Origin of the sequence: Streptomyces sp. WAC07094, from assembly GCF_036320405.1 — a bacterium.
GTDB lineage: Bacteria > Actinomycetota > Actinomycetes > Streptomycetales > Streptomycetaceae > Streptomyces > Streptomyces lannensis.
The window spans coordinates 5266423-5324093 of record NZ_JAVMJZ010000001.1 but is presented as its reverse complement, the minus strand read 5'-3'; the positions used below and the strand labels follow the sequence as shown (position 1 = coordinate 5324093).

The 57671-nt window shown below is 71.1% G+C and carries 44 protein-coding genes, 1 tRNA gene and 1 pseudogene (1 of these 46 running past the window's edge); 27 read left to right on the top strand and 19 right to left on the bottom strand.

Annotated features, from left to right (window positions below):
- From RCR19_RS23545 to rbsD, 3 genes are all read left to right on the top strand, one after another.
- Positions 1–1667, top strand: partial view of a substrate-binding domain-containing protein gene (locus RCR19_RS23545; protein WP_115975382.1) — the 3' portion only. 280 nt of this gene lie to the left of the window's left edge; only the last 1667 of its 1947 coding nucleotides appear in the window; its start codon lies beyond the left edge, outside the window; its stop codon occupies positions 1665–1667.
- Between the two features lie 112 nt (positions 1668–1779).
- Positions 1780–2679 carry a ribokinase gene (locus tag RCR19_RS23540; protein WP_331266922.1) on the top strand — a complete coding sequence of 300 codons (900 nt, stop codon included), beginning with the start codon at positions 1780–1782 and terminating at the stop codon, positions 2677–2679.
- Positions 2676–3065 (top strand): D-ribose pyranase, encoded by a 390-nt coding sequence (gene rbsD / locus RCR19_RS23535; RefSeq protein WP_331266921.1) that lies wholly within the window; start codon positions 2676–2678, stop codon positions 3063–3065. The genes RCR19_RS23540 and rbsD overlap by 4 nt, the downstream gene beginning before the upstream one ends.
- Positions 3066–3255: 190 nt before the next feature.
- Here rbsD and RCR19_RS23530 read toward each other — a convergent pair whose 3' ends face one another.
- From RCR19_RS23530 to RCR19_RS23520, 3 genes are read right to left on the bottom strand one after another with little or no spacing between them, the layout of a single operon-like run.
- Positions 3256–4092, bottom strand: a complete 837-nt coding sequence (locus RCR19_RS23530; RefSeq protein WP_331266920.1) for a sugar phosphate isomerase/epimerase family protein — start codon at positions 4090–4092, stop codon at positions 3256–3258.
- Positions 4089–5240, bottom strand: coding sequence for a dihydrodipicolinate synthase family protein (locus RCR19_RS23525; RefSeq protein ID WP_331266919.1), 1152 nt, complete (start codon positions 5238–5240; stop codon positions 4089–4091). Before RCR19_RS23525 ends, RCR19_RS23530 begins: the two co-directional genes overlap by 4 nt.
- Positions 5237–6388 carry a Gfo/Idh/MocA family oxidoreductase gene (locus RCR19_RS23520; protein WP_331266918.1) on the bottom strand — a complete coding sequence of 384 codons (1152 nt, stop codon included), beginning with the start codon at positions 6386–6388 and terminating at the stop codon, positions 5237–5239. Before RCR19_RS23520 ends, RCR19_RS23525 begins: the two co-directional genes overlap by 4 nt.
- Positions 6389–6738: 350 nt before the next feature.
- Between RCR19_RS23520 and RCR19_RS23515 the strand changes: the two genes are divergently transcribed.
- From RCR19_RS23515 to RCR19_RS23500, 4 genes and pseudogenes are all read left to right on the top strand, one after another.
- Positions 6739–7794 (top strand): LacI family DNA-binding transcriptional regulator, encoded by a 1056-nt coding sequence (locus RCR19_RS23515; RefSeq protein ID WP_331269536.1) that lies wholly within the window; start codon positions 6739–6741, stop codon positions 7792–7794.
- A gap of 111 nt (positions 7795–7905) precedes the next feature.
- Positions 7906–8841 carry a bifunctional helix-turn-helix transcriptional regulator/GNAT family N-acetyltransferase gene (locus RCR19_RS23510; RefSeq protein WP_331266917.1) on the top strand — a complete coding sequence of 312 codons (936 nt, stop codon included), beginning with the start codon at positions 7906–7908 and terminating at the stop codon, positions 8839–8841.
- Between the two features lie 37 nt (positions 8842–8878).
- Positions 8879–9679, top strand: coding sequence for a sugar phosphate isomerase/epimerase family protein (locus RCR19_RS23505; protein WP_331266916.1), 801 nt, complete (start codon positions 8879–8881; stop codon positions 9677–9679).
- 68 nt (positions 9680–9747) lie between these two features.
- A pseudogene (locus RCR19_RS23500) lies at positions 9748–10445 on the top strand (hypothetical protein).
- Between the two features lie 68 nt (positions 10446–10513).
- Here RCR19_RS23500 and RCR19_RS23495 read toward each other — a convergent pair.
- Positions 10514–11158, bottom strand: coding sequence for a GNAT family protein (locus RCR19_RS23495; RefSeq protein ID WP_331266915.1), 645 nt, complete (start codon positions 11156–11158; stop codon positions 10514–10516).
- Positions 11159–11593: 435 nt separating this feature from the next.
- On the opposite strand from RCR19_RS23495, the gene RCR19_RS23490 reads away from it, so the two are divergent.
- Both RCR19_RS23490 and RCR19_RS23485 read left to right on the top strand, forming a co-directional pair.
- The gene (locus RCR19_RS23490; RefSeq protein ID WP_331266914.1) at positions 11594–13420 is read left to right on the top strand and encodes a glycoside hydrolase family 3 protein; all 1827 of its coding nucleotides are present in this window, start codon (positions 11594–11596) and stop codon (positions 13418–13420) included.
- Between the two features lie 102 nt (positions 13421–13522).
- Complete coding sequence (locus tag RCR19_RS23485) at positions 13523–14146, top strand: hypothetical protein (protein WP_331266913.1); 624 nt, start codon at positions 13523–13525, stop codon at positions 14144–14146.
- Positions 14147–14259: 113 nt separating this feature from the next.
- Here the strand turns inward: RCR19_RS23485 and RCR19_RS23480 are convergent, their stop codons facing one another.
- From RCR19_RS23480 to RCR19_RS23445, 8 genes are all read right to left on the bottom strand, one after another.
- Complete coding sequence (locus tag RCR19_RS23480) at positions 14260–15681, bottom strand: aminopeptidase (RefSeq protein ID WP_331266912.1); 1422 nt, start codon at positions 15679–15681, stop codon at positions 14260–14262.
- Between the two features lie 122 nt (positions 15682–15803).
- Positions 15804–16190: a hypothetical protein gene (locus RCR19_RS23475; RefSeq protein WP_331269535.1), complete on the bottom strand. Its 387-nt coding sequence runs from the start codon at positions 16188–16190 to the stop codon at positions 15804–15806.
- A gap of 123 nt (positions 16191–16313) precedes the next feature.
- Positions 16314–20081: an ABC transporter ATP-binding protein gene (locus RCR19_RS23470; RefSeq protein WP_331266911.1), complete on the bottom strand. Its 3768-nt coding sequence runs from the start codon at positions 20079–20081 to the stop codon at positions 16314–16316.
- Between the two features lie 248 nt (positions 20082–20329).
- Complete coding sequence (locus RCR19_RS23465) at positions 20330–21373, bottom strand: esterase-like activity of phytase family protein (RefSeq protein WP_331266910.1); 1044 nt, start codon at positions 21371–21373, stop codon at positions 20330–20332.
- 70 nt (positions 21374–21443) lie between these two features.
- Positions 21444–22307, bottom strand: coding sequence for a serine hydrolase (locus tag RCR19_RS23460; RefSeq protein WP_331269534.1), 864 nt, complete (start codon positions 22305–22307; stop codon positions 21444–21446).
- Between the two features lie 249 nt (positions 22308–22556).
- On the bottom strand, positions 22557–24242 hold the full coding sequence (locus tag RCR19_RS23455; RefSeq protein WP_331266909.1) for a thiamine pyrophosphate-binding protein: 1686 nt from the start codon (positions 24240–24242) through the stop codon (positions 22557–22559).
- On the bottom strand, positions 24239–25246 hold the full coding sequence (gene speB, locus RCR19_RS23450) for an agmatinase (RefSeq protein ID WP_331266908.1): 1008 nt from the start codon (positions 25244–25246) through the stop codon (positions 24239–24241). The genes RCR19_RS23455 and speB overlap by 4 nt, the downstream gene beginning before the upstream one ends.
- A gap of 101 nt (positions 25247–25347) precedes the next feature.
- The gene (locus RCR19_RS23445) at positions 25348–26808 is read right to left on the bottom strand and encodes a sodium:solute symporter (protein WP_331266907.1); all 1461 of its coding nucleotides are present in this window, start codon (positions 26806–26808) and stop codon (positions 25348–25350) included.
- Between the two features lie 200 nt (positions 26809–27008).
- On the opposite strand from RCR19_RS23445, the gene RCR19_RS23440 reads away from it, so the two are divergent.
- Both RCR19_RS23440 and RCR19_RS23435 read left to right on the top strand, forming a co-directional pair.
- Entirely contained in the window at positions 27009–28625 is a 1617-nt protein-coding gene (locus tag RCR19_RS23440) for a PucR family transcriptional regulator (RefSeq protein ID WP_331266906.1), read from the top strand.
- Between the two features lie 88 nt (positions 28626–28713).
- The gene (locus RCR19_RS23435; RefSeq protein ID WP_331266905.1) at positions 28714–29502 is read left to right on the top strand and encodes a phosphatase; all 789 of its coding nucleotides are present in this window, start codon (positions 28714–28716) and stop codon (positions 29500–29502) included.
- A gap of 237 nt (positions 29503–29739) precedes the next feature.
- Here RCR19_RS23435 and RCR19_RS23430 read toward each other — a convergent pair whose 3' ends face one another.
- The 3 genes from RCR19_RS23430 to RCR19_RS23420 all read right to left on the bottom strand — a co-directional run bounded on the left by RCR19_RS23430 (position 29740) and on the right by RCR19_RS23420 (position 32596).
- Positions 29740–30606 carry an acyl-CoA thioesterase II gene (locus RCR19_RS23430; RefSeq protein WP_331266904.1) on the bottom strand — a complete coding sequence of 289 codons (867 nt, stop codon included), beginning with the start codon at positions 30604–30606 and terminating at the stop codon, positions 29740–29742.
- A 35-nt stretch (positions 30607–30641) separates the two neighbouring features.
- Positions 30642–31799, bottom strand: coding sequence for an acyl-CoA dehydrogenase family protein (locus tag RCR19_RS23425; protein WP_331266903.1), 1158 nt, complete (start codon positions 31797–31799; stop codon positions 30642–30644).
- 188 nt (positions 31800–31987) lie between these two features.
- Positions 31988–32596: a TetR/AcrR family transcriptional regulator gene (locus tag RCR19_RS23420; protein ID WP_331266902.1), complete on the bottom strand. Its 609-nt coding sequence runs from the start codon at positions 32594–32596 to the stop codon at positions 31988–31990.
- A gap of 86 nt (positions 32597–32682) precedes the next feature.
- Between RCR19_RS23420 and RCR19_RS23415 the strand changes: the two genes are divergently transcribed.
- The 9 genes from RCR19_RS23415 (at position 32683) to RCR19_RS23375 (ending at position 45934) form a co-directional block, all read left to right on the top strand.
- A complete protein-coding gene (locus RCR19_RS23415; protein ID WP_331266901.1) occupies positions 32683–34299 on the top strand; it encodes a carboxyl transferase domain-containing protein in 1617 nt (538 codons plus the stop codon).
- An 8-nt stretch (positions 34300–34307) separates the two neighbouring features.
- Positions 34308–36257: an acetyl-CoA carboxylase biotin carboxylase subunit gene (locus RCR19_RS23410; RefSeq protein WP_331266900.1), complete on the top strand. Its 1950-nt coding sequence runs from the start codon at positions 34308–34310 to the stop codon at positions 36255–36257.
- Positions 36258–36274: 17 nt separating this feature from the next.
- Positions 36275–37192, top strand: coding sequence for a hydroxymethylglutaryl-CoA lyase (locus RCR19_RS23405; RefSeq protein WP_331269533.1), 918 nt, complete (start codon positions 36275–36277; stop codon positions 37190–37192).
- Positions 37193–37197: 5 nt separating this feature from the next.
- Positions 37198–38358, top strand: coding sequence for an acyl-CoA dehydrogenase family protein (locus RCR19_RS23400; protein WP_331266899.1), 1161 nt, complete (start codon positions 37198–37200; stop codon positions 38356–38358).
- Between the two features lie 538 nt (positions 38359–38896).
- Positions 38897–39946 carry an ABC transporter substrate-binding protein gene (locus RCR19_RS23395; protein WP_331266898.1) on the top strand — a complete coding sequence of 350 codons (1050 nt, stop codon included), beginning with the start codon at positions 38897–38899 and terminating at the stop codon, positions 39944–39946.
- A gap of 976 nt (positions 39947–40922) precedes the next feature.
- The gene (gene desA / locus RCR19_RS23390) at positions 40923–42365 is read left to right on the top strand and encodes a lysine decarboxylase DesA (RefSeq protein ID WP_331266897.1); all 1443 of its coding nucleotides are present in this window, start codon (positions 40923–40925) and stop codon (positions 42363–42365) included.
- A complete protein-coding gene (locus RCR19_RS23385; protein WP_331266896.1) occupies positions 42349–43626 on the top strand; it encodes a SidA/IucD/PvdA family monooxygenase in 1278 nt (425 codons plus the stop codon). The genes desA and RCR19_RS23385 overlap by 17 nt, the downstream gene beginning before the upstream one ends.
- On the top strand, positions 43623–44165 hold the full coding sequence (locus tag RCR19_RS23380) for a GNAT family N-acetyltransferase (RefSeq protein WP_331266895.1): 543 nt from the start codon (positions 43623–43625) through the stop codon (positions 44163–44165). The genes RCR19_RS23385 and RCR19_RS23380 overlap by 4 nt, the downstream gene beginning before the upstream one ends.
- The gene (locus tag RCR19_RS23375; RefSeq protein ID WP_331266894.1) at positions 44162–45934 is read left to right on the top strand and encodes an IucA/IucC family siderophore biosynthesis protein; all 1773 of its coding nucleotides are present in this window, start codon (positions 44162–44164) and stop codon (positions 45932–45934) included. The genes RCR19_RS23380 and RCR19_RS23375 overlap by 4 nt, the downstream gene beginning before the upstream one ends.
- A gap of 68 nt (positions 45935–46002) precedes the next feature.
- Here the strand turns inward: RCR19_RS23375 and RCR19_RS23370 are convergent, their stop codons facing one another.
- Complete coding sequence (locus tag RCR19_RS23370) at positions 46003–47595, bottom strand: beta-N-acetylhexosaminidase (RefSeq protein WP_331266893.1); 1593 nt, start codon at positions 47593–47595, stop codon at positions 46003–46005.
- Positions 47596–47690: 95 nt separating this feature from the next.
- On the opposite strand from RCR19_RS23370, the gene RCR19_RS23365 reads away from it, so the two are divergent.
- Complete coding sequence (locus RCR19_RS23365; protein WP_331266892.1) at positions 47691–48581, top strand: DUF4429 domain-containing protein; 891 nt, start codon at positions 47691–47693, stop codon at positions 48579–48581.
- Between the two features lie 46 nt (positions 48582–48627).
- Here RCR19_RS23365 and RCR19_RS23360 read toward each other — a convergent pair whose 3' ends face one another.
- Complete coding sequence (locus RCR19_RS23360) at positions 48628–50193, bottom strand: metallophosphoesterase family protein (protein ID WP_331269532.1); 1566 nt, start codon at positions 50191–50193, stop codon at positions 48628–48630.
- Between the two features lie 165 nt (positions 50194–50358).
- On the opposite strand from RCR19_RS23360, the gene RCR19_RS23355 reads away from it, so the two are divergent.
- Positions 50359–50616, top strand: coding sequence for a hypothetical protein (locus tag RCR19_RS23355; protein ID WP_059127658.1), 258 nt, complete (start codon positions 50359–50361; stop codon positions 50614–50616).
- A gap of 53 nt (positions 50617–50669) precedes the next feature.
- Complete coding sequence (glmS, locus tag RCR19_RS23350) at positions 50670–52487, top strand: glutamine--fructose-6-phosphate transaminase (isomerizing) (RefSeq protein WP_331266891.1); 1818 nt, start codon at positions 50670–50672, stop codon at positions 52485–52487.
- 146 nt (positions 52488–52633) lie between these two features.
- On the opposite strand, the gene RCR19_RS23345 is transcribed toward glmS, so the two are convergent.
- Both RCR19_RS23345 and RCR19_RS23340 read right to left on the bottom strand, forming a co-directional pair.
- Positions 52634–53197, bottom strand: coding sequence for a GPR1/FUN34/YaaH family transporter (locus RCR19_RS23345; protein WP_331266890.1), 564 nt, complete (start codon positions 53195–53197; stop codon positions 52634–52636).
- Between the two features lie 239 nt (positions 53198–53436).
- Positions 53437–53964 (bottom strand): universal stress protein, encoded by a 528-nt coding sequence (locus RCR19_RS23340; RefSeq protein WP_331266889.1) that lies wholly within the window; start codon positions 53962–53964, stop codon positions 53437–53439.
- A gap of 398 nt (positions 53965–54362) precedes the next feature.
- On the opposite strand from RCR19_RS23340, the gene RCR19_RS23335 reads away from it, so the two are divergent.
- From RCR19_RS23335 to RCR19_RS23320, 4 genes are all read left to right on the top strand, one after another.
- Positions 54363–54680, top strand: coding sequence for a hypothetical protein (locus RCR19_RS23335; RefSeq protein WP_331266888.1), 318 nt, complete (start codon positions 54363–54365; stop codon positions 54678–54680).
- Between the two features lie 377 nt (positions 54681–55057).
- Positions 55058–56290, top strand: coding sequence for a helix-turn-helix domain-containing protein (locus RCR19_RS23330; RefSeq protein WP_331266887.1), 1233 nt, complete (start codon positions 55058–55060; stop codon positions 56288–56290).
- Between the two features lie 348 nt (positions 56291–56638).
- Positions 56639–57241, top strand: a complete 603-nt coding sequence (gene orn, locus RCR19_RS23325) for an oligoribonuclease (protein WP_059127663.1) — start codon at positions 56639–56641, stop codon at positions 57239–57241.
- A gap of 124 nt (positions 57242–57365) precedes the next feature.
- Positions 57366–57438 (top strand) — tRNA-His (locus RCR19_RS23320).
- Positions 57439–57671 lie beyond the last annotated feature (233 nt).

Sequence of the window (57671 nt, the reverse complement as noted above, 5' to 3'; positions counted from 1 at the left end):
GGAGTGCCACCTCCGCGGGGATCCCGGTCGTCATAGCCGTGCTCCTCGCCATCGCGACGGGCCTCGCGTGCGGTCTCGTCAACGGCATCCTGATCTCGTACGGCAAGCTGCCGCCGTTCATCGCGACGCTCGCCATGCTGTCGGTGGGCCGCGGTCTGTCGCTGGTGATCTCACAGGGTTCCCCGATCGCGTTCCCCAGCTCGATCTCGCACCTGGGTGACACGCTCGGCGGCTGGCTGCCCGTGCCGGTGCTGGTCATGGTCGTCGTGGGCCTGATCACCGCGTTCGTGCTGGGCCGCACCTACATCGGCCGCTCGATGTACGCCATCGGCGGCAACGAGGAGGCCGCGCGCCTGTCCGGTCTGCGGGTGAAGAAGCAGAAGCTCGCGATCTACGCGCTGTCCGGTCTGTTCGCCGCGGCGGCGGGCATCGTGCTCGCCTCGCGGCTGTCGTCGGCGCAGCCCCAGGCCGCCAACGGCTACGAGCTCGACGCGATCGCCGCGGTCGTCATCGGCGGCGCCTCCCTCGCGGGCGGCACCGGCAAGGCCTCCGGCACGCTGATCGGCGCGCTGATCCTCGCGGTGCTGCGCAACGGCCTCAACCTCCTCTCGGTGTCGGCCTTCTGGCAGCAGGTCGTGATCGGTGTCGTGATCGCCCTGGCGGTCCTGCTGGACACGGTGCGGCGCAAGGCGGGGGCCACGCCGGTCGCCGCGGGCACCTCTCCGGGCGGCAAGGGCAAGCAGGCGGCGACATACGTGCTGGCCGCCGTGGTCGCGGCGGCCGTGGTGGGCGGAGTCTCCTTCCTGCACGGTGGTTCCTCCTCCACGACGCAGAAGATCGGTCTGTCGCTCTCCACCCTCAACAACCCCTTCTTCGTGCAGATCAAGTCGGGCGCGCAGGCGGAGGCGAAGAAGCTGGGCGTCGACCTGACCGTCACGGACGCCCAGAACGATGCCTCGCAGCAGGCCAACCAGCTGCAGAACTTCACCAGCTCGGGCCTGAGTTCGATCATCGTCAACCCGGTGGACTCGGACGCCGCGGGCCCCGCGGTGCGGGGCGCGAACAAGGCCGACATCCCCGTCGTGGGCGTCGACCGGGCCGTCAACAAGGCGAAGACGGCGGCGCTGGTCGCCTCCGACAACATCGAGGGCGGCAAGCTCGCCGCTCAGGCGCTCGCCGAGAAGCTGGGCGGCAAGGGCAGGATCATCATCCTGCAGGGCCAGGCGGGCACGTCCGCGAGCCGTGAGCGCGGGGCCGGCTTCGCCGAGGGCCTCAAGGCCTACCCGGGCATCCAGGTCCTGGCCAAGCAGCCGGCCGACTTCGACCGGACCAAGGGCCTCGACGTGATGTCGAACCTGCTCCAGGCGCACCCGGACGTCCAGGGCGTCTTCGCCGAGAACGACGAGATGGCGCTCGGCGCGATCAAGGCACTCGGCTCCAAGGCCGGAACGTCGGTCCAGGTCGTCGGCTTCGACGGCGAGCCCGACGGCCTGAACGCGGTCAAGGCAGGCACGCTGTACGCCTCGGTGGCACAGCAGCCGACGCAGCTCGGCCGGATCGCGGTCGACAACGCGCTGCGGGCCGCCGAGGGCAAGAAGGTCGCCGAGACGGTGAAGGTTCCGGTGAAGGTGGTCACGAAGCAGAACGTGGCCGGGTTCAGCGGCTGACCCCCGCGCCCGTCCGGCGCCTCGGCCGCGGGCCGCGCCTCGGGTGCGGTCCGTGGCCGGGCGCCGGCCTCACCGATGCAGGGATCCACGGGGATCCGTTGGGAGACAGTTCATGTACGACTACGACCTCCTGGTCGTCGGATCGGCCAACGCCGACCTGGTGATCCGGGTCGAGCGGCGGCCCGCGGCCGGGGAGACCGTGCTCGGCTCCGACCTGGTCGTCCACCCGGGCGGCAAGGGCGCGAACCAGGCGGTCGCGGCCGCCCGGCTCGGCGCCCGTACGGCGCTGCTGGCCCGGGTCGGCGACGACGGGCACGGCCGGCTGCTGCTCCAGTCCCAGCGCGCGGCCGGTGTCGACCCTGCGGGGGTTCTGGTGGGCGGGGCGCCCACCGGTGTCGCGCTGATCACGGTGGATCCGTCGGGGGACAACAGCATCGTGGTCTCACCGGGCGCCAACGCCCGGCTCGCCCCGGAGGACGTGCGGGCCGCGAGCGGTCTGCTGCAGGCCTCCCGGGTGGTCTCCGCGCAGTTGGAGATCCCGCTGGAGACGGTCGTGGAGGTGGTACGGAGCCTGCTGTCCGGCACCCGTTTCGTACTGAACCCGTCGCCGCCCCGGCCGCTGCCCGCCGAGGTGCTCGCGGCGTGCGACCCGCTGATCGTCAACGAGCACGAGGCCCGGGTCATCGCGGGCGGCGAGCTGGACGGCTCGCCCGAGGACTGGGCGGCCGCGCTGCTGGCTCTCGGCCCGCGCTCGGTCGTGGTGACGCTGGGCGCGGAAGGCGCACTGGTCGCGACCGGCGAGGCCATGACCAGGATCAAGTCCGTGAAGGTGGACGCGGTGGACACGACGGGCGCGGGCGACGCCTTCACGGCGGCGCTGGCGTGGCGTCTGGGCGCGGGCTCGTCGCTGCCGGACGCGGCGGCGTACGCGGCGCGGGTCGGCGCGGCCGCGGTGACCCGGCCCGGCGCGCAGGAGTCCTTCCCGACCGCCGAGGAGGTCGAGTCCCTGTGAAGAAGGCCGGAATTCTGAACCGTCATCTCGCGGGCGCCCTGGCCGAGCTGGGGCACGGGGACACGCTCCTCGTGTGCGATGCGGGCATGCCCATCCCGGCGGGGCCGCGGGTGGTCGACCTGGCGTTCCGCGCAGGGGTGCCGTCCTTCGCCGAGGTCCTCGACGGTCTGCTGGACGAGCTGGTGGTGGAGGGCGCGACGGCGGCGCACGAGGTGCGGGGCGCGAACCCCGGGGCCTCGTCCCTGCTGGACGCCCGCTTCCCGGAGCTCACGCTGATATCCCACGAGAAGCTGAAGGAACTGACGGCGGACGCACGCCTGGTCGTCCGCACGGGCGAGGCCCGGCCGTACGCGAACGTGCTGCTGCGCTGCGGAGTGTTCTTCTAGCCGGCCCGGGGCCTCGGCCCGGGAACGATTCGAGGGGGTCCGGTTCTCGAACCGGACCCCCTCGCGTTCTCCCCTCCTGCCGGAACCCCCCGTGATCCCCCCAGATCCCCCTCCAGAAGTTCCGACGCACAGTACGACAGCCGGGGTCGGGGAAGGGTTGCACGGTCCCCGCCGGATTTTCCTCCGGGTCCTAGACCACGTGCTCCACGAAGCGCGCCACCGTTTCGGCCAGCACCTCCCGCCCGTCCCTGGCCCACAGCGCGTCGTTGAAGAGTTCGACCTCGATCGGGCCGGTGTAGCCCGCCGCCTCCACGTATCCCTTCCACTCCCGCATGTCGATGGCCCCGTCGCCGAGCCGGCCCCGGCCGTTGAGGACTCCGGCCGGCAGCGGGGTGGTCCAGTCGGCCAGCTGGAAGGCGTGGATGCGGCCGCCGGCGCCCGCACGCGCGATCTGCCCGGGAGCCGTGTCGTCCCACCAGATGTGGTACGTGTCGATCGTGACCCCCACCTGCCCTGCCGGGAAACGCTCGGCGAGGTCCAGTGCCTGCGCCAGGGTGGAGACCACACAGCGGTCTGCGGCGTACATCGGGTGGAGGGGCTCGAGGGCCAGCCGCACACTCCGCTCGGCGGCGTACGGCGCCAGCTCGGCCAGTGCGTCCGCGACTCGTTCCCGTGCCCCGCGCAGGTCCCGGGAGCCGGCCGGGAGTCCGCCCGACACCAGGACCAGAGTGTCCGTGCCCAGGGTCGCCGCCTCGTCGACCGCCCGGCGGTTGTCGGACAGGGCACGGACCCGTTCGGCCGGGTCGATCGCAGTGAGGAAGCCGCCGCGGCACAGCGTCGTCACCGTCAGCCCGAAGTCGCGGCACAGTCTCGCCGCGGCCTCCACCCCGTACGACCGCACCGGGTCCCGCCACAGACCCGCATTGCGCACCCCCGACTCCGCGCAGGCCGAGACCAGTTCGGGGATGCTCAGCTGCTTCACCGTCATCTGGTTGACGGAGAAGCGCTCCGGTGCCGTGCCGCTCATCCGTCCACTCCGTACAGGGCCAGCAGTGTCCTCATCCTTGTCTCCGCACGCTCGGGATCCGGGAACAGGCCGAGACCGTCGGCGAGTTCGTACGCCTTCACCAAGTGCGGCAGCGAGCGTGCCGACTGAAGGCCGCCCACCATGGTGAAGTGGTCCTGGTGGCCGGCGAGCCAGGCGAGGAGGACCACGCCCGTCTTGTAGAAACGGGTGGGCGGCTGGAACAGGTGGCGGGACAACTCCAGCGTCGGGTCGAGGAGTTCGTGGAAGCCGGCCGTATCACCCGTGTCCAGTGTCCGCACCGCCTCGGCCGCCACCGGACCCAGCGGGTCGAAGACGCCGAGCAGCGCGTGGCTGAAGCCCTTCCCGTCACCCGCGATCAGCTCGGGATAGTGGAAGTCGTCTCCCGTGTAGCAGCGCACACCCCGTGGGAGGCGGCGCCGCAGATCGATCTCACGCCGGGCGTCGAGCAGCGAGATCTTCACGCCGTCCACCTTGTCCGGGTGTGCGGCGACGACCTCCAGGAACACCTCTGTGGCCGTGTCGAGGTCGGCCGAACCCCAGTAGCCCTCGAGGGCCGGATCGAACATCGGGCCGAGCCAGTGCAGGATCACCGGGTCGGCGACCTGGTGCAGCAGGTGGCCGTAGAGGTCGAGATAGTCCTCTGGGCCCCCCGCGGTTGCGGCCAGCGCACGGGACGCCATGAGGATCGCCTGTGCGCCCGCACCCTCGACGACGGCGAGTTGTTCCTCGTAGGCCGTACGGATCTCCGCCAGGGTGCCGGCCGCCAACTGGTCGGTGCCGGCGCCACAGGCGATGCGGCCGCCGACGGCCTTCGCCTCGGCCGCGGACCGGCGGATCAGTTCCGCCGCGCCCGCCCAGTCCAGTCCCGTCCCGCGCTGGGCCGTGTCCATGGCCTCGGCGACACCGAGTCCGTGCGACCACAGATGACGGCGGAAGGCCAGGGTGGTGTCCCAGTCGACGGCGGCGGGCGCGTCCGGGGACACGTCCGCGTACGGGTCGGCCACGACGTGCGCGGCGGCGTAGACCGTACGGGAGGTGAAAGGGGTGCCGGTGGGGACGACGAGGGGCGAGCGGCGCGGCTCGTACGTCCTGAACCTGCCGTCCGTGCCCGGGAGCCGGATGGTCACAGCACGATCTCCGGTACCTCGATCCGGCGGCCCTCGGCCGAGGACCTCAGGCCCAGTTCGGCGAGCTGGACGCCGCGGGCGCCGGCCAGCAGGTCCCAGCGGTAGGGCGCGTCGGCGTACACATGCCGGAGGAACAGCTCCCACTGGGCCTTGAAGCCGTTGCCGAACTCGGCGTTGTCCGGCACCTCCTGCCACTGGTCGCGGAAGGCGTCCGCGGCGGGGACGTCCGGGTTCCAGACCGGCTTGGGGGTGGCGGACCTGTGCTGCACCCGGCACCCGCGCAGCCCGGCGACGGCCGAACCCTCGGTGCCGTCGACCTGGAACTCGACGAGTTCGTCGCGGTGGACGCGCACGGCCCAGGAGGAGTTGATCTGGGCGATCACTCCGCCTTCCAGTTCGAAGACAGCGTAGGCCGCGTCGTCGGCCGTGGCGTCGTACGGCTTGCCGTTCTCGTCCCAGCGCCGGGGGACATGGGTGGTGACCAGGGCCTGGACGGAGCGGACCCGGCCGAACAGCTCGTGCAGGACATAGTCCCAGTGCGGGAACATGTCGACGGCGATCCCGCCGCCGTCCTCGGCCCGGTAGTTCCAGGAGGGCCGCTGGGCGGACTGCCAGTCACCCTCGAAGACCCAGTAGCCGAACTCGCCTCGGACGGACAGGATCCGGCCGAAGAAGCCGCCGTCGACCAGGCGCTTCAGCTTCAGCAGTCCGGGCAAAAAGATCTTGTCCTGGACGACCCCGTGCCGCACGCCCCTGGCGCGGGCCAGGCGGGCCAGCTCCAGCGCGCCCTCCAGGCCCGTCGCGGTGGGCTTCTCCGTGTAGATGTGCTTGCCCGCCGCGATCGCCCTTCTGATCGACTCCTCTCGCGCCGAGGTGACCTGGGCGTCGAAGTAGATCTCGACGTCGGGTTCGGCGAGGACCGCGTCCACGTCGGTCGACCAGTGGTCGAGTCCGTAGCGCCCGGCGAGCGCCTTCAGCGCGTGCTCTCGGCGGCCGACCAGCACGGGCTCGGGCCACAGCAGCGTGCCGTCGTCCAGCTCGAGACCGCCCTGTTCGCGGATGGCGAGGATGGAGCGGACGAGGTGCTGCCGATGTCCCATGCGCCCCGTCACACCGTTCATGGCGATGCGCACCGTCCTGCGTGTCACGTATGACCTCCGTACACGTCCGGCGCCCCCGACGCGCGGGGCAGCAAGCGCTTTCTGGGCGCATGACGCTAGCGGTCGTGCGGCGGGTCGGACAAGACCGCGGACCGCGGCACGGTATGGGCCCGCACGGCGCCACACAGTGCGACATGTCGCATACGTCACGGTGCCGTTGGTCGATCCGTCGAACAAAGAGGAACCGCGGACCTGTACACGGATGTCCGGAGAGCTGTAGATGGATCTCTGTGGATGCGCGCGGCCCGCCCGGAGGCTCCCGCTCCCCGAACCACGACGACAACGGCGAGAAGCACGACAGCCACGAGCATCACAAGACACGCGACCGGAGGACGACGATGACGGTGACCCTGGCGGACGTGGCGGCGCGCGCACAGGTGTCGCCCGCCACCGTGTCGCGTGTACTGAACGGCAACTACCCGGTGGCGGCGTCGACCAAGGAGCGGGTACTGCGCGCGGTGGACGAACTGGACTACGTCCTCAACGGTCCGGCCAGCGCCCTCGCGGCGGCCACGTCCGACCTGGTCGGCATCCTGGTGAACGACATCGCCGATCCGTTCTTCGGGATCATGGCGAGCGCCATCCAGTCGGAGATCGGTGGTCCCGGGGGACGCGCGGGCGGCGAACGGCTCGCCGTGGTCTGCAACACCGGCGGCTCGCCCGAGCGGGAGCTGACCTATCTGACCCTGCTGCAGCGGCAGCGGGCGGCGGCCGTGGTGCTCACCGGCGGCGCGGTGGAGGACAGTGCGCACGTCGAGGCCGTGGGCTCGAAACTGCGCAAGCTCTCGGCGGCGGGGACCCGTATCGTCCTGTGCGGGCGCCCGCCGGCCCCCGAGGCGATCGCCCTGACCTTCGACAACCGCGGCGGCGCCCTGCGGCTCACCGAGCATCTGATCGCGCTCGGGCACCGGCGGCTCGGGTACATCGCGGGCCCGCAGGAGCGCACGACGACCCGGCACCGGCTGGAGGGACACCGCGCGGCCCTGGCCGCCGCCGGCGTCGAGGACGACCCCCGGCTGACGGTGCACGGTCTCTACGACCGCCGGGCCGGGTACGAGGCCACCCTCGAACTGCTGTGCCGCGAACCGTCGTTGACGGCGGTCGTGGCGGCGAACGACACGGTGGCGCTCGGTGCCTGCGCGGCACTGCGGGACTCGGGTCTGCGCATCCCCGAGGACGTGTCGGTGGCCGGCTTCGACGACCTCCCGTTCGCGATCGACGCGGTACCGGCCCTGACGACGGTGCGCCTGCCGCTCGCGGAGGCCGGTGCCCGCGCGGGCCGGGTCGCCATGGGCCGGGAGGAGCCGCCGCCGGGCGGGATCACCACGGTGGGCGGGGAGTTGATGGTCCGGGGGTCGACGGCGGCCCCGCGGTCCTCCGGGCGGCCAGGCTGAGCGAGGGACCGGCCCCGCAGCGGCCGCGGCCCCATGGACGGCGGCCGGAAGCCGACGTACGCTTCCCTCATATCTCTGACTGAGTCAACCATCGGACTGCCGGGGCCGACCATGACCGTCCAGGACATCCGCTCGTTCAACCGCTTCTACACGAACGTCATCGGCGCGCTCGACTACGGCCGCCACCTGTACGCCCCGTACACGCTCACGGAGACCCGGGTGCTGTACGAACTGGCCCACGCCCGCCGTACCGACGCGGCCGACCTGCGCGCCGAACTCTCCCTGGACGCGGGATATCTGAGCCGCATCCTGAACAAGTTCGAGCAGGACGGGCTGATCGAGCGGGCGCCCTCCGAGACCGACCCCCGACGCCGCCGCGTCGGCCTCACCCCGCGCGGCCGGGACACCGCGGCCCTGCTCGAGGAGCGGGCCCGTGAGTCCGTCTCCGTGCTGCTCGACGGCGTCTCCCCCGACGACCGGCCGCGCCTCGCGGAGGCGATGCGCACGATCCGTACGGTCCTCGGGGGCGACCGCGCACCGCGCGCCGAGGACGTGGTGCTGCGCGACCCCGCCCCGGGCGACCTGGGCTGGATCGTGCAGCGCAACGCCGCCGTGTACGCCGCCGAGTACGGCTGGAACGCCGACTACGAAGGGCTGGTGGCACGGATCGTCGCCGACTTCGCCGAGGACCACGACCCGCACCTGGAACGGGTGTGGATCGCCGAGAACGCGGCGGGACGGCCGGTGGGATGCGTCATGTGCGTACGGGACGAGGCCCCGGCCACCGCCCGGCTGCGGCTGCTGCTCGTCGAGCCCGACGCACGCGGCCTCGGTGTCGGCGACCGCCTGGTCGAGGCGTGCGTCGGCTTCGCGCGCGGTGTCGGCTACCGCGAGCTGGTCCTGTGGACCAACGACGTCCTCGCCGCCGCCCGCCGCATCTACCGGCGTCACGGCTTCGTCCTCGTCGGCGAGAAGCCCCACCGCTCCTTCGGCAAGGATCTCGTCGGCCAGGACTGGCGGCTCGACCTGCTCGGCCCGCCCCACTGAGGACGAAGGGCACCGCCGGCGAGTAGGGTCGCCGGGCATGAAGGCTGCGTTCTCCACCCTCGGTGTCCCCGGCCTGCCCGTGGCGGACGTGGTCCGGCTGGCAGCCGGACACGGCTATCACGGCGTGGAGTTGCGGGCGCATCCCGAGGAGCCCGTGCACCCCGGCATCGGCCCGGCCGAGCGGGCCGCGGTGGCCGCGGAGTTCACGGCGTCCGGAATCGAGATCATGGGACTCGCGGGATATGCGCGGGTCGCCGCGCCCGGTGACGACGGACCCGTACTCGGCGAGATCCGCGCGCTCCTGGACCTGGCCCGCGACCTGGGCGCCCCAAGTGTCCGCGTCTTCCCCGGCGGTGGTGGCGAGCAGTCCCCCTCGGAGGCCGACGCCATCGCCGCGCGACGGCTGGGCACCGCCGCCGAGTACGCGGCCGACGTCGGCGTGCGCATCCTGCTGGAGACCCACGACTCGCACCCCACCGGCGCGGACGTCATGCGGGTCCTCGGTGCGGTCGGCCACCGCCACGCGGGCGCGCTGTGGGACGTGATGCACACCTGGCTGGGCGGCGAGCAGCCGCAGGAGACGTTCCCTGCTCTGTCCCCCTACCTCGGCTACGTCCAGGTCAAGGACATCGCGTCCGCCGAGGACAGGACCCCGCTGCCGCTCGGTTCCGGTGTGCTCCCGCTCACCGAGTGCGTGGAGGTCCTCTCCCGCCACGACTGGGACGGCTGGCTGTGCTGGGAGTACGAGAAGCGGTGGTACGAGGCCGCGGCGCCGCTGCCGGAACTGCTCGGACCGGGGCGCCGGCATCTGGCCCGGCTGCTCGGCGAGTCGGCGTGAGCCACGCGATATTCGCCGGCCGGGCAAGGCGGGCGGCGACCAGCCTCCGCGAGTGAGCCTTCCGGCGGTTGCTGTTCGGGCGGACCGTGTCCGTGCTCGGCAGTTTCATGGCCATGGTCGCCGTCATGTACCAGGTCCGGGACATGACGCACAGCACGGTCTGGAGGCCCTCAACCAGATCTCCGCCCAGGCGATGGTGCTGCCCGGCCCCGCGCTCGGCGGTCTGGTGCTCGGCTGGACGGGCGCCGGGGTCTGCTACCTGCTCGACGCCCTGAGTTTCGCCCTCGCCTTCTACGGCGGTGGCGTCACCGCCTCGGCGCTGTCCGGCTCGATCACCCGTCTGGGGCGCCCGGGCCTGGTGATGCCCTCCGGCACCTGGGGCGGAGCGCTGGTCCTCTTCGGTCCGACGACCAGCCCCTGGGCCGGACTCGGGCTGCTCGTCCTGCCCGGAGCGGCCGACACCACCGCGGTGATCTCGCGCAGCACGATCGTGCAGATCCGCGCCCCGGACGCCCTGCTGGGCCGGGTCACCGCGGCCGAGCAGACCGTCGGCCAGGGCGGTCCCGACCTCGGCAACCTGCGCGGTGGCCCGGTCGCCGGCTGGACCTCCGGCACCGTCGCACTCGTCAGCGGCGGCCTGCTGTGCCTGCCGGCGGTCGTGTTCCTGGGCGCGAGCACACCTGAACTGCGGGAGTACGCCGAACCCGGGGCCCCGCACGAGACCACCCCCGAACTGCGGGACGCGGCCGCACCGGATGTGTCGTGAGCCCTCCGCGCCCCGCTCCGGACACCACCCTCGGGACGGCCGCCGCGGGCAACCGCGGGCGCCGAGACCTACCCGGCCGTCCCCGCCGCCGCCCGAGCCGCCTTGTGCACTCGTGCCCGCAGGAGTGAGCGGCGCTCGGGCCACTCCTGCGCCGTGATCGAGTAGATCGCCGAGTCGCGGAGCAGGCCCTCCTCTCCCGGCGCCCATGAGCGGGACCAGTTGCGCAGAACGCCCTCGAAGCGGGCGCCGACGCTCTCGATGGCCGCGCGGGAGCGACTGTTTCGGGCGTCGGTCTTCAGATCGACGCGGGAGACGTCCCACTCCTCGAACGCATGGCGGAACAGCAGCAGTTTGGCCTCGGCATTGACACCCGTGCCCTGGGCGGACCGGGCCAGCCAGGTGAAACCGACCTCGACGGCGTCCAGTCGGCCGTCCGACAGCCAGCAGCGCGGTTCCCAGTACGACGTGGCGCCGACCGCCCGTCCGGTGGCGAGGGAGATCTGGGCGTACGGCGCGAGCCTGCCGGTCGCCGCACGATCGAGTTGCGCGGCGATGTAGTCGCCCACCTCCTCGGCCCTCGGGACCCACGTGTAGGCGTACGACCCCCGGCCCTCCTCCGCCGCCACCGCCAGGTCGGCCGCATGCCGCTGCCCGAGTGGTTCCAGCCGTACGAGCGAGCCCTCCAGGACCGGCCCCGTCAAGATGAACGTCACGGCCGGAGTGTGGCGCACCCGCCCGCGCGCGTCGAGCGGATTGCGGGTCCGACCGGACTCCGCCGGTGCCGGAGGGCTTCGGACGTGCCCGGCGGGCAGCCACAGACACCCCAGGTCGCCGTCCTGGGATCAGCGGTATCAACTTCCCGCGACATGGCCGGAACCGGGAACCCCGCCACCCTCGTGCCCGTCCCATCCGCGAGCTGCCGGATGAGTCTCCGCCTGCGGTGTCGGCCCTCGCTGCTGGCTGCGATCGCTGACCACCCTCTCCGCCGCACGCGGCCGGCAGCATGCCGTCATCGGCGCGCCCCCCTCCAACAGCGCCGGTGACGGCCCCTCGCCGTTACTGCGCATTCCCTTGACTGGCAGAAACTTCCCGGATATTGGTGACTCCTTGGAAGTTTCCTTCAGCGATCTCCTCCGGAAGGAGCGCACGTGCACGGCGCCGGTACAGGAAGCACCCCCACCCCCTCCAGACGGACGGTCCTCGCCGCCACCGCGGGACTGACCGCGGCCCTCGCACTCACCCCGGGCACAAGTCATGCCGCTGTGCCCGCCGATGGCCGGCTCCGGGACCTCATCTCCCGTATGACGCTCGAAGAGAAGGTCGGCCAACTCTTCGTGATGCGGGTCTACGGCCACTCGGCCACCGACCCGGACCAGGCCGACATCGACGCCAACCTCCAGGAGATCGGCGTACGGACGGCCGCCGAGCTGATCGCCAAGTACCGCGTCGGCGGCATCATCTACTTCACCTGGGCGCACAACACCCGTGATCCGCACCAGATCGCGGACCTGTCGAACGGGATCCAGAAGGCGTCGCTGGACCAGCCCCGCGGGCTGCCCGTCCTCATCGCCACGGACCAGGAGCACGGCATCGTGGCGCGCGTGGGCAAGCCCGCCACGCTCTTCCCGGGCGCGATGGCGGTCGGAGCGGGCGGCTCCCACGCCGACGCCCGCACCCTCGGCCGCATCTCCGGCGCCGAGTTGCACGCCCTCGGCATCCGCCAGGACTACTCGCCCGACGCCGACGTGAACGTCAATCCGGCCAACCCGGTCATCGGCGTTCGGTCCTTCGGCGCCGACCCGGACGCGGTGGCGGGCCTGGTCGCGGCCGAGGTGAAGGGATATCAGTCCTCGGGGGTCGCGGCGACCGCCAAGCACTTCCCGGGCCACGGCGACACCGCCGTCGACAGCCACTTCGGCTTCCCGGTCATCACCCACAGCCGCGAGCTGTGGGAGCAACTCGACGCGGTGCCCTTCCGGGCGGCGATCCGCGCCGGGATCGGCGCGATCATGACGGCACACATCATGGTCCCCGCGCTCGACGACTCCGGTGACCCGGCGACGCTCTCGCATCCGATCCTCACCGGAATCCTGCGCGAGGAGCTGGGCTACGACGGGGTCGTGGTCACCGACTCGCTGGGGATGGAGGGTGTACGCCAGAAGTACGGCGACGACCGCGTACCCGTGCTCGCACTGAAGGCCGGCGTCGACCAGCTGCTCAACCCGCCGTCCCTGGACGTGGCGTGGAACGCGGTGCTCCAGGCCGTACGGAGCGGTGAGCTGACCGAGGCCCGGCTCGACGAGTCGCTCCTGCGCATCCTGCGGCTGAAGGCCGGACTGGGGCTGCTGGAGCGACCGTTCGTCTCCGATGCCGGCGTCGACCGGACCGTCGGCGTCCCGGCGCACCTGCGTGCGGCGGACCGTATCGCGGACCGCACCACCACGCTGCTGGTCAACGACGGGCGCCTGCTGCCGCTCTCCCGCCGCGCCCATCCGCGGGTGCTGGTGGTCGGTGCCGATCCGGCCTCCCCGTCCGGCACCGACGGACCGCCCACCACCGTACTGGCCGACGCCCTCACCGACCTCGGTTTCACGGCGACCGTGCTGTCCACCGGCACCGCGCCCTCACCGGCGACGATCGAGAAGGCCGTGGCCGCTGCGGGGAACGCGGACGCGGTCGTCGTGGGCACGTACAACGTGACCGCGGCGAGCTCCCAGCGGACGCTGGTGAACCAGCTGGTCGCCACCGGGAAGCCGGTCGTCGCGATCGCCCTGCGCAATCCGTACGACGTGGCCCAACTGCCGGACGTCAAGGCGTTCCTGGCGTCGTACTCCTGGACGGACGTCGAACTGCGAGCGGCCGCCCGGGTGATCGCAGGTCGTGTGCGTCCGCGCGGAAAGCTGCCGGTGCCGGTGCAGCGGGCGGACGACCCGGCACAGGTGCTGTACCCCGTCGGGTTCGGGCTGTCGTACTAGGCGTACGCCCCACACCGGACAGCTCGTCCCCAACTGTCGCAAAGCACCCCACATGTCTGGCGTGAGCCGTGGCCGCGGGTCACGCTGGACCGGGGGGTCGCGATGCGAGGGACACGGGCGCTGCTGGGTGCGCTGTTGACCGCTGCGCTGGCGGCGGCCGGGATCACCGGCTGCCAGACGGCGTCGGACCCGGCGAAGGACCGGCCGAGCGGGGGCGCCACGGCCACCCGACCGATCGGCTACGGCGCCGAGTTCCTCGCGGTGGACGAGTGCAGTTCCTTCGGGACGACCAGTTTCACGGAAGTCCCGTGCACCAGCGAGCGCGCGGCGGCACGGGTGGTCGCACGCTACGACGGCGATCCGTCGCGCGGTCCGGCCTGCCCGGCCACCACGGACTTCGTGCTGCACATCAGCGAGTCCCGGCCCGCCTCGGACGAGGACGGGGACGGGGCGGTGCCGCAGGGCTACGCCTGCATGCGGAACCTGGAGCCGCCCCACCCGGGCGACCCCGGGGGCGGTGGCGGACCGCGCACGATCGTGGGCGACTGCGTGTACGGCGCGGGGAAGGGACAGGTCCGTGAGACGGCCTGCGACGGCAAGGGGAGCCACGCCCCCGAGTACAAGGTGACATCGGCGGTGGCACGCCGCGCGCAGTGCCCCGGGTCGACGGCTCTCTACGTCCAACTGGGCGGCAGCAGGCCGGTGGGGTGCGCGCGGCAGATGTGAGAGCGGCGGGGACCGCCGGGCGAACCCGGTGGTCCCCGCCGCCGCGCATGACCGCCGTCGCGGCGCGGGAGGCGGGGCGGCCGGCCCTTCGTCCCCGCCGCGACGGCGACAGGTCACGGCCTGAGCGCCGGCTCGCGCTCCACGTCGCGGCGGTCCAGCCGCGCGTCGTACCGCGCCAGCGGCTTGGCCGACGACGGGTTCTCCTGGACCGTCGTCGACGCGACGCCCGCCCAGTCCAGGATGCGGGCGGTGGCCAGCGCCTTCTGGTCGGCGACCAGGCCGGCCACGTTCGCACCGTGGTTCATGCCCGGGGCCGTGAAGACGTAGGAGTCACGGGCGCCCGCGCCGACCCGGAAGCGTTCCGCGCCCCACGGGTCGTTCTGGCCGTAGACGAAGAGCATGTGCTGCGCGTGGTGCGTGACCCAGCTGTCCACGTCGTGCATCGCCCCGGGCCGGAACGTCATCGGGATGGAGCGGGGCACGAAGTTCCGGGGCGGCTGGTAGCCGTAGCGCACGTACTTCTTCTCGATGTACGGGAAGTGGATCGTCGGCGCTCCGAGCTGCGTGCCCGCCTGGTAGTAGTACGGCGTGTAGGGCTCCAGGCCCTGGTCGGTGTAGAAGGAGAAGCCGGAGATCGTGTCGACGGAGTTCCAGATCTCGTCGTCCGTCGCATGCTTCGCGTCCGCCGGGATCGTGTCGCAGTCCGACAGCAGGCTGTACTGCCAAAAGCCCCAGACGTAGTCGAGGACGACCGCCTCGTAGGCCCGGTCCAGGCTGCCGACCGTGGTGAACGTGTAGCCGTTGTCCGCCGCGTACTGCTTGTACTTCTTCTCCAGCGGCTCACGGCGCACCAGCGCCTCGCGCTGCACCGCCTGCAACCGGTCCCGGCACTCGTTGGTGCCGACCTTCGTGAAGAAGCGGTCGTAGGCGGAGTCCTCGTTGTTCACGACGTCGTTCGGGGCGACGTACGCCACGATGCCGTCCATGTCACGCGGGTAGAAACGCTCGTAGTACGTCGCCGTCATACCGCCCTTGGAGCCACCCGTCGCGAGCCAGTGACGGCCGTAGATCGGCTTGAGCGCCTCGTAGATACGGTGCTGGTCGCTCGCCGCCTGCCAGATGTCGAGCTTCGACCAGTCGGCGGGCTGCGGGCGGGAGGGGGTGAAGAAGCGGTACTCCATGGAGACCTGGTTGCCGTCCACGATCTGGGTCGGCTCGCGGCGGCTGGGGGTCGTGGAGACGTTGTACCCGCCGGTATAGAAGACGGTCGGCCTGGAGACGTCCTTGTGCAGCACGGTGATCCGCTGCTGGAACGTGCCCTTGGACGGGTGCCGGTGGTCCACCGGCTGGGTGTAGTTGAGAACGAAGAAGCGGTACCCGGTGTACGGCTTCTCCTCGATCAGGCTCATGCCCGGTATGGCGAGCAGCCGGTCCTTGATGTCCGTATCGGCCGTGGCGGCGGTGGCCGCTCCGGCCGTACTCAGCGTGCCGACGAGTACCACGAGCGCCAGCAGCCATCTGAGCGCCTTGCGCATGCACCCTCCCCTGTGAACGCGGATGTCCGCCGGAACCTAGCGGAGCAACTGGTCTCACACCAGGGGAGGTTGGGAAAACCTGTGAGTTGGCCGAGAAGACCACCGCCGCACCCGGCGGTCCGTCAGCACAGGATCCAGCCCGAGCTCACCGAACCGGTTCCCACCGAGCCGCGGAGCCATACGCACCGGTGACCGGAGTACACGGTCACGGGACCGGCGTGATGGGTGTAGCGGCCGGTGTCGACCGCGGGGCGCAGGCCACGCGCCTGCACGCTGACCGACATCGGCTTGCGGCCGGACACCTTCTTCGCCACGGTCACGGCGCACACATAGCCGTCATGGCGGTACACCCGCACGGAGCCGGTGGAGAACGGGAGCGTACGGACCTTTCGTCCGGAACAGGAGTCGGCCGCCACGGCGCTGCCCGGGCTCACCATCGCGAGCAGGCCGGACGCCGTCAGCACGGCCAGACCGAACGCCAGGCGTCGGCGTATCGCACCACTGTCCACCGTTGTCCTCCCCGTGACGATCAGCGTACTGATGTACGGACGCATGACGTAGTCCGGATGGTTGCGTCCGGCGGGGGCCATGGACGGTGCTGACGGCGGCCGCGGACGGCCGCCGTCCCGCGCTCACGCCGTGGAGCCGACCGGCTCCTCCGGCTCCGGCTCGCCGACGAAGGTGCGCCACAACTGCGCGTACCGCCCGTCGAGCGCCAGCAGTTCGTCATGGGTGCCGTCCTCGGCGACCCGGCCGTGGTCCATCACCACCACCCGGTCCGCGCGGGCGGCCGTGGTCAGCCGGTGAGCGACCACGAGCGTCGTACGGCGGCCGGCGAGACGATCCGTCGCGCGGTTGACCTGCGCCTCCGTGGCCAGATCGAGAGCGGCGGTCGCCTCGTCGAGCAGCAGGACGTCCGGGTCGACCAGCTCCGCGCGGGCCAGGGCGATCAACTGCCGCTGCCCGGCCGACAGGTTGCGGCCGCGCTCGGCGACCTCGTGCAGATAGCCGCCCTCCAGCGTGGCGATCATCTCGTGCGCGCCGACCGCCCGCGCAGCGGCCTCCACCTCGGCGTCGGTGGCGTCCGGCCTGCCGTAGGCGACGGCGTCGCGCACGGTCCCCTCGAAGAGATACGCCTCCTGCGGGACGACACCGAGCCGGTGCCGGTACGAGGACAGCTCCAGCGAGCGCACATCGGTGCCGTCGACCAGTACCCGACCGCGCGTGGGGTCGTAGAACCGGGCGACGAGCTTCACCAGCGTCGACTTGCCGGCCCCCGTCTCGCCGACGAAGGCGACGGTCTGCCCCGCGGGGATGGTCAGGTCGATCCCGCTGAGCGCCTCCTCGTCGTCGCCGTAGGCGAAGTCGACGCCGTCGAAGGCGATGTCGCCGCGCAGCGACCGCACCTCGACGGGCTCGGCGGCCTCCTTCGTCGTGGTCGGCTCGCGGAGCAGCTCCTGGATGCGACCGAGGGAGACCGTGGCCTGCTGGTAGCCGTCGAAGACCTGGGAGAGCTGCTGCACCGGCGCGAAGAACAGGTCGATGTACAGGAGATAGGCGACCAGGGCGCCCGTCGTCAGGGTCCCGGCGTCCACCCGGTGCGCGCCCACCATCAGCACGGCCGCCGCGGCCACCGAGGACAGCAGCTGCACGAAGGGGAAGTACACGGAGATCAGCCACTGACCGCGGATACGCGCGCTGCGGTAGCTCTCGCTGCCCTCCGTGTAGTGCCGCCTGCCGTCCCGCTCGCGCCGGAAGGCCTGGAGGATCCGCAGACCTGACACCGACTCCTGGAGGTCGGCGTTGACCGCCGACACACGCTCACGGGCGAGTTCGTACGCCTTCACGCTCGCCCGGCGGAAGAAGAAGGTGGCCACGATCAGCGGGGGCAGCGTGGCGAAGACGACAAGCGCGAGCTGCACGTCGATCACGAGCAGCGCGCCCATGATGCCGAAGAAGGTGACCACGGAGACGCAGGCGGTGACCATGCCCGTCTGCAGGAACGTCGACAGTGCGTCCACGTCGGTCGTCATCCGGGTCATGATCCGGCCGGTCAGCTCCCGCTCGTAGTAGTCGAGTCCGAGCCGCTGGAGCTGCGCGAAGATCTTCAGCCGGAGCGAGTACAGGACACGTTCGCCGGTCCGCCCGGTCATCCGGGTCTCGCCGGACTGCGCCGCCCACTGGACGAGGACGGCGAGCAGCGCGAGCAGGGAAGCGGTCCAGACGGCGCCGATCGCCATCCTGGAGACGCCCTGGTCGATGCCGTGCCGGATCAGGATCGGCAGCAGCAGGCCCGTGCCCGCGTCGACCGCGACGAGGGCGAGGCTGACCAGGAGGGGGAGGCCGAAACCGCGCAGCAGCCGGGTGAGGCCGTAGGAGTCCTCGGACCGTACCGCGCGTTTCTCGTCGATGCCGGGAGTGTCGGTGGCCGGGGGCAGCTTCTCGACCTGGGCGAGGAGTTCGGGGGTCGCCGGGGAGGCGGCCAGCGCCAGGTCCCTCGGTTCACGGTCGCCGCTCCACAGGCGCGGGGTGACACCGCGCTCGGTGTCGAACTCGGGGTCCAGCTCCTCCCTGCCCCACTCACGGATGGGCTCGAGCGGGGGGACGCCCAGGGTCGTTTCCTCCTGCGGGGCCGCGGGCAGGGCGTGGCCCGGGGAGACACCGCCGAGTTCGTCCGGATCGGTCAGCAGCCTCCGGTACAGGGCCGACCGCTCCTGGAGCTCCTCGTGCGTGCCGACGTCGGCGAGACGGCCGCCGTCGAGGACGGCGATCCGGTCGGCGAGATTGAGGGTGGAGCGGCGGTGCGCGATCAGCAGTGTCGTCCGGCCCTCCATGACCTGCCTCAGCGCCTCATGGATCTCGTGCTCGACACGGGCGTCCACCGCGGAGGTCGCATCGTCGAGTACCAGCAGACGCGGGTCGGTGAGGATCGCGCGGGCGAGGGCGATGCGCTGCCGCTGACCGCCCGAGAGGGTGAGGCCGTGCTCGCCCACCTTGGTCGCGTACCCCTTGGGCAGCTCGGCGATGAAGCGCTCGGCCTGAGCGGCGCGAGCGGCCTGCTCGATCTGCTCGTCGGTCGCGTCGGGACGGCCGTAGGCGATGTTGTTGCGGACGGTGTCCGAGAACAGGAACGAATCCTCGGGCACCAGGCCGATCGCGGCACGCAGTGACCCGAGCGTCAGCTCGCGCACGTCGTGGCCGCCGACGAGGACGGCCCCGTGCGTCACGTCGTAGAAACGCGGGAGGAGCAGGGAGACCGTGGACTTGCCGGAGCCCGAGGAGCCGACGACGGCGAGCGTCTCGCCGGGACGGATCTCGAACGAGAGCCCGTCGAGGACAGGCCGCCCGTCCTGGTACGCGAAGGAGACGTCGTCGAACTCGACGGTCGCCGGGGCGTCGGCGGGCAGTTCCTTGGTGCCGTCCTCCAGCGACGGCTCGGTGTCGATCAGCTCCAGGACGCGCTCGGCACCCGCGCGGGCCTGCTGGCCCACGGTCAGGACGACGGCCAGCATGCGCACCGGGCCGACGAGCTGGGCGAGGTAGGACGAGAAGGCGACGAACGTGCCGAGGGTGATGTGCCCGCGTACGGCGAGCCAGCCGCCGAGGGCGAGCATGGCGACCTGCCCGAGGGCCGGCACCGCCTGGAGCGCCGGGGTGTACACGGCGTTGAGACGGATGGTGCGCATCCGGCCCGCGAAGAGCCGGCGCCCCACCTGCCGGAGCTTTCCGGTCTCCTGCTCCTCCTGCCCGAAGCCCTTCACCACGCGTACGCCGCTGACGGCGCCGTCGACCACGCCCGCCACGGCGGCCGCCTGGGCCTGTGCGTACCAGGTGGCCGGATGCAGCCGGACGCGACTGCGCTTGGCGATGAACCACAGGGCCGGCGCGACGGCCAGCGCGACAAGGGTCAGCGGTGCCGACAGCCACGCCATGATCCCCAGGGAGATCACGAAGAGCAGGACGTTCCCGATGGTCATCGGGAGCATGAAGAGCAGTCCCTGGATCAGCTGAAGGTCGCTGGTGGCGCGGCCGACGACCTGTCCGGTGGACAGGTCGTCCTGTCGCCGTCCGTCCAGCCGGGTGATCGTCCCGTACATCTCGGTCCGCAGATCGTGCTGGACGTCGAGGGCGAGCCGTCCACCGTAGTAGCGGCGGACGTAGGTGAGGAGATAGACGAGGACGGCAGCGCCGACGAGGGCTCCGGCCCAGGGCGCCATCGAACGGTTGTGGGCGCTGACCACATCGTCGATGATCACCTTGGTGATCAGCGGGACGACCGCCATGACGGCCATACCGCCGAGGGAGGACCCGAGCGCCAGGACCACGTCCTTCGGGTGACGCCACGCGTATCCCGCGAGCCGCCGGGCCCAGCCGCGTTTCTCCCCCTCGTGCACTGCCACGCCGTGCCCTTCCTGCCGTCTGAGATGGTCCTGATCTTCCGCAATGCACCAACGCGGACCGGCACGGATTTCATCCCGCCGCAACAATCCCGGGCGCGGCCGATCGGGTGTCGTCGACGTCCGCGGGCAGGCACCACGGCCTCGTCCGGGCGGCCGGGAGCGGACCGTCGCAGGACTCCGGGCACGGCGTGCAGCCCGGTGGACCGGGCGCGGGGCGGCACCCGGTCCTTACGGCGACCCGGGACGGGTCAGTGGGCGGCCGGGTGCGGCAGGCGGACCCGCAGGGAGTACAGACGGGTGATCTGTGCCGTGTTCTGGTTGTCGTCGCTGGCCAGGAGCACGTTCAGCCGGCCGTGCGAGGCGCCCGTGATCGTCATGCCCTCGATGTTGTCGAGAAGCGGGTTCGGCTGGGGCTGCTTGGCCTGCGCGCCGAGCGAGGGGCAGTCCACCAGGTCGGCGAGGCGGGTCTTGCGGGCGAGGCGCACGCCGTCCTGACCGGCCAGCGTGTTGATGCGCCGGGTGTCGGTGGCGTGGCGCAGGTCGGCCAGATAAAGACGGACCGTGTTGCCGTACCCGGCGGTGAACCCGCGCTCCAGGACCAGCAGCCGGCCGTCCGGGGTCGCGGTGGTCTCGGAGACGCCGAGGCCGGTGTCGGTGCGGTAGCCGTACTGGGCCGCGAGCGAGAAGTGCCGCCCCTGCCGCGTCCAGGTCTGGAAGCGGACGATCCCGGAGGTGTCGCCGCTGAGCGAGCCCTCCATGCCCGCCAGCAGCCTGTGCCCGCCGGACAGCAGGGTCAGGCCCTCGAAGGTCAGGTTCGAGGTGGCGCGCCCGGCCGGGGCGACCTCGAGGGCGGACGGCACGGGAAGGCTGTCGAGGATCTTTCCGTCGCGCGAGTAGCGGCGCACCGACGGCTCGGTCTCCGAGCTGACGAGCCGGGTGCCGTCGCGGTCGACGACCAGGCCCTCGGAGTCGAGCGCCGCGCCCTTGTCGTCGGCGAGACCCACCACACCCGTGGGCTTCAGGCTCCCGCGGCGGAGGGTGAACAGCGACGAACGGTCGGAGAGCGCGGCGATCTGCCCGTCGCGGTCGACGGCGAGCGCGGAGAAGTTGCCGACGAACGTGCCCTCGTACGTCTGCTTGTCGAGGGCGTCGGAGAAGCTCTCGACGGCGACGTGGGAGGAGCACGCGTGGATGGCCGTGGTGCCCCCGAGGGGCGAGGGCCCTGCGGCGGCCGGCGAGGCGGCCGCCGCCACAGTGGCGGTGACGGTGGCGAGCAGGATTCTCAGACGCATGCCCGCCACCGTAGGGCGAGTCGAGTGCCCGGGGGTGGACTCCCCGTGAACCACGGGGAGTTGGACCGTGTCAGCTCGCGGGGACCGCCGGTACTGCCTCCTGCGGCCTGCTCGTCGGCACGAACGCCTTCGTGCCGACGGTCGTCGGTACCAGATCCTTGTGGATGGCCTTGGCCACGTTCTGGATGGTGGTGACGCCGTAGCTCATGGTGCTGTTGTCCTGGGTGAGCACGGTGATCATGTAGTCGTGGCCGCGTCCGTTGAACGTGCCCACGCTGTGGATGCGCCAGCCGTGCGTGGCGCGCTGCAGCCAGCCGTTCTTGACGTGCACGGAGACGCCCGAGGGCGTGCCCGCGGGGGTGCCCCAGCGCTGCGAGGACACGACCTTCCCCATCAGCTTCAGGGTGTACGCACGGGAGTTGTCGCTCAGCACCGAGTTCTTGGCGGTGATGAGCTTGAGCAGCTTCTGCTCGTCCTGCACGTTGATCTGCGTCAGGCCCCAGTAGCCGTTCGCGCCCGGCTTGGTCCGGGTCATCCCGGCCGCGGAGAGGAAGCCCTTGATCTTGGTCAGGCCCAGTTGCTTCCACAGCGCGCTGGTCGCATTGTTGTCCGACTTGGTGATCATCGCCGTGGTGAGGCTGACCTCACGGCTGGTCAGATAGCGGTTGTGCTTCTTGGCGTCCCACAGCAGCGTGGCGAGCACGGTCACCTTGACGACGCTGGCCGAGTCGTAGGCATTGGTGCTGCGCAGCGAGCAGGTGGTGTTGGTGGAGCGGTCGTAGAGGCCGACCGCCACGGTCCCCTTGCGGCCGGAGAGCGCCGCGGTGATGTCCTTCTTCAGCTTGGCCGCCAGGCCCGCCTTGCCCGAAGTGCAGCTGACCGTCGGCGTGGCGGCAGCGGCGGGCGCGGTGGCGGCCACGAGCGGTATGAGCATCCCGGCACCGAGGCTCGCGCAGAGCACACGGGCACGCCGGGACATCCGGTGTGTCATGGAGGTCCCCATCCCCTTGTGTGGAGTCGGACGTACCCGGGCACGTCCGACTTCATGACGCACGGACACGGGTGAAAGGTTGTACGGGCATCACCCCTGCCGCGGGGAATTCACACCCGCGCCGGGCGGGAAGCGGCGCGCCCGGCCCCTGACGGCGGGACCGGGCGCTCGGCCGGTGCGGCGGTCCGGCGGTCAGTCCAGATGCGTCGGCGCGAACATGCGCAGCACCGCCGGGAGCACGACGACCGACGGGCCCGGCGCCGCCAGGGCCTTCGCCAGGTCGGTCTCCAGCGTCCCGGGCGACGTCCGCACCCCCGGGACGCCGAACGACTCCGCGAGGGCCACATAGTCCGGGCGCGTCAGCTCGGTCGCCGTGGTCCGGCCGAAGGCGTCGTTCATGTACTCGCGCAGGATGCCGTAGCCGCCGTCGTCGACGATCAGCCAGGTCACGTTGAGGTCGTACTGCCGTGCCGTCGCCAGTTCGGCGATCGAGTACAGCGCGCCCCCGTCGCCCGAGACCGCGAGCACCGGCCGCGTCGGGTCCGCCACGGCGGCGCCGAGCGCGGCCGGGAAGCCGTAGCCGAGGCCGCCCGCACCCTGTGCCGAGTGCATGGCGTTCGTCCCCCGCGGGTCGAAGGCCGACCACGCCCAGTAGGCCAGGATCGTCATGTCCCAGAAGGACGGCGAGCCGGACGGCAGAGCACGGCGCACCGACGCCAGCACGTCCTGCTCCAGCGTGAGGCCCTGGGCGGCGATACGGTCGGCCACCTTCGCCAGCAGCGTGCGCACGCGCTCGGCTGCCGTCTCGTCCTGCCGGTCGGCCACCGTCTCCAGCAGCGCCTGCAACGCCAGGCGTGCGTCCGCGTGGATGCCGAGGGCGGGGTGGTTGGACTCCAGTTTGCCGAGGTCGGCCTCGATCTGGATCACCCGGCCGCGCGGCCTGAACGTGTGGTAGTTCGACGACAGTTCGCCAAGGCCCGAGCCGACCACCAGCAGCACGTCCGCGTCCTCGAGGAAGTCCGTGGTGTGGCGGTCCTCCAGCCAGGAGCGCAGGGACAGTGGGTGCTCCCAGGGGAACGCCCCCTTGCCGCCGAAGGTGGTGACGACCGGGGCGTTCAGCTTCTCGGCGAGTTGCTGGAGCTTGCCGGAGGCGTCGGCCCTGACCACTCCCCCGCCCGCGATGATCGCCGGGCGTTCGGCACGGGAGAGCAGGTCGGCGGCGACCGCGGTGAGCTCCGGGCGCGGCACCAGTTCGTCGGGGGTCGCGTCCACCGCCGTCACGACCGGCAGGCTCGTCTCCGCGAGGAGCACGTCCTGCGGGATCTCCACCCACACCGGGCCGTGCGGGGCCGTCAGCGCGGACTTCCACGCCGCCGCGATCGCCGACGGGATCTGCGAGGGGGTGCGGACCGTGTGCACGGACTTGACCACGCCCCGGAAGGAGGCGGCCTGGTCGGGCAGTTCGTGCAGATAGCCGCGGCGCCCGCCGCCCAGACCGGCCGTCGGGATCTGGCTGCTGATCGCCAGGACCGGGGCCGAGGCGGCCGCCGCCTCCTGGAGTGCCGCGAGCGAGGTCAGCGCGCCCGGGCCGGTGGACACGATGAGCGGGGCCGCCTCCCCCGTGATCCGGCCGTAGGCGTCCGCCGCGAAGCCCGCGTTGTTCTCCACCCGCAGCCCGACGTACTGCAGGGCGGAGCGCCGGAGCGCGTCGAACATGCCGAGGGCGTGCTGGCCCGGCAGGCCGAAGACCGTCGTGGCGCCCAGCCCCGCCAGCGTCTCCACGACCAGGTCGCCGCCGTTGCGGCCGGGGGGAGGGGCGAGTGCGGCCTCGGTCTGCGCGGCCGTCGGACGAAGGACGAGGTCGTGGTCGTGGGTCACTTGGTCCCGGTCCCCTCACCGGCACGGTCCGCCGCGATCCGGCGGGTCATGAGGGTCGTCAGCTCGTACGCGGTGTGGGACGCGGCCACCGACGTGATCTCCGCGTGGTCGTAGGCCGGTGCCACCTCGACCACGTCGGCCGAGACCAGGTTGCAGGAGGCGAGGCCGCGCAGGATCTCCAGGAGCTCGCGCGAGGTCATGCCGCCGGCCTCGGGAGTGCCGGTGCCGGGAGCGTGGGCCGGGTCGAGGCAGTCGATGTCGATCGAGATGTACAGCGGGCGGTCGCCGATGCGCTGCCGGAGCTGGTCGGCGACCTCGTCCGCACCGCGGCGGTAGATGTCGGCGGACGTGACGATGCCGAAGCCCATCTTCTCGTCGTCGGTGAGGTCCTGCTTGCCGTAGAGCGGGCCGCGGGTGCCGACGTGGGAGAGCGCGGAGGTGTCGAGGATGCCCTCCTCGACGGCACGGCGGAACGGGGTGCCGTGCGTGTACTCGGCGCCGAAGTAGGTGTCCCAGGTGTCCAGGTGGGCGTCGAAGTGCAGCAGGGCCACCGGGCCGTGCTTCTTCGCCACCGAGCGCAGCAGGGGCAGGGCGATGGTGTGGTCGCCGCCGAGCGTCATCAGGCGGGCGCCGGTGCTGAGCAGTTCGTCGGCGGCGGCCTCTACGGTCTCCACCGCCTCGTTGATGTTGAACGGGTTCACCGCGATGTCGCCGCCGTCCGCGACCTGCGCGAGTGCGAAGGGGGAGGCGTCCTGCGCCGGGTTGTACGGGCGCAGCAGACGGGACGCCTCACGGATCGCGTTGCCGCCGAAGCGGGCGCCGGGCCGGTAGGAGACGCCCGAGTCGAAGGGCACGCCGACCACCGCGACGTCGGCGGTGCCGACCTCGTCGAGGCGGGGCAGCCGGGCGAAGGTCGCGGGTCCCGCGTACCGCGGAATGCGGGACGAGTCGACGGGTCCGCGCGGCCGGCTGTCGCCTGCTGCGGTGTTCTCGGTGCTGCTCATCGTCGGACCCCTCCAGGTCGTGCGTGTTTCCTCCAGTGTCGCGGACCCCGGGGGCCCGCCCGGCCCGGCAGCCGTGCGGTTGCCGGGCCGAAGCAAGGGGGCTAGGCGCCCACTGTCGCGGGCTCGTCCGCGACGGGCGCGCCGCGGCCCGCGAGCCGCTCGCGCCAGGTGGCCAGCACGGCCTCGTCCGTCGGCTTCGTCAGGAGCGACACCACGACGTACACCGCGAGCGAGGCCAGTAGCCCGTAGTAGACCGGCTCGTTGGCGAGGATGCCGTAGGACGCCATCAGGCCGATCACGGCGAGACCGCCGACCACCACCGAGGCGAGGGCGCCCTGCACGGTGCCCCGCTTCCACAGCAGGCCGCCCAGGATGGGGACGAGCAGGCCGGCCACGAGCAGGTTGTAGGCGACGGTCAGCGCCTCGACCACGTTGTTCAGCGCGATGGCCGTACCGATCACGCCGACCCCCATGATCAGGATGAAGACCCGGTTGCCCTTGACCTCGTCGTGGCCCTCCTCGCCCCGGCGCACGATCCCGCGCAGCCGTGACCAGATGTCGTTGTTGGCGACGGTCGCGCACGCGATGAGCGCACCGGACGAGGTCGACATCACGGCGGCGAGTGCGGCGGCGAGCACCAGTCCCCTTATGCCGATGGGCAGTTCGTCCTTGACGATGGTCGCGAACGCGTCGTCCGGGCTGCCCAGCTTCGGGTACATCACCTTGGCCGCGGTGCCGATGACGGCGCCGGCCAGTGCGTAGACCAGGCAGTAGGTGCCGGCCACGGTGCCGCCCCACTTGGCGGTGCGGTCGCCGCGCGCGGTGAAGACGCGCTGCCAGATGTCCTGCCCGATCAGCATGCCGAAGGTGTAGATCAGCACATAGGTGAAGATCGTCTCACCGCCGATCCCCAGCGGGTCGAAGTACGAGGTGGGCAGTTGGGCCTTCATCTCGCTGAAGCCGCCGGCCTTGACGACCGCGATGGGCAGCAGCAGGAGCAGTACGCCGATGGTCTTCACCACGAACTGCACCATGTCGGTCAGCGTGATGGACCACATGCCGCCGAGCGTCGAGTACGCGACGACGATGGTGCCGCCGAGCACGATCGCGACGGTCCGGTTCATGTCGAAGAGGACGTCGAAGATGGTGGCGTAGGCGATGGTCGAGGTGACCGCGAGCATGAGGGTGTAGGCCCACATGACCAGGCCCGAGATCATCCCGGCCCGGCCGCCGTAGCGCAGGTCGAGCATCTCCGAGACGGTGTAGACCTTCAGACGGGCGATGCGCGCGGAGAAGAACACCGACAGGGCGAGCAGGCCGAGGCCGATGGTGAACACCATCCAGGCGCCGGAGAGCCCGTACTGGTAGCCGAGGCCGACGCCTCCGATGGTGGACGCGCCGCCCAGGACGATCGCGGCCATGGTGCCGGAGTACATGGCGGGTCCGAGGCGGCGGCCCGCGACCAGGAACTCGCTCTTGGACCTGGCGCGGCGCATGCCCCACCATCCCATGGCCAGCATGCCGACCAGATAGACGACGATCACTGTGTAGTCGACGGCCATAGGGGGCCCTCCTTCGCGCGCTCCGGTGGCGTGTCGTGCAGATGGGTCTCGGGGACGCGGCCGGCTGTCGGCTCGACCGGTGTGGACGGCAGCGGCTCGCGGGGACATCCGCCCGTACCCACGGCTGCCGGTCTGGACCGACCCTAGGTGGCCGGAAAGCGACACTGAAGTGTACGTTTCATCCACTCGAGCGGAGCGTTATGGAGGAACCGTCCACCATGCCGGACACAGCGACCCCCTCGGCACCGGCGGTGCCGCCGACCCCACCGGTGCCACTGGCCGCCCTGCTCGCCCGGGAGGACCTGGCCCTGCGGCAGATCGCGGGACCGAGCCGCCCGGACATCGTGATCCACTGGGCGCACACCTCGGAGATGGCGGACCCCTATCCGTATCTGCTGGGCGGTGAGCTGCTGCTGACGGCGGGTGTGCACGTCCCGGATGCCGCGGGCCCGGACCGGGACGCACCCGGTAGGGCCGCCCCCGCATGGGACGCGTACTTCGACGACTACGTCTCCCGGATCGTGGCGGCGGGCGGCACGGCGCTCGGTTTCGGCGTTGCGCCGGTGCACGACACGGTGCCGCGGGCATTGGTCGAGGCCTGCGACCGGCACGGACTGCCGCTCCTCGAGGTGCCGCCCCGGACGACCTTCTCCGGTGTGGCCCGGGCGGTGTGGCAGCTGATGGCACAGGCCCGCCTCGCCGAGCTGCGCCGGGTCACCGAGGCCCAGCAGAGTCTGGCCGCGGCGGCGGCGCGCCCGGACCCGGTGCCCTCCGTGCTGCGGCAGCTGGCCCAGCGGGTGGCCGGCTGGTCGGTGCTCTACGGACCGGACGGGGCGCAGATCGCGACGGCGGGCCGGGAGCAGGCCGCCGAGGCGCAGGAGGCCATGGCGGGGCTGGCGCGGGTCGTCCGGCCGGTCGTGTCCTCCGGAGCGGTCCGCGCCCTTCCGGCCGGGCGGCCGGCTCCGTCCTCCGCCGCCGACACCGTGGCCGGCACCCACCTCGCCGCCTACGCCCTCGGCACCGCGCAGGGCTTTGTGCTCGGCGTCGCGTCACCGCGGCGCGACCCGGGTGACAACACCATCGCGTCGGTCGCCGCCGTCCTCCTCTCCCTCCTGACCGGCGAGCACCAGAGCGGCGACGACGTGGCGCGATCCGCGGCGCTCGTACGACTGCTGCTGGGGGCCGCGCCGGAGGCGGTCGCGCCGCTGCTCGGCGCCGAACGGTGGCTCGTCGTGCACGCACGGGCGGACGCCCGGCCGCCCTCGGTCCCGGAGCCCCGCGCGGGCGGCCGGGACGCCCGGGGCTCCGTGGCCGCCTCCGCGCTCGGCGCCGCTCTCGGGTCCGCGCTGGTCGACCCCGCGAACGGGATCGTGCGCGTCCTCGTCCCCGCCGACCGCGAACCCGCCCCGCAGCCCGGCTGGACCCTCGGTGTCAGCGCCGCGGTCGCCCCGCACGACTGGCCCGCCGCCGACACCCAGGCCTCCCGCGCACTGGCCCGCGCCCGCGCAACCCGGGCGCCGCTGGTGCGCCACGGCGAGCGCACGGGCCTGGCCGACCTGGTCCCGCCCGCGCAGGCGGAGGTGCACGCCCGCACCCTCCTCGCGCCGCTCTCGGACGCCCCCGCGCTCACCGAGACGCTGCGCGCCTGGCTCTCCCTGCACGGCAGCTGGGATCGCACGGCGGTGGCGCTCTCGGTCCACCGCAACACGGTCCGCCAGCGCATCGCCCGCTGCGCGACCCTGCTGCGGGCGGACCTCGACGATCCCGACGTGCGCATGGAACTGTGGTTCGCGCTGAAGCAGGTGGGACAGGACTGACAGGCCCGGACCCGTTCCCGAGTGAGCCATGTCCCATGGTGCGGGACACCGGCCCCCGCCACCGGGTGCGCCCGGCAGAATGGGTGCCATGCCGATACCCGCGATCCCCAGCCGCGCCGAACTGGTCGACCACCTCGTACGGACCCGTATCGCGGGAGACGTCGCCACGCCCCGCGAGAACAACCTCTCCCACTACCGCAAGCTCTCGAACGGCGACCGCAACTTCTGGCTCGGCCTGGAGCTCGGGGACCGCTGGACCGACGAGCAGGACGTCCTCGCGGTCATGGCGGAGCGCTGCGGCGTCAACGACGACCCCGAGTACCGCTACGGCCAGGACACCATCGATCCCGAACTGACCGTCGACGCCCTGGAGCGCCTCGCGGCACGCCTGCGCAAGGCCGCCGACGGGGAGCAGCGGGTCCTGTTCGCCACCGGTCACCCCGGCGGGCTGCTCGACGTCCACCGCGCCACGGCCGCCGCGCTGCGCGCCGCCGGCTGCGAGATCGTCGCGATCCCGGAGGGGCTGCAGACGGAGGAGGGCTACGTCATGCAGTTCGCCGACGTGGCCGTCCTGGAGCACGGCGCCACGCTGTGGCACACCCACTCCGGGGAGCCCATGCGCGAGATCCTGAAGGGCCTGGAGCGCGAAAGCCGCCCGCTGCCGGACCTGGTCGTCGCCGACCACGGCTGGGCCGGCCGCGCGGGCCAGTCCGGGATCGACTCCGTCGGGTACGCCGACTGCAACGACCCGGCCCTGTTCCTCGCCGAGGCCGAGGGCACCGTCCAGGTGACGATCCCCCTCGACGACCATGTGACGAGCCCGCGCCACTACGACCCGATGACGGCGTACCTGCTGAACGCCGCTGGGCTGGCCTGAGCGGCGTGATCCGTCGGAGCGGGACACGATTCCCGCCCGTCGCCCCGCCCCCGTAGCCCCCGTCGCCAGGTGCGGCACGAACCCGGCAGGACCGCCGATCGGGGGTCACGCCGAGTCGGGCCACCTGGGACCGGCGGGTTCGCCGAGTCGGGTCCTACCCGCATTCGAGGCGGCGGGAATGCGAAACGGGGGCTCCCCGCACGGGTGAGCCCCCGGCCGCGCAGACGTACCGCGGTGTCATCGCGGGACGCGGACCACACCTTCCTGGATCACCGAGATCGCCAGCCGGCCGTCCTCGGTGTAGATACGGGCCTGGCCGAGCCCGCGCCCGCCGTACGCCGACGGGGACTCCTGGTCGTACAGGAGCCACTCGTCGGCGCGGAACGGCCGGTGGAACCACATGGCGTGGTCCAGTGAGGCCCCGACGACGTCGCCGAGCGCCCAGCCGCCCCGTCCGTGCGCGAGCAGGACGGAGTCGAGGAGCGTCATGTCGGAGACGTACGTGGCGAGCACGACGTGCAGCAGCGGATCGTCGTCGAGCTTGCCGTTGGTGCGGAACCACACCTGGGAGTGCGGATCGCGCGGCTCGCCGAACTTCCCGTAGGGAGGCTCCTCGACGTAGCGCAGATCGACCGCCGCCCGGGCCTCCAGCAACCGCTCCACGACGTCGGACGGGATGTGGCCGTAGCCGCGCATCCGCTCGTGCGAGGTGGGCAGCGACTCCGGGTCCGGTGCGGGCGGCATCAGGGCCTGGTGGTCGAGGCCGTCCTCGTGACTCTGGAAGGAGGCCGAGAGGTGGAAGATCGGCTTGCCGTGCTGCACCGCGACGACCCGGCGCGTGGTGAAGGAACGGCCGTCGCGGATCCGGTCGACCTCGTAGACGATGGGCGCGCCCGGATCCCCGGGGCGCAGGAAGTACGCGTGCAGGGAGTGGGCGGGCCGGTCCTCGGGGACCGTCCGCCCGGCGGCGACCATCGCCTGGGCCGCCACCTGTCCGCCGAACACGCGCGGGACGACGGCCGACCGGGACCTTCCACGGAAGATGTCCTGCTCGATCCGCTCGAGGTCGAGCAGATCGAGCAGGGACTGCAGTGCCTGACTCATGGGGTCAGTTGTATCGAGCAGTGTTTTCCGGGGCCTTACAGACCCATGTCCTTGGCGATGATCGACTTCATGATCTCGCTGGTACCGCCGTAGATCCGGTTGACGCGGTTGTCGGCGTACAGACGGGCGATCGGGTACTCGTTCATGTAGCCGTAGCCGCCGTGCAGCTGGAGGCAGCGGTCTATGACGCGGTGCGCGACCTCGGTGCAGAAGAGCTTGGCGGAGGCGGCCTCGGCCGGGGTCAGGTCACCGGCGTCCAGGGCCTCGAGGGCGCGGTCGGCGACCGCCTCGGCGGCGTCCACCTCGGACTGGCAGGCGGCCAGCTCGAACTTGGTGTTCTGGAAGTGGGCGACCGGCTTGCCGAAGACGGTGCGGTCCTGCACGTACTGCTTGGCGAACCGGACGGCGGCCTTGGCCTGCGCGTACGCACCGAAGGCGATGCCCCAGCGCTCGGAGGGGAGGTTGGCGCCGAGGTAGTAGAAGCCCTTGTTCTCCTCGCCGAGCAGGTCCTCGAGCGGGACCTTGACGTCGACGAAGGCCAGCTCGGCGGTGTCCGAGGTCTTCAGTCCGAGCTTGTCGAGCTTGCGGCCGACCGAGTAGCCCTCGGACTTGGTGTCCACCGCGAACAGGGAGATGCCGTAGCGGCGGTCCTCGGCGGTGGGCGCGGAGGTGCGGGCGCAGACGATGACCCGGTCGGCGTGGACGCCACCGGTGATGAAGGTCTTGGCGCCGTTGAGGACGTAGTGCGTGCCGTCCTCCGAGAGCCTGGCGGTGGTCTTCATGCCCGCGAGGTCGGAACCGGTGCCCGGCTCGGTCATCGCGATCGCCCACATCTCCTCGGCGGAGACGAACTTCGGGAGGTAGCGCTTCTTCTGCTCGTCGGTGGCGAGCATCTTTATGTAGGGCAGGGCGAGCAGCACGTGCACGCCGGAACCGCCGAAGGTGACGCCCGCGCGGGCGGTCTCCTCGTACTGGATCGCCTCGAACTTGTGCGTCTCCAGACCGGCGCCGCCGAACTCCTCCGGCACGTTGATGCCGAACAGGCCGAGCTCGGCGAGCTTGTAGTAGAACTCGCGCGGCGCCTGGCCGGCGGCGAACCACTCGTCGTAGACCGGGACGACCTCGGCCTCGATGAAGGCGCGCAGGGTCTCCCGGAATGCCTCGTGGTCCTCGTTGAACACCGTACGGCGCACCGCCGCCACCGCCCTTCTGTGCGCCTGAACCGGCGCCGCTCTCGCGTACCTGGTTGCCCGCCGTCCGGGTTACGCCGGCGGCGACCCCGTGGCTAAGCGCTTGCTCAGCAGATACGTTACCGGCCGGTCACGACGGTCGTCCAGAGCGGTCCGCACGTAACGCTCGTCACGCTTGCGGAGCAGCCGGCTCAGTCCGACCCGGCCGCCGCGAACGCCCCCCTCGCCATCCGGTGCAGCAGCTCCGACGTCACCCCGCGACCCGGGAGCGAACCCGGCCGTCCCAGATGCGGTGTCGAGTTGAGCAGGCCGAAGACCGAGTGCACGGCCGAGCGGGCGGTCGGCTCGGCCAGATCCGGGTACACCTCGCGGACGACACCCACCCACAGCTCGACGTACTGCCGCTGCAGCTGACGCACCAGCTTGCGGTCGGTGTCCCGGAGGCGGTCCAGCTCACGGTCGTGCAGGGTGATCAGGGGACGGTCGTCGAGCGCGAAGTCGATGTGCCCCTCGATCAGCGAGTCGAGGACCCTTCCGGGGTCGCGCCCCGCGGGCTCCCCGTCCGCCTCGGCGACCCGTCGCCTGGCCCCGGTCAGCAGCTGCCCGCTGATGCCCACGAGCAGCTCGGCGAGCATCGCGTCCTTGCCCGCGAAGTGCCGGTACAGACCGGGTCCGCTGATGCCGACCGCGGCTCCTATCTCGTCCACCCCGACGCCGTGGAAGCCGCGCTCGGCGAAGAGCCGCGCGGCCTCCTTGAGGATCTGCTCGCGACGGGTGGGGGCGTCGGTTCTGGTGGCCATGGAATCGATTCTAGACAGGGAGGTTAGCGGTCGTTAACCTGAAGGAAATGCGTTAACGCTCATTAACAAGGTGAGGGGACCGCAGGATGCTGGAGGCACCGGAGCTGACGAGCGCGGCCGATCCCGCGTCGGAGGCCTGGCGGGCCAATGAAGAGGCGCACCGCGAGCTGGGTGGGCAACTGCGCGCGAAGCTTGCCGCGGCCCGGCTGGGCGGCGGCGACAAGGCCCGCGCGCGCCATACGGCACGCGGCAAGCTGCTGCCGCGCGACCGGGTGGACACCCTGCTGGACCCGGGGTCGCCCTTCCTTGAGCTGGCGCCCCTCGCCGCCGACGGGATGTACGACGGACAGGCACCCGCCGCCGGCGTGATCGCCGGGATCGGGCGGATCAGCGGCCGCGAGTGCGTGATCGTCGCCAACGACGCCACGGTCAAGGGCGGCACGTACTACCCGATGACGGTGAAGAAGCATCTGCGCGCCCAGGAGGTGGCGCTCGAGAACCGCCTCCCCTGCGTCTACCTCGTCGACTCCGGAGGCGCCTTCCTGCCCATGCAGGACGAGGTGTTCCCCGACCGCGAGCACTTCGGGCGGATCTTCTACAACCAGGCGCGGATGTCCGGGGCCGGCATTCCGCAGATCGCGGCCGTCCTCGGCTCCTGCACGGCGGGCGGGGCCTACGTCCCGGCGATGAGCGACGAGGCCGTCATCGTGCGCAATCAGGGCACCATCTTCCTGGGCGGGCCGCCCCTGGTGAAGGCTGCCACCGGCGAGGTGGTGACCGCCGAGGAGCTGGGCGGCGGCGAGGTCCACTCGCGGGTGTCCGGTGTGACGGACCACCTCGCGGAGGACGACGCCCACGCGCTGCGGATCGTCCGGACGATCGTCTCGACCCTCCCCGCCCGGGGCCCGCTGCCCTGGGAGGTCGTCCCCTCGGTGGAGCCGAAGGTGGACCCCTACGGCCTGTACGGCGCGGTGCCCGTCGACTCCCGCACCCCCTACGACGTGCGCGAGGTCATCGCGCGTGTGGTGGACGGCTCGCGCTTCGCCGAGTTCAAGGCGGAGTTCGGGCAGACCCTTGTCACCGGCTTCGCCCGGATCCAGGGCCACCCGGTCGGGATCGTCGCCAACAACGGCATCCTGTTCTCCGAGTCCGCCCAGAAGGGCGCCCACTTCATCGAGCTGTGCGACCAGCGCGGCATCCCGCTGGTGTTCCTGCAGAACATCTCCGGCTTCATGGTCGGCCGCGACTACGAGGCGGGCGGCATCGCCAAGCACGGCGCGAAGATGGTCACGGCGGTCGCCTGCACTCGTGTACCGAAGCTCACGGTCGTCGTGGGCGGCTCGTTCGGCGCGGGCAACTACTCGATGTGCGGCCGGGCGTATTCACCGCGCTTCCTGTGGATGTGGCCGAACGCGAAGATCTCGGTGATGGGCGGTGAGCAGGCCGCGTCGGTCCTCGCGACCGTCAAGCGCGACCAGTTCGAGGCCCGCGGGGAGTCCTGGCCGCTGGAGGACGAGGAGTCCTTCAAGGCCCCGATCCGCGCCCAGTACGAACAGCAGGGGAACGCCTACTACGCGACGGCCCGGCTGTGGGACGACGGAGTGATCGACCCGATGGAGACCCGGCAGGTGCTGGGACTGGCCCTGACCGCCTGTGCCAACGCCCCGCTGGGCGATCCCGGCTTCGGCGTCTTCCGGATGTGAGGGGATCCATGTTCGACACAGTGCTTGTGGCCAACCGGGGCGAGATCGCGGTCCGGGTCATCCGGACGCTGCGTTCGCTCGGTGTGCGCTCGGTGGCCGTCTTCTCCGACGCCGACGCCGACGCCCGGCACGTCCGGGAGGCCGACACAGCCGTACGGATCGGGCCGGCACCCGCGGCCGAGAGCTATCTGTCGGTGGAGCGGCTGCTCGAGGCCGCCGCGCGGAGCGGCGCCCAGGCGGTGCACCCGGGGTACGGCTTCCTCGCGGAGAACGCCGCCTTCGCGCAGGCCTGCACGGATGCGGGGCTGGTCTTCATCGGACCCCCCGCGCGGGCCATCTCGCTCATGGGCGACAAGATCCGCGCCAAGGAGACGGTACGGGCCGCCGGGGTCCCGGTCGTCCCCGGATCGAGCGGCAGCGGACTGACGGACGACGAACTGGACGCCGCGGCCCGTGAGATCGGCGTGCCGGTGCTGCTCAAGCCGTCGGCCGGCGGTGGCGGCAAGGGCATGCGGCTGGTGCGGGAGCCGGAGTTGCTGGCCGAGGAGATCGCGGCCGCCCGCCGTGAGGCCCGCGCCTCCTTCGGTGACGACACGCTCCTCGTCGAGCGCTGGATCGACCGGCCCCGCCACATCGAGATCCAGGTCCTGGCGGACGGCCACGGCAATGTGGTGCACCTGGGCGAGCGCGAGTGCTCGCTCCAGCGCCGCCACCAGAAGATCATCGAGGAGGCGCCGAGTGTCCTCCTCGACGAGGCGACTCGCGCGGCGATGGGCGAGGCGGCGGTCCAGGCGGCCCGCTCGTGCGGGTACGAGGGCGCGGGCACGGTGGAGTTCATCGTGCCGGGCAGCGACCCCTCCTCCTACTACTTCATGGAGATGAACACCCGCCTCCAGGTCGAGCACCCGGTCACCGAGCTGGTCACCGGCCTGGACCTGGTCGAGTGGCAGGTACGGGTGGCGGCGGGCGAGCCGTTGTCCTTCGGGCAGCGGGACGTCTCGCTCACCGGGCACGCGATCGAGGCCCGTGTCTGCGCCGAGGACCCGGCCCGCGGCTTCCTCCCCTCCGGCGGCACGGTGCTGTCGCTGCACGAACCCCAGGGCGACGGGGTGCGCACCGACTCGGGGCTGACCGAGGGCACCGAGGTCGGCAGCCTGTACGACCCGATGCTCTCGAAGGTCATCGCGTACGGCCCCGACCGTGCCACCGCGCTGCGCAGGCTGCGCGCGGCCCTCGCGCGGACCGTCACCCTCGGCGTGCAGACCAACGCCGGCTTCCTGCGCCGCCTGCTGGCCCATCCGGCCGTCGTGGCGGGCGAGTTGGACACCGGCCTCGTGGAGCGAGAGGTGGACGGCCTCGTCCCGACCGAGGTCCCCGAGGAGGTCTACGAGGCCGCCGCCGCCGTCCGGCTGGACGCGCTGCGGCCGCACGGCGAGGGCTGGACCGACCCGTTCTCCGTGCCGAGCGGCTGGCGCCTCGGCGGCGAACCCAGGCCCGTGACCTTCCCCCTGCGGGTGTACGAGCCGGTGGAGTACGCCCCCCGGGGTGCCCATACGGTCACCGGGGACCGGGTGTCCGTCGTCCTGGACGGCGTACGCCACACGTTCCACCGTGCCGCCGACTGGCTGGGCCGCGACGGCGACGCCTGGCACGTGCGCGACCACGACCCGGTCGCCGCGTCGCTCACCGGCGCCGCCCGCTCGGGGACCGACTCGCTGACCGCGCCCATGCCGGGCACGGTGACCGTCGTGAAGGTGGCCGTCGGGGACGAGGTGACGGCCGGGCAGAGCCTGCTGGTCGTCGAGGCGATGAAGATGGAGCACGTCATCTCCGCCCCGCACGCCGGGACCGTCGCCGAACTCGACGTCACCCCCGGCACGACGGTCGCCATGGACCAGGCGCTGGCCGTGATCGCGCCCCGCGAGGACGGCCGGGTGGACGGAGAGGTGGAGAAGTGACCGCTCAGGGACTGCCCATGGTCGTGCCGTCCGAGGACCTGCCGCCGAGGGTCAGGATCCACGAGGTCGGCGCGCGCGACGGACTGCAGAACGAAGGACGCACGGTGCCCACCGAGGTGAAGGCGGAGTTCATCCGCCGGCTCGCCGACTCGGGCCTGACCACCATCGAGGCCACCAGCTTCGTCCACCCCAAGTGGGTACCCCAGCTCGCGGACGCGGAGCAGTTGTTCCCGCTCGTCAGCGGGCTGCCCGTGGAACTGCCGGTGCTCGTGCCGAACCAGCGCGGACTGGACCGCGCCCTCGCGCTCGGAGTACGCCGGGTGGCCGTCTTCGCGAGCGCCACCGAGTCCTTCGCCAAGGCCAACCTCAACCGCAACCTGGACGAGTCCCTCGGGATCTTCGAACCGGTCGTCGAGCACGCGAAGTCCCGGAAGGTGCACGTCCGCGGCTATGTCTCCATGTGCTTCGGTGATCCCTGGGAGGGCGCCGTCCCGATCCACCAGGTGGTCCGGGTCTGCAAGGCGCTCATGGACATGGGCTGCGACGAGCTGAGCCTGGGCGACACGATCGGGGTGGCGACCCCGGGCCACGTCCAGGACCTGCTCTCGGAGCTGAACGAGGAGGGCGTGCCGACCAGCGCGATCGGTGTGCACTTCCACGACACCTACGGTCAGGCGCTCGCCAACACCCTGGCGGCGCTCCAGCACGGCGTGACGACCGTCGACGCCTCCGCGGGCGGTCTCGGCGGCTGCCCGTACGCGAAGTCCGCCACCGGAAACCTCGCCACCGAGGACCTCGTGTGGATGCTTCAGGGCCTCGGTATCGAAACCGGGGTCGATCTCGGCCGGCTCACCGCCACGAGCGTGTGGATGGCCGCGCACCTGGACCGGCCCAGCCCGTCCCGAACCGTCCGAGCCCTCTCCCACAAGGAGTGAACCCCATGGACCACCACCTCTCCCCCGAACTGGAGGAACTCCGGCGCACGGTCGAGGAGTTCGCTCACGACGTCGTGGAGCCCAAGATCGGCGACTTCTACGAGCGCCATGAGTTCCCGTACGAGATCGTCCGCGAGATGGGTCGCATGGGCCTGTTCGGGCTGCCCTTCCCGGAGGAGTACGGCGGCATGGGCGGCGACTACCTGGCGCTCGGAATCGCACTGGAGGAGCTCGCCCGGGTGGACTCCTCGGTGGCCATCACCCTGGAGGCGGGCGTCTCACTGGGCGCCATGCCGGTGTACCGCTTCGGCACGGAGGCCCAGAAGCAGGAGTGGCTCCCCCGTCTGTGCTCCGGCGAGGTCCTGGGCGCCTTCGGTCTGACGGAACCGGACGGCGGTTCGGACGCGGGCGCGACGCGCACCACGGCCCGGCTGGACACCGAGACCGACGAATGGGTGATCAACGGCACGAAGTGCTTCATCACCAACTCGGGCACGGACATCACCGGCCTGGTGACCGTCACCGCGGTCACCGGGCGTGCTCCTGACGGACGCCCGCAGATCTCGTCGATCATCGTCCCGTCCGGCACGCCCGGCTTCACGGTGGCGGCCCCGTACTCCAAGGTCGGCTGGAACGCCTCGGACACCCGTGAGCTGTCCTTCGTGGACGTCCGCGTGCCCGCCGCGAACCTGCTCGGCGAGGAGGGCCGCGGCTACGCCCAGTTCCTGCGCATCCTGGACGAGGGCCGCGTCGCCATCTCGGCCCTGGCGACGGGCCTTGCCCAGGGCTGTGTGGACGAGTCGGTGAAGTACGCGAAGGAGCGTCATGCCTTCGGCCGCTCCATCGGCGCGTACCAGGCGATCCAGTTCAAGATCGCCGATATGGAGATGAAGGCCCACACGGCCCGTCTGGCCTGGCGCGACGCCGCCTCCCGCCTGGTCTCCGGGGAGCCCTTCAAGAAGGAGGCGGCCCTGGCGAAGCTCTACTCGTCCACGGTCGCCGTCGACAACGCCCGTGACGCCACGCAGGTCCACGGCGGCTACGGCTTCATGAACGAGTACCCGGTGGCCCGCATGTGGCGTGACTCCAAGATCCTGGAGATCGGCGAGGGCACGAGCGAGGTCCAGCGGATGCTGATCGCCAGGGAGTTGGGGCTGGCGGGCTGACGTCGGAACCCCGTCCGGGCGGCCGCGGTGCGCGCGGCCGCCATCGGGCGCGGGTCAGTCAGCAGGTGCCCGCGCCCGCCCGCGGTGCCCCTCTGCGGCACGCGGAACGGGCCCCGAAGGCCCGCGAGCCGCCTCGGCCTGCCCCTGCCGTGTTCCCGGGCGATCCGTTCCCGGGCCCGGACGACCCACGCCGAAACGACCCCCGTCGGCCTCGGCCCCGCGGACCGGCGCAGGCCCTCTCCACTCCGACACCGGCGCCCTCGTGCCCGCAGGCGCCTCTCGACCACAAGGCCCACTACACGCCCAGGCCCTATGAGTTGACGACCGTGCGGCCGACTCCCGTGGTGCGCCCCCCGAGTGGACGAGGTCAAGATCTGCCGGTGAAACGGTAAAGCCTGGGAACATGACCCTCGGCACGGGGGGGGTCGCCCGACAAGGCTTCGGCGCCCTCCACCACTGGACACATAGTGAGGTTAGGCTAACCTATCTTCGAATTGGCCCGGCGGATGTTCCGCCCCGTTCGAAAGCAGCCTGACTCATGCCCAACGCCCGTGCCACCCGTCTTTCCCGCCGCGGCATCCTCGCCGCCGGCGGCACCCTCGGCCTCGGTGCCGTGCTCGCGGCCTGCGGCGACGACAAGGGGAAAAGCAGCGCTTCGGACAAGGGAACGGCCGCGGCCGAGTCCGGCCCGTGGTCGTTCAAGGACGACCGCGGCCAGACCGCGAAGGCGGACAGGACGCCGTCGAACATCGTCGCCTTCGTGGGCGTCGCCGCCGCGCTGCACGACTACGGCGTGGAGGTGAAGGGCGTCTTCGGCCCGACGAAGACCAAGGACGGCAAGGCCGACGTCCAGGCCGGCGACCTCGACATCAGCAAGGTCACCGTCCTCGGCAACGAGTGGGGCCAGTTCAACATCGAGAAGTACGCGGCCCTCACCCCCGATCTGCTCGTCTCCACGATGTTCGACGACGCCGGAACCCTGTGGTACGTCCCGGAGGAGTCCAAGAAGAAGATCCTCGCCGTCGGCGCCCCCGGCGTCGGGATCTCCCTCTACGACCGCCAGATGACCGAGCCGCTGCAGCGCATGCTCGAGCTCGCGAAGTCGCTCGGCGCGGACACCACCGGTGCGAAGATCGCCCAGGCCAAGAAGCGGTTCGAGGACGCGGCCGCCCGGCTGCGCGCGGCGGCCAAGGCCAAGCCCGACATCAAGGTGCTGGCGGGTTCCGCGAGCCAGGACATCTTCTATGTCTCCGGTTCGAACCTCTCCATCGACCTGGAGTACTTCAAGGCGCTCGGCGTGAACTTCGTCGAGCCGTCCCCCTCCGTGCTCAAGGCGAGCGGCGGCTGGTTCGAGAACCTCAGCTGGGAGAACGTCGACAAGTACAAGGCCGACGTCATCATGATGGACAACCGCACCTCGGCCATCCAGCCCGCCGACATCACCGAGGCGACCTGGAAGAAGCTTCCCGCGGTCAAGGCCGGCCAGGTCATCGCCCGCAATCCCGAGCCGATCCTGTCGTATGACAAGTGCGCCCCGCTGCTCGAGGACCTCGCCAAGGCGATCGAGACGGCGAAGAAGGTCGGCTGACCCGCCCCTCGCCGAGCCCCGGGGACCCCGCCCCTCGGGAGCCCCGATGCCGACGGCCGTAGCCGCCCCGCCCCGTTCCTTCTCCCTCCGGTCGGCACGGACGGGGCGGCTCGGTCCGTCTCCGGCCCGGGTCACCGTCACGGGAGGCGAACTGCGCGCGTCCCACTCGGGCGGACGGAACCAACGCCCCTCCCCCCTTTTCTCCGCATCCCGGCGGCCCGGCCCCACTGCCCCGATGGCGCTCGGCGACCGGCGGCGGCAGAAACGGGCGAACTCCCCCGTGGAGCAGGGGCGGTGATGCGCCGGCGGCCCCTTCACGCGCTGCCGTGGTCCCCGGCCTGATCGGCTCCGGTCTCGTGCCGCACGGCATGACGCCCGGCCCGACCGGGCGACGGACCCCGTGACACGCCGCTCGCGGGGACCGCGCCATGCTCCCCGGCCCGGCGACGGAGGACGACATGCGATCCGCTTCCGTCCGCCCGGACGCCCGCCGCCTTCCTCGAACAGCGGCCCCGGGTACCCGCGCCCATGTCCGGCCCGGGGCCGGACACGCCGCCGACGTCGAGGAACCCGTGAGCCGGACCGGCACCCGGATCAGCCGGCTCGCGGACGAGAAACCCCCGCACCGCTCCGAGAAGGAGACAGGTGTCCCCCACGACTGCGGCCCCGTGGCCATGCGTGAGCCCGAACTCCCTTTGCCGCAAGGCTCGTACGTCCGGGGCGCCGGCGGGTTCCGCCGGGTCGAGGCGTTGCGCCGGCAGTTCGTCGGCGACAGCGGGATCGACCGCCACCGCATCGTCGTCGTCCGTCCTCGGCGGCACGGCTCCAGTGGAGGGACAGCCGCACACGGGGGGGTGACCGCGGTCACGGGAGGGAAGGCGAGCCTGAGAAACTTAAGTTAGGCTAACCTAAGTTCAACCGGGCGACTTCGCCCTTCCCCACCCCGCACGGACTGTCCCCACCGGGAGGCCCCCACATGCGCTCGCACCTGCTCAATGACCTGACCGCGGAGCACTACCGCCGTTCCGTGACCGAAGGAGTCGAGCGGGTGGCCGCCAAACTCGCCGCCACCGACCGTCCGTTCACCGGCATCACGGTCGACACCCTCGCCCCCCGCATCGAGGGCATCGACCTGGACCGCCCGCTGCACGACACCTCGGCCGCCCTGGACGAGTTGGAGGAGCTCTACCTCCGCGACGCGATCTACTTCCACCACCCCCGCTATCTCGCCCATCTCAACTGCCCGGTCGTCATCCCGGCCGTTCTCGGCGAGGCCGTACTGTCCGCCGTCAACTCCTCCCTCGACACCTGGGACCAGTCGGCGGGCGGCACCCTCATCGAGCGCAGACTCATCGACTGGACGACCGGACGTCTCGGCCTCGGCCCGGCCGCCGACGGCGTGTTCACCTCCGGAGGCACCCAGTCCAACCTCCAGGCGCTGCTCCTGGCCCGCGAAGAGGTCAAGACCGACGACCTCGGACGGCTGAGGATCTTCACGTCCGAGGTCAGCCACTTCAGCGTGAAGAAGTCGGCGAAACTGCTCGGCCTCGGCCCCGACGCGGTGGTCTCCATCCCCGTCGGGCCCGACAGGCGCATGCGGACCGTGGCCCTCGCCCGCGAACTGGAGCGCTGCGCCCAGGACGGTCTGGTCCCGATGGCCGTCGTCGCGACCGCGGGCAGCACGGACTTCGGCTCCATCGACCCGCTGCCCGAGATCGCCCAGCTGTGTGCGCGGTCGGGTGTGTGGATGCACGTGGACGCGGCCTACGGCTGCGGGCTGCTGGCCTCCCTCCGACACCGGGACCGCCTGGCCGGCATCGAGCGCGCCGACTCGGTCACCGTCGACTACCACAAGTCCTTCTTCCAGCCGGTGAGTTCGTCCGCCGTGCTGGTCCGGGACGCCGCCACCCTGCGCCACGCGACCTATCACGCGGAGTACCTCAACCCCCGCCGTATGGTCCAGGAGCGCATCCCCAACCAGGTCGACAAGTCCCTGCAGACCACTCGCCGCTTCGACGCACTCAAGCTGTGGCTGACCCTGCGCACGATGGGCGCCGACGGCATCGGACAGCTCTTCGACGAGGTGTGCGAACTGGCCCAGGAGGGCTGGAAGCTGCTGGCCGTCGACCCGCGCTTCGACGTAGTGGTCCGGCCGGAGTTGTCGACGCTGGTCTTCCGCTGCATCCCGACGGCCGTCACCGACCCCGCCGAGATCGACCGCGCCAACCTGTACGCCCGCAAGGCCCTGTTCGCCTCCGGCGACGCCGTGGTCGCGGGCACCAAGGTCGGCGGCCGCCACTACCTGAAGTTCACCCTGCTCAACCCCGAGACGACGGCGGACGACATCTCCGCGGTCCTCGATCTGATCGCCGGCCACGCCGAGCAGTACCTGGGAGAGTCCCTTGACCGCGCTTGCTGAAGCCACCGACAAGACGTACGACTTCGTGGGGATCGGGCTCGGCCCCTTCAATCTCGGCCTCGCCTGTCTCACCGAGCCGATCGCCGGACTGGACGGCGTCTTCCTGGAGTCGAAGCCCACCTTCGAATGGCACTCGGGGATGTTCCTCGACGGCGCCCATCTCCAGACCCCGTTCATGTCGGACCTGGTCACCCTGGCCGACCCGACCTCCCCGTACTCCTTCCTCAACTACCTGAAGGAGCAGGGCCGGCTGTACGCGTTCTACATCCGGGAGAGCTTCTATCCCCTGCGCGTCGAGTACGACGACTACTGCCGCTGGGCGGCCTCGAAGCTGGGCAACGTCCGCTTCGGCACCACGGTCACCGAGGTGACGTACGAGGACGAGGTGTACGTCGTCCGTACGCAGTCGGGCGGCGCCTACCGGGCGCGCCGTCTGGTCCTCGGCACGGGCACCCCTCCCTACATCCCGGAGTCCTGCCGCGGCCTCGCCGGCGACCTCATCCACAACTCCCGGTATCTGGACCACAAGCACCGGCTGCAGGCCAAGGAGTCGATCACGCTGGTGGGCAGTGGACAGTCGGCCGCCGAGATCTACCAGGACCTGCTATCCGAGATCGACCTCCACGGCTACCAGCTGAACTGGGTCACCCGCTCACCGCGCTTCTTCCCGCTGGAGTACACCAAGCTCACGCTGGAGATGACCTCCCCCGAGTACATCGACTACTTCCACGGACTGCCCGAGCAGACCCGCTACCGCCTCACCGAACAGCACAAGGGGCTGTTCAAGGGCATCGACGGCGACCTGATCGACGAGATCTTCGACCTGCTGTACCGGAAGAACCTCGACGGGCCGGTCCCCACCCGGCTGCTGACGAACTCGGCTCTGGTCACTGCCCGTTACGACGACGGCCGGTACACGCTCGGCTTCCGCCAGGAGGAGCAGGAGAAGGACTTCGAGCTCCGCTCCCAGGGCCTGATCCTCGCCACCGGCTACAGGTACACCGAGCCGGAGTTCCTGAAGCCGGTCCGCGACCGGCTGCGCTACGACAGGCACGGCAACTTCGACGTGGCCCGGAACTACTCCATCGACACCACGGGCAGCGGCGTCTTCCTGCAGAACGCCGGTGTGCACACGCACAGCATCACCAGCCCCGACCTGGGCATGGGCCCGTACCGGAACGCGTACATCATCCGTGAGCTGCTCGGCACGGAGTACTACCCCGTCGAGAAGTCCATCGCCTTCCAGGAGTTCGCAGTATGAGTACGACCACCCTCGGCACCCTCGCCTTCCGCCCCCTCGACCCCCTCGAGGACGCCGAGCTCCTGCACGGCTGGGTGACGCACTCCAAGGCGGCCTTCTGGATGATGCAGGAGGCCAGGCTCGAGGACGTCGAACGCGCCTACATGGAGATCGCTGCCGACGAGCACCAGGACGCCCTCATCGGACTGCACGACGGGCAGCCCGCCTTCCTGATGGAGAGGTACGACCCGGCCCACCGGGAGCTGGTCGGCCTGTACGAGCCCCGGCCCGGCGACGTCGGCATGCACTTCCTGGTCGCACCGACCGAGACCCCGGTGCACGGATTCACCCGGGCCGTCATCACCGCCGTGATGCGGCGTCTGTTCGACGACGCGGCGACCGCACGCGTCGTCGTCGAGCCCGACGTCCACAACACGGCCGTGCACGCCCTGAACGCGGCCGTCGGGTTCGTGCCCGAGCGCGAGATCCTCAAGCCGGAGAAGACGGCGCTGCTCAGCTTCTGCACCCGTGCGCAGTTCGAGAGGGCGGTGGCGGCATGACCCTCGCCGACGCGGTCTCCCACCTCTCCCCCGAACGCTGGGAGAAGGCCAACCGCCTGCTGGTACGCAAAGCCCTCGCCGAGTTCGCACACGAGCGCCTGCTCGTCCCCGAGCCGGAGCCCGACGGCCGTTACCTCGTCCGCAGCGACGACGGGCGCACCCGCTACCGGTTCACGGCGACCGTCGGCACCCTCGACCACTGGCAGGTCGACCCCGGTTCGATCACCCGCCATCGGGAGGACGCCGAACTCCCGCTCGCTGCAATGGACTTCTTCATCGAGCTGCGCCACTCGCTCGGGCTGAGCGACGAGGTGCTCCCGGTCTATCTGGAGGAGATCTCCTCCACCCTCTCCGGCACCTGCTACAAGCTCACCAAACCGCAGCTCAGCGCCGCCGAGCTGGCCGCGAGCGGCTTCCAGGACATCGAGACCGGGATGACCGAGGGCCACCCCTGTTTCGTCGCCAACAACGGGCGGCTCGGCTTCGGCATCCACGAGTACCTGTCCTACGCGCCCGAGACCGCGAGCCCCGTCCGGCTGGTGTGGCTGGCCGCACACCGGTCACGGGCGGCGTTCACGGCGGGCGTCGGCATCGAGTACGAGTCCTTTCTGCGCCAGGAGTTGGGGGCCGCGACGGTCGAGCGCTTCCATGGGCAGCTCACCGGCCAGGGCCTCGACCCGGCCGAGTACCTCCTCATACCGGTCCACCCGTGGCAGTGGTGGAACAAGCTCACGGTCACCTTCGCCGCCGAGGTCGCCCGGCGCCACCTCGTCTGCCTCGGCGAGGGCGACGACGAGTACCTGGCCCAGCAGTCCATACGGACCTTCTTCAACTCGAGCAATCCGGAGAAGCACTATGTGAAGACGGCCCTGTCCGTCCTGAACATGGGCTTCATGCGCGGTCTCTCGGCCGCCTACATGGAGGCGACCCCGGCGATCAACGACTGGCTGGAGCGGCTCATCGAGAGCGATCCGGTGCTGATGTCGACCGGTCTCACGATCATTCGCGAGCGGGCGGCCGTCGGCTACCGCCACCTCGAGTACGAGGCCGCCACCGACCGCTACTCCCCCTATCGCAAGATGCTCGCGGCCCTGTGGCGCGAGAGTCCCGTCGCCTCGCTCCGGCCGGGCGAGACCCTCGCGACCATGGCGTCCCTCGCCCATGCCGACCACCGGGGCGCGTCCTTCGCGGGTGCGTTGATCGAGCGCTCGGGGCTCGTGCCGACCGAGTGGCTGCGCCGCTATCTGCGGGCGTACCTCACCCCGCTGCTGCACAGCTTCTACGCCTACGATCTGGTCTTCATGCCGCACGGCGAGAACGTCATCCTGGTCCTGAGGGACGGGGTCGTGCAACGCGCGATCTTCAAGGACATAGCCGAGGAGATCGCGGTCATGGACCCGGATGCGGTGCTGCCCCCGGAGGTGGCTCGGATCCGTGTCGAGGTCCCGGAGGACCAGAAGCTGCTGTCGATCTTCACGGACGTCTTCGACTGCTTCCTGCGCTTCGTCGCCGCCCATCTCGCCGCCGAGGGAGTACTGGAGGAGCGGGACTTCTGGCGGACGGTCGCCGAGACGGTCCACGAGTACCAGGACGCCAATCCCCGGCTCGCCGACAGGTTCCGGCAGTACGACATGTTCGCCCCGGAGTTCGCGCTGTCCTGCCTCAACAGGCTCCAGCTGCACGACAACCGGCAGATGGTGGACCTGGCCGATCCCTCGGCGGCACTCCAGCTGGTCGGGAACCTGAGGAACCCGATCGCGGGCCTGTAGCGGGCCCACACGGACGGGCGGGCACCCCGGTGTACGGTCCACCGGGGTGCCCGTTCCGATGTGCTCGCCTATCGTGTGGGCCAGGGCACCTGCGGCGACCTGTAGTACCCGATCCCGAGTGCCTCCCAGCGGGGCGCCTGCGCCGCGAGACGCACCCGGTAGTCGTTCCAGTCGTGGGTGGAGGCCGGCGACCAGCCCAGTTCGGCCACACCCGGCAGCCGCGGGAAGGCCATGTAGTCGATGTCGGCGCTCGTGACGAGCGTCTCGCTCCACAGCGGTGCCTCGACACCGGCGATCGCCGACGCCGGCGCCCCCGGCAGGTAGCTGCCCGGGTCCCAGTCGTAGGACCGCCGGACCTCCACCAGTCCCGCCCAGTCCTGGCCGAGCGGCGTGTCCTCGGTGTACTTCATGTCGAGGTAGAGACGGTCTGCCGGGGACAGAACCAACCGGGTGCCGTTCTGTGCCGCCTCGGCGACCTGCGCCTTCTCGTCGGCGCCGGTGTCGTCGAGCCCCCAGTACTGCGCGAGGGCGCCCTTGACCGGATGCGCGCCGGTGATCTGGTGCCAGCCGATCACCGTCTTGCCGTACTTGGCGACGATCGGCTGTACCCGGTCCACGAACGACACGTAGTCGTCGTGGCTGGTGGAGTGGGCCTCGTCGCCGCCGATGTGGATGTAGCGGCCCGGGGTGATGGCGGCCAGCTCGCGTACGACGTCGTCCACGAAGTCGTACGTCAGCTGCTTGGACACGCACAGCGAGCTGAAGCCGACCTCGGTTCCCGTGTAGAGCGGGGGCGCCACGCCGTCGCAGTTCAGCTCGGCGTACGAGGACAGGGCGGCGTTGGTGTGGCCCGGCATGTCGATCTCCGGGACGACCTCCAGATAGCGTGAGGCCGCGTAACGGACGATCTCCTTGTACTGCGCCTTGGTGTAGTAGCCGCCCTTGCCGCCGCCCACCTCGGTCGAACCGCCGTGGGTCGTGAGGCGCGGCCAGGAGTCGACCGCGATCCGCCAGCCCTGGTCGTCGCTCAGATGCAGATGCAGGGTGTTGATCTTGTACAGGGCCAGCTCGTCGATGTAGCGCTTCACCTGCGAGACGGTGAAGAAGTGACGGGAGACGTCGAGCATGGCGCCGCGGTAGCCGTAGCGCGGGGAGTCCTTGACGGTGACACCCTGTACGGTCCAGGGCCCGGGTTGCGCGGTCTTCTTCTCGACGGCCGCGGGCAGGAGCTGGCGCAGGGTCTGCACGCCGTGGAAGAGCCCGGCGGGCTCGCGGGCGGTGATCGTGACCCCATGAGCGCCGCTGTCGAGGCGGTAGCCCTCCGCGCCGAACGGACCACCGGCAAGACGGAGTCGGATGCCGCCGGAACCGTGCGTCGTGACCTGCAGGGGGTAGCCCGTCGAGGGCCGCAGGACGTCGGCCAGATAGTCGCCGACCTGGCGCGCCGCGCGTGAGTCGTCGACGTGGATCTGCGTGCCGCGGGTGATCCGGTACGGGGAACCGGCCGTCTCGACCGAGGCCGGTGCCGGGACCACCCGGACCGCGGGGGCCGCGGGGCGGTCGGCCGCGGCGGGTGTCGCACCGACTGCGACGGAGAGTCCGGCAGCCGCCATGAGCAGCAGCGTACCGAGGAGGCGGGGCGTTCTGTGGTGCAGTCTCACATGCGCTCCCTTCCACGAGCGTTCACGGGCTCGTCCGGCCCGGACCCGATGGGTATAGACCACTCTCCCGCACACTCGATGGAACAATCACCCTCATGGCGGAAATCATCCAGAAGGACGGCACGTGGGCCTTCGACGGTGACACGTTGCGGCTGACGCCGGGCCGGGACAGGGGCGTCAGCCTGCTGCGCCGGACCCTGGGTGAACTCACCGTCCCGCTGGGCGCGTTGGCGGGCATATCGTTCGAGCAGGGCCGGAAGTCGGGGCGGCTGAGGCTGCGCCTGCGCGACGGCGCCGACCCGCTGCTGCAGGCGACCGGGGGCAGGCTCGCTGAGTCCGACGACCCCTTCCGGCTCACCGTCGAGTCCGACCGCTACGGCGTCGCCGAGTACCTGGCGGACGAGGTGCGCACCGCCATCGTGCTGGACCAGATGCCGTCCGCTCCGGTCGAGGGCTATCTGCTGCCCGGTCCCTCCGTCCCGCTGTCCGTCTCCGCCGGCGACGGCACGGCGAGCTTCGACGGCGAACGCGTCCGGCTGGAGTGGAACTGGAAGACGGAGGAGGCGAAGTCGGCCGGAGGCGCCCGCACGCTCGCCGTGACCGACATCACCGCCGTGACCTGGCAGCCGACAGCCGGCCTGGAGAACGGCTGCCTGCGCTTCACCGTGCGCGGCGCCGAGACCGAGGCGCCGCCGAAGTACGACCCCCACGCGGTGGAGCTGTGGGGCTTCAAGAAGGACCCGCTGATGGCGCTCGTCGCGGCCGCCGTGCAGGCGCGGCTGCCGCACCCCGCCGCACCCGTGGACGACGTACGGCCGGCGGGCAAGCGGCTCACCCTGCCCGCCCAGGCTCCGTCGCCTGCCGTCGAGGACGCCCACGACGCCCTGCTGCGCCGTCTGCGGGAGCTCGGCGACCTGCATCGGGCGGGCGTCCTGACGGACGAGGAGTTCACGACGGCCAAGCAGGCGGTCCTCAAGCGGATGTGAGGACCGCCCGCCGTCGGCACGTTCCGCCCTGCGGGGGGTGGCGACCTTACTTGGCCCGGCGTGCCACGGTGAAGTGGTCGACCTGCTCACCGGACTCGGCGATGCCGCGCACCGTCAGCGTGGCGTAGCGACCCCGGGACGCGGGCGTGACGTCGACGCGCAGGAACGAGTAGTCGAGGTAGCGCACGCGCGACCAGGTGACGTTCTCGTTGACCTTGCCGTCCTTGGCGTTGATGAAGGAGGCCACCGACTCGACCTCGTTCTCGTGGCCCTCGTACGACAGGGGGGCGCTGAAGGCGTAGAGACTGCGGCCCGCCGCGCCCGCCGTGACGTACACGACGCCCTCGGACTCGGAGTACGCCGTACCGCCGATCGGGAGCTTCTTGGTGACCGCGCCCGCCTTGATGACGTCGGTGCGCTCGTACTGGTGGTTGTGGCCGTTGATGACCAGGTCAACGGTGTACTTCTCGAACAGCGGCACCCACTCCTGTCGCACTCCGCCCTCCGAGGCGTGCGACGTGGAGGTGCAGTAGGCGCAGTGGTGGAAGAAGACGACGATGAAGTCGACGTCGTGGCTCGCCCGGTACTTCTTGAGCTGGGCCTCCAGCCACTTGGTCTGGGTGCCGCCGGAGATGCCCAGGTTGGCCGGGATCTCGAAGGAGACGTCGTTGGCGTCCAGCGAGATGACCGCCGTGTTGCCGTAGACGAAGGAGTAGACGCCCGGCAGGTTCTTCTTGTCCGGTCCGTTGTCCGGCAGGGTCCAGCGCGCTTCCTCGCCGCCGTAGCCGTTGGGCGAGTACCAGGCCTCCATGTCGTGGTTGCCGTAGGCCGGCATCCAGGGGACCTGCTTGGCGACGGACTCCGTCTGGAGCAGGAACTGGTCCCACACGCGCGAGTCGAAGCCGGTGTCGTCCTTCCTGCCCTGGCCCGCCGGGTCGCCGTAGGCGATGTCGCCGGCGTGCAGGTGGAAGGCCGGGTTCTGACCGAGGAGCAGGCTGTTGTTGGCCAGCGCGTGGTAGCTGACGCCCTCGTCGCCGAACGCCGTGAAGGTGAACGGCTCGGCGTGCGAGGGGGCGGTGGTGAAGGTGCCGAGGGTGCCCAGCAGATGGCGCTCGGCCGGGTCGAAGCCCGCGTGGCCGACCCCGTAGTAGTACGTCTGGCCGGGACGCAGGTGGGTGAGCTTGGCGTGCAGGTAGTACTGCGTGTGGTCGCCGCTGGCACCGACACCCGCCGGGGTGTACAGGGTGCGGACCTCCGCCGAGATCTTGCGGGACAGGTCCCAGGGGTGGGCACCGATCCGGATGAAGGGGTTCTTGACGGCGACCGGGACCTGCCAGGAGACCGTGATCTCGGTGCGCGGGTCGTTGCCGAAGGCCAGGTGGCGCCCGAAGGGGGCGACCAGAGCGCCGTCGACGGACTCGGTCGCCGGGGCCGTGCGCTGGGCCGGGACGGCCGCCTGGGCGGTGGCGCCCGGGACGAACGCGCCACCCGCGACGGCGCCGAGGGTGACGGCACCGCCTCTCATCATCGTGCGCCGTGAGAATCTCGCGCGCAGGTACTCGTGCTGCTCAGCCATGCTCATGTCGGCCGCGAGCTTCTCGGGAACTCCCATACGAGGTATGTCCATGTGGCCCGAACTTCCTCCACATGAGCAACGTGACGCAGGACGCAGAATGGACAGCGGTCAAACAAGGACCCATAAGAGTTTCAACTGCACCCTGCCCGAAACCGGGCATGATTCTTGCGATTCCGGCGCCCGTACCCCAGGATCTACCGGGTGCACGACGAACTTGTTGATCACCTGATGCGATCCACGCCCCTCAACCGGGGCGAGGCGCTGCGTGTGGTCCAGGACGTGCTCGCCTTCTTCGACGAGACGACCGAGGACTTCGTCCGTCGCCGCCATCGCGAGCTGCAGGCCCAGGGCCTGGTGAACGCGACGATCTTCGAACGGATCGAGGCGGATCTGAAGTACCGCGCGGTGGCACCTCCCGAGCTCACGCTCCGGCAGCTGCGCCGCATCGTCTACGGCTGAGACGCCGAGGGGCACTTCACCACAACAAGACAAAAGGGAGATCAGGGACATATATGTGCGGAATCGTCGGATACATCGGTAGGCGTGACGTGGCTCCGCTGCTGCTGGAAGGCCTGCAGCGACTCGAGTACCGCGGCTACGACTCGGCGGGCATCGTCGTGACCTCGCCGAAGACGGCCGGCCTGAAGATGGTCAAGGCCAAGGGCCGGGTCCGCGACCTCGAGGCCAAGGTCCCCGCGCGCTTCAAGGGCACCATCGGTATCGCCCACACCCGCTGGGCCACGCACGGCGCCCCCTCCGACGTGAACGCCCACCCGCACATGTCGGCCGACAACAAGGTCGCCGTCGTCCACAACGGCATCATCGACAACGCCGCCGAACTGCGCAGGAAGCTGGAGGCGGACGGCGTCGAGTTCCTCTCCGAGACCGACACCGAGGTCCTCACCCATCTCGTCGCCCTCTCGCAGGCCGAGACCCTGGAGGAGAAGGTCCGCCAGGCGCTGCGGGTCGTCGAGGGCACCTACGGCATCGCCGTGATGCACGCCGACTTCCCCGACCGCATCGTGGTGGCCCGCAACGGCTCCCCCGTCGTGCTCGGCATCGGCGAGAAGGAGATGTTCGTCGCCTCCGACGTCGCCGCGCTGGTCACCCACACCCGCCAGATAGTCACCCTCGACGACGGCGAGATGGCCACCCTCAAGGCCGACGACTTCCGCACGTACACCACCGAGGGCACCCGTACGACGGCCGAGCCGACCACCGTGGAGTGGGAGGCCGAGTCCTACGACATGGGCGGCCACGACACCTATATGCACAAGGAGATCCACGAGCAGGCCGACGCCGTGGACCGGGTGCTGCGCGGCCGCATCGACGACCGGTTCTCCACCGTGCACCTCGGCGGCCTGAACCTGGACGCCCGGGAGGCGCGCGCCGTGCGCCGGGTGAAGATCCTCGGCTGCGGCACCTCCTACCACGCGGGCATGATCGGCGCCCAGATGATCGAGGAGCTGGCCCGTATCCCGGCCGACGCCGAGCCTGCCTCGGAGTTCCGCTACCGCAACGCGGTGGTGGACCCCGACACGCTGTACGTCGCGGTCTCCCAGTCGGGTGAGACCTATGACGTGCTGGCCGCCGTGCAGGAGCTGAAGCGCAAGGGCGCGCGGGTGCTGGGCATCGTCAACGTGGTCGGTTCGGCGATCGCGCGTGAGGCGGACGGCGGTATGTACGTCCACGCCGGGCCCGAGGTGTGCGTGGTGTCCACCAAGTGCTTCACCAACACCACCGTCGCCTTCGCGCTGCTCGCCCTGCACCTCGGTCGCACGCGTGATCTGTCCGTGCGCGACGGCAAGCGGATCATCGAGGGTCTGCGCAGGCTGCCCGAGCAGATCTCCGAGATCCTCAAGCAGGAGGAGGAGATCAAGCAGCTCGCGGACCAGTTCGCCGAGGCCCGCTCGATGCTCTTCATCGGGCGCGTGCGCGGCTACCCGGTGGCCCGCGAGGCCTCGTTGAAGCTGAAGGAGGTCTCGTACATCCACGCCGAGGCCTACCCGGCCTCCGAGCTCAAGCACGGCCCGCTGGCGCTGATCGAGCCGGCCCTTCCGACCGTCGCCATCGTGCCGGACGACGACCTGCTGGAGAAGAACCGCGCGGCCATGGAGGAGATCAAGGCCCGCAGCGGCCGGATCCTCGCGGTCGCCCACCGGGAGCAGGAAAAGGCCGACGACACGATCGTCGTCCCGAAGAACGAGGACGAGCTGGACCCGATCCTGATGGGCATTCCGCTCCAACTCCTCGCCTACCACACGGCGTTGGCGCTCGGTCGGGACATCGACAAGCCGCGCAACCTGGCCAAGTCGGTGACGGTGGAGTAGCGGCTCCCGGCTCACCGGCTTACATGTGAACGACCCCCTGTGTGCCACCAGCACAGGGGGTCGCTCATTTCGGGGCCGGGACCGCCCTCCCCCGTATCGCCGGCCTCGGCCGACGGGGGACCCTTCTTTCCCGGCCCGGCGCTGCGTCAGCCGGCGGCCGTCACCCCCCGGCCCGCAGCACGTCGCGGAAGGGCCGTGGGCCACTTGGCCAGTACCGCCGTCGCCGCGTACCAGGCGACCGCCCCCGCGGCCACCGCGAACCAGCCGCCGACCTTGCCCAGGGAGTCGCTGTCCGCGAAGCCCGCCACGGCGAGCAGGAGCATCGAGACGCAGAGCAGCCCGTAGGTGGCCTGGTCGAGGACGCCGCCGGCCCCGAGCGCAAGGCTCAGCGCGACCAGGGCGAACAGCAGGAGGAACAGTCCGGCCGCATTGTCCGACACCTGGCTGCCGGCCCCGACGGCCCAGGTGAACCACAGGGCGCCGAGCGCCGCGAAGGCCGTACCCGTGGCGGTGTCGCGGTCGCGGAGAGCGAGCAGGCCGACGAGGAACAGGGCCACGCCGCCGACATAGTGGGCCAGTGACACGGCGTCGGCCGTCGTCACACCGTCGATCACCTTGGTGGTTCCGAGACCGAAGGCCAGCAGTGTGATGCCCAGCGCCAGCCGGCCGACGATCGAGGTGGTGCTTCCCGCAGAGACGTCGTTGTCCACGGCGGGCTCCCTTCTGTCCTGCTTGTACGGGTTGTGCGGTGACCGATATATGCCCTTCACAAAGGCACAAACACCTCTACGCGCCAGTAGATTTACGCGGCCATGCAAAGGGAACGGCCCTACCCACGGGTCATCTCACCTGGGCCAACGCCGAGTTGCGGAATGACAACGCCCGGGTTGCCGCAGCGCCCGCCGAGGGCGGCCCAAAGCTCCGCCGGGAACGGCCTGCTGAAGAAGCGTCAGGGGATGACGATCACGGGGCGCTTGGCGCGCTTGGCGAGGCGTCCGGCCACCGAGCCGAAGATCCTGCCGACTATGCCGTGCGTGGAGCCGACGACGATCGCGTCCGCCTCGTACTCCTGCCCCACTTCCTCGAGTTCGTGGCAGATGTCGCCGCCGCGCTCGACCAGGATCCACGGAACCTCGGCAAGGTGCTCCGCGCAGGCGAGTTCCAGCCCGAGCACCTCGGTGCGGTGGTCCGGGACGTCGACGAAGACCGGGGGTTCACAGCCGGCCCACACCGTGGTGGGCAGCCGATTGGCCACGTGGACGATGATCAGGCCCGAACCGGAGCGGTGGGCCATGCCGATGGCGTACGCGAGGGCGCGCTCGCTGGACGTCGAGCCGTCGAAGCCGACCACCACACCGTGTTTGAACGCGGGGTCGCAGGACGTGCGTGGTTCTTCCGCCGCCAAGGGCTCGGCCGCCGTGGGGTCGGCGACGGGGCGCTTGCGGTCCGCGGGATCGAAGAATTCTTGACCGGCCATGGGTGTCTCGGCGTTGTGATCCTCGTGGGTGGGACGACAGTGAGCAGCGGAGCTGTGTCCGGGAATCATCTTCCCAACCCCATACCCCCAAGGGTACGGCGGCACGCCTCCTTAGCCCAGATCCCGCGCACACCCCGGCTCGCTGCTCCGCTCGAACCGGGAGACCCCCTTCGCGGGGTTCCAGGGAGCATGCACGAGGGGGCACCCGTAACGCAATGGCTGCTGCCCCGTACAGGCGGTTTGCCCAGGGTTCACTCAGGAACCGGAACGGCTTCGCGCCCGGCGCACGACCTGGCGCCGTGCGCCGGGGCGCGAAGCCGTGTCCCGCGGGATCCGGCAGTGACCCGCCGGGCGGGGACGCGTTGATTCCGGTGACCCACCGCTTTAGGGAGCATGTCGTGTCCGCACCCCGCATCGTCCGGAAGCACCCCGAACCGGACAGGGCGAGCGATGTGGTCCGCTGGGCGGCCTTCTGCTGCGTCCTGGTCCCCGTGGTGCTCGTCTGGTACGGCATCTCGACGGCCGCGGCGATCAGCGCGGCGCTGGGTCTGACCGCCGTCACCTCGGCGTGTCGCGCGCTGCTGCGACAGTCGGAGCGCGGCGCGGCGCAGTTGAGGGCCGAGGAGCGCCAACCGCTCGGCGGACGGCACGGCGGGACCGGAGCGGGGGCGCACAGGGGCGGGCGTCACACTGGGGACGGCGCTCCGGTCGACTGACCGGTTTCCGCGCACGCCCCCGCTTCTTTTCAGCCAACTTCTCGACCCTGCGCATGGGAGCGTCGAACGCCCCGCCACCCCCCGTTCGACCTGCACCGAAAGGGTCCCCGAAGGCGCGCGCACCCTATGCGGATTGGCCACCGGGGCGAGGCGCACTTCCCTGCACGGCCCACGAGTGCAACGCTTCGTGATCGAATGCTTCACGCCAAGTTGCCATGTCGACAATGTGCCGGATGGTGAACTGGTCACGCCGGCACCACGGGACACAGTAGATTCGATCATGACTGTCTACGGCGGGGGACTCGTGCAGGACCGAGGGGAAACGTGCAGGAACGACACAACCGAGGAGCCGCGACCACCGAGGGGGGCTTAGCAGGATGAGCCACGACTCCACTGCCGCGCCGGATGCCGCGGCCCGGAAACTGTCCGGGCGACGGCGCAAGGAGATCGTCGCGGTGCTGCTGTTCAGCGGCGGCCCCATCTTCGAGAGTTCCATACCGCTGTCGGTGTTCGGGATTGACCGCCAGGACGCCGGAGTGCCGCGCTACCGACTGCTGGTGGCGGGTGGCGAGGAAGGCCCGCTGCGGACCACAGGGGGCCTGGAACTCACCGCACCGTACGGCCTCGAGGCGATCTCGCGGGCGGGCACCGTCGTCGTGCCGGCCTGGCGGTCGATCACCTCACCGCCGCCGGAGGAGGCGCTGGACGCACTGCGCCGCGCCCACGAGGAAGGCGCCCGCATCGTCGGGCTGTGCACCGGCGCCTTCGTCCTGGCCGCCGCCGGACTGCTGGACGGCCGCCCGGCCACCACACACTGGATGTATGCGCCGACGCTGGCCAAGCGCTATCCGTCGGTGCACGTCGATCCGCGCGAACTGTTCGTGGACGACGGCGACGTGCTGACGTCCGCCGGCACCGCTGCGGGCATCGACCTCTGCCTCCACATCGTGCGCACGGACCACGGCAACGAGGCGGCCGGCGCGCTCGCCCGGCGGCTGGTGGTCCCGCCGCGCCGCAGCGGCGGTCAGGAGCGCTACCTCGACAGGTCTTTACCCGAGGAGATCGGCGCCGACCCGCTCGCGGAGGTCGTCGCCTGGGCCCTGGAACACCTCCACGAACAGTTCGACGTGGAGACGCTCGCGGCACGCGCGTACATGAGCCGGCGGACGTTCGACCGACGCTTCCGCTCGCTCACGGGCAGCGCGCCGCTGCAGTGGCTGATCACCCAGCGGGTGCTCCAGGCACAGCGGCTGCTGGAGACCTCCGACTACTCGGTCGACGAGGTCGCCGGGCGCTGCGGATTCCGCTCGCCGGTCGCGCTGCGCGGGCACTTCCGGCGCCAGCTCGGCTCGTCGCCCGCCGCGTACCGGGCCGCGTACCGGGCACGCCGCCCGCAGAGCGACCGTCCCGGGGACTCCGACGGCACCGGAGGAACGACGTCACCGCAGGTCCCGCAGGAGGCCGCCCCGCTGCCGATGCAGACCCGCCGCACGGCGGCCGCGAGCGCGCTCGGCCCCTCCGCGTCCGTCTCCACGGACAACGGCAAGCACGTCCCGGAGCTGTACGCGGCGGGCCGGGGCGGACTGCCCGGCCAGCGCAGCGCGCACTGACACCGCGGTGCCGCCGGGCACGGGCGGGAGCCGGGAAGGCCGTACAGGCCACCGGATCCCGCTCGGCCCGCGCACGTCCTGAAAGACCTCCGGGACCGTAGGTCGTGTGACGCGTCCCACGCCGCGGCCCTGACGCCTCCCGGCGCGCCGCCGTGCCGGCCGCCTTCGGGGCGGACCGTGCGGGCCTTCCGGCCGCTCTCACGGGCTCCTGGCCGCCCCGTCGGCCCGCGGACCGGTGGGCCGACGGCGAGGACGCCCGGTTCCCGGCCCCCCGCCGGAGTGCTCGCGGCCGCATTACCGCATGCAGGAGCGGTCCGCGCGGCCCGGCAGGGCCATAAGGTGGGACACATGAACGATCGCATGGTGTGGATCGACTGCGAGATGACCGGACTCTCGCTGTCCGACGACGCGCTCATCGAGGTGGCCGCGCTGGTCACCGACTCCGAGCTGAACGTACTCGGCGAGGGGGTGGACATCGTGATCCGGCCGCCGGACGCGGCGCTGGAGACGATGCCGGAGGTGGTGCGTCAGATGCACACCTCCTCGGGACTGCTCGAGGAGCTGGCTGCCGGTACGACGCTCGCCGACGCCGAGGAGCAGGTCCTCGCGTATGTGAGGGAGCACGTCAAGGAACCAGGCAAGGCCCCGCTGTGCGGCAACTCCGTCGGCACCGACCGCGGCTTTCTGACCCGCGACATGCCGACGCTCGAGGGCTACCTCCACTACCGGATCGTGGATGTCAGCTCGATCAAGGAGCTGGCCCGCCGCTGGTACCCCCGCGCGTACTTCAACAGTCCCGAGAAGAACGGGAACCACCGGGCACTGGCCGACATCCGGGAGTCCATCGCGGAGTTGCGCTACTACCGGGAGGCGATCTTCGTGCCGCAGCCGGGTCCCGATTCGGACACGGCACGCACGATCGCGGCCCGTCATGTGCTGCCCGCCCGGTAGCGGTTCCCCTCGGCCCTGACGAGACCCTGACGGACCTCGGAGAAACGCCGGCGCGAGCACCCCTTCGGACCCTGTACACTTTTTCTCGGCCGGTGGGGGAACCACTTGAAGAACACCGGTCATGGTGGGTGTAGCTCAGATGGTAGAGCACCTGGTTGTGGTCCAGGATGTCGCGGGTTCGAGTCCCGTCACTCACCCTTCGAAGTCGGCCGGTGACCCGTGGGAGCGGGTCGCCGGCCGATCGCGTTTCCGGCCTCTTCCGCACCCCGGCCGGCGTTGCTGACGCAGAACCGGTTGCGGTCCGGGTCCCCGGGCCGCACGGAGTCGGCGTCCTCGGGACACCGGTCCCACTGTATTCGCCGCAACCCGGGCGCGACGCCCCGCTCGGCCTGCGCGCCCCGCTCGGCCGCGCAGGTGGTGTGCGGTCCGG

Coding starts and splice junctions, on each gene's coding strand:
- RCR19_RS23540 (WP_331266922.1), top strand. CDS start 1,780: ATGTACGACTACGACCTCCTGGTCGTCGGATCGGCCAACGCCGACCTG.
- RCR19_RS23530 (WP_331266920.1), bottom strand. CDS start 4,092: ATGAGCGGCACGGCACCGGAGCGCTTCTCCGTCAACCAGATGACGGTG.
- RCR19_RS23515 (WP_331269536.1), top strand. CDS start 6,739: ATGACGGTGACCCTGGCGGACGTGGCGGCGCGCGCACAGGTGTCGCCC.
- RCR19_RS23510 (WP_331266917.1), top strand. CDS start 7,906: ATGACCGTCCAGGACATCCGCTCGTTCAACCGCTTCTACACGAACGTC.
- RCR19_RS23505 (WP_331266916.1), top strand. CDS start 8,879: ATGAAGGCTGCGTTCTCCACCCTCGGTGTCCCCGGCCTGCCCGTGGCG.
- RCR19_RS23485 (WP_331266913.1), top strand. CDS start 13,523: ATGCGAGGGACACGGGCGCTGCTGGGTGCGCTGTTGACCGCTGCGCTG.
- RCR19_RS23480 (WP_331266912.1), bottom strand. CDS start 15,681: ATGCGCAAGGCGCTCAGATGGCTGCTGGCGCTCGTGGTACTCGTCGGC.
- RCR19_RS23465 (WP_331266910.1), bottom strand. CDS start 21,373: ATGCGTCTGAGAATCCTGCTCGCCACCGTCACCGCCACTGTGGCGGCG.
- RCR19_RS23460 (WP_331269534.1), bottom strand. CDS start 22,307: ATGCTCATACCGCTCGTGGCCGCCACCGCGCCCGCCGCTGCCGCCACG.
- speB (WP_331266908.1), bottom strand. CDS start 25,246: ATGAGCAGCACCGAGAACACCGCAGCAGGCGACAGCCGGCCGCGCGGA.
- RCR19_RS23445 (WP_331266907.1), bottom strand. CDS start 26,808: ATGGCCGTCGACTACACAGTGATCGTCGTCTATCTGGTCGGCATGCTG.
- RCR19_RS23440 (WP_331266906.1), top strand. CDS start 27,009: ATGGAGGAACCGTCCACCATGCCGGACACAGCGACCCCCTCGGCACCG.
- RCR19_RS23435 (WP_331266905.1), top strand. CDS start 28,714: ATGCCGATACCCGCGATCCCCAGCCGCGCCGAACTGGTCGACCACCTC.
- RCR19_RS23430 (WP_331266904.1), bottom strand. CDS start 30,606: ATGAGTCAGGCACTGCAGTCCCTGCTCGATCTGCTCGACCTCGAGCGG.
- RCR19_RS23420 (WP_331266902.1), bottom strand. CDS start 32,596: ATGGCCACCAGAACCGACGCCCCCACCCGTCGCGAGCAGATCCTCAAG.
- RCR19_RS23415 (WP_331266901.1), top strand. CDS start 32,683: ATGCTGGAGGCACCGGAGCTGACGAGCGCGGCCGATCCCGCGTCGGAG.
- RCR19_RS23410 (WP_331266900.1), top strand. CDS start 34,308: ATGTTCGACACAGTGCTTGTGGCCAACCGGGGCGAGATCGCGGTCCGG.
- RCR19_RS23405 (WP_331269533.1), top strand. CDS start 36,275: ATGGTCGTGCCGTCCGAGGACCTGCCGCCGAGGGTCAGGATCCACGAG.
- RCR19_RS23400 (WP_331266899.1), top strand. CDS start 37,198: ATGGACCACCACCTCTCCCCCGAACTGGAGGAACTCCGGCGCACGGTC.
- RCR19_RS23395 (WP_331266898.1), top strand. CDS start 38,897: ATGCCCAACGCCCGTGCCACCCGTCTTTCCCGCCGCGGCATCCTCGCC.
- desA (WP_331266897.1), top strand. CDS start 40,923: ATGCGCTCGCACCTGCTCAATGACCTGACCGCGGAGCACTACCGCCGT.
- RCR19_RS23380 (WP_331266895.1), top strand. CDS start 43,623: ATGAGTACGACCACCCTCGGCACCCTCGCCTTCCGCCCCCTCGACCCC.
- RCR19_RS23375 (WP_331266894.1), top strand. CDS start 44,162: ATGACCCTCGCCGACGCGGTCTCCCACCTCTCCCCCGAACGCTGGGAG.
- RCR19_RS23365 (WP_331266892.1), top strand. CDS start 47,691: ATGGCGGAAATCATCCAGAAGGACGGCACGTGGGCCTTCGACGGTGAC.
- RCR19_RS23360 (WP_331269532.1), bottom strand. CDS start 50,193: ATGGGAGTTCCCGAGAAGCTCGCGGCCGACATGAGCATGGCTGAGCAG.
- glmS (WP_331266891.1), top strand. CDS start 50,670: ATGTGCGGAATCGTCGGATACATCGGTAGGCGTGACGTGGCTCCGCTG.
- RCR19_RS23340 (WP_331266889.1), bottom strand. CDS start 53,964: ATGGCCGGTCAAGAATTCTTCGATCCCGCGGACCGCAAGCGCCCCGTC.
- RCR19_RS23330 (WP_331266887.1), top strand. CDS start 55,058: ATGAGCCACGACTCCACTGCCGCGCCGGATGCCGCGGCCCGGAAACTG.
- orn (WP_059127663.1), top strand. CDS start 56,639: ATGAACGATCGCATGGTGTGGATCGACTGCGAGATGACCGGACTCTCG.